Source organism: Pseudoalteromonas sp. P1-7a (assembly GCF_001401855.1).
Classification (GTDB): Bacteria; Pseudomonadota; Gammaproteobacteria; order Enterobacterales; family Alteromonadaceae; genus Pseudoalteromonas.
On sequence record NZ_LKDU01000008.1, the window covers coordinates 57,672 to 115,342 of the forward strand.

53 protein-coding genes and 1 riboswitch (2 of these 54 cut by a window edge) are annotated in these 57,671 nt (G+C 41.9%); of the genes, 21 read left to right on the forward strand and 32 right to left on the reverse strand.

All coding sequences use genetic code 11. From position 1 onward, the window contains the following. Positions 1–25, forward strand: partial view of a FadR/GntR family transcriptional regulator gene (locus AN389_RS07520; protein ID WP_055019529.1) — the final stretch only. 677 nt of this gene lie to the left of the window's left edge; the window shows 25 of its 702 coding nt (coding positions 678–702); its start codon lies beyond the left edge, outside the window; it ends in the stop codon at positions 23–25. Between the two features lie 53 nt (positions 26–78). On the opposite strand, the gene AN389_RS07525 is transcribed toward AN389_RS07520, so the two are convergent. The 7 genes from AN389_RS07525 to AN389_RS07555 form a co-directional block, all read right to left on the reverse strand. After that, positions 79–2,211, reverse strand: coding sequence for an alpha-galactosidase (locus AN389_RS07525; protein ID WP_055015619.1), 2,133 nt, complete (start codon positions 2,209–2,211; stop codon positions 79–81). A gap of 432 nt (positions 2,212–2,643) precedes the next feature. Then, complete coding sequence (locus tag AN389_RS07530) at positions 2,644–4,122, reverse strand: SLC5 family protein (protein ID WP_055015620.1); 1,479 nt, start codon at positions 4,120–4,122, stop codon at positions 2,644–2,646. Between the two features lie 81 nt (positions 4,123–4,203). Next, positions 4,204–4,965, reverse strand: a complete 762-nt coding sequence (locus AN389_RS07535; RefSeq protein ID WP_055019530.1) for a SapC family protein — start codon at positions 4,963–4,965, stop codon at positions 4,204–4,206. A gap of 12 nt (positions 4,966–4,977) precedes the next feature. Then, entirely contained in the window at positions 4,978–6,504 is a 1,527-nt protein-coding gene (locus tag AN389_RS07540) for a tryptophan halogenase family protein (protein WP_055019531.1), read from the reverse strand. Between the two features lie 173 nt (positions 6,505–6,677). After that, positions 6,678–9,422: a TonB-dependent receptor gene (locus tag AN389_RS07545; protein ID WP_055015623.1), complete on the reverse strand. Its 2,745-nt coding sequence runs from the start codon at positions 9,420–9,422 to the stop codon at positions 6,678–6,680. Positions 9,423–9,608: 186 nt separating this feature from the next. Continuing rightward, positions 9,609–10,583: an aldose epimerase family protein gene (locus tag AN389_RS07550; protein WP_235575960.1), complete on the reverse strand. Its 975-nt coding sequence runs from the start codon at positions 10,581–10,583 to the stop codon at positions 9,609–9,611. Between the two features lie 188 nt (positions 10,584–10,771). After that, a complete protein-coding gene (locus AN389_RS07555) occupies positions 10,772–11,161 on the reverse strand; it encodes a thioesterase family protein (RefSeq protein WP_055015625.1) in 390 nt (129 codons plus the stop codon). 36 nt (positions 11,162–11,197) lie between these two features. Here AN389_RS07555 and AN389_RS07560 point away from each other — a divergent pair, with 36 nt between their 5' ends. Continuing rightward, positions 11,198–11,902: a 2OG-Fe(II) oxygenase gene (locus tag AN389_RS07560; protein ID WP_055015626.1), complete on the forward strand. Its 705-nt coding sequence runs from the start codon at positions 11,198–11,200 to the stop codon at positions 11,900–11,902. A 75-nt stretch (positions 11,903–11,977) separates the two neighbouring features. Here AN389_RS07560 and AN389_RS07565 read toward each other — a convergent pair whose 3' ends face one another. The 6 genes from AN389_RS07565 to AN389_RS07590 all read right to left on the reverse strand — a co-directional run bounded on the left by AN389_RS07565 (position 11,978) and on the right by AN389_RS07590 (position 20,466). Continuing rightward, entirely contained in the window at positions 11,978–13,213 is a 1,236-nt protein-coding gene (locus AN389_RS07565; RefSeq protein WP_055015627.1) for a cysteine desulfurase-like protein, read from the reverse strand. 9 nt (positions 13,214–13,222) lie between these two features. Continuing rightward, on the reverse strand, positions 13,223–13,855 hold the full coding sequence (locus AN389_RS07570; protein ID WP_055015628.1) for a 2OG-Fe dioxygenase family protein: 633 nt from the start codon (positions 13,853–13,855) through the stop codon (positions 13,223–13,225). A gap of 198 nt (positions 13,856–14,053) precedes the next feature. Beyond that, positions 14,054–16,651, reverse strand: a complete 2,598-nt coding sequence (acnB, locus tag AN389_RS07575; protein ID WP_055017734.1) for a bifunctional aconitate hydratase 2/2-methylisocitrate dehydratase — start codon at positions 16,649–16,651, stop codon at positions 14,054–14,056. A gap of 308 nt (positions 16,652–16,959) precedes the next feature. Further along, the gene (locus AN389_RS07580) at positions 16,960–18,018 is read right to left on the reverse strand and encodes an OmpA family protein (protein WP_055017733.1); all 1,059 of its coding nucleotides are present in this window, start codon (positions 18,016–18,018) and stop codon (positions 16,960–16,962) included. A 334-nt stretch (positions 18,019–18,352) separates the two neighbouring features. Further along, positions 18,353–19,759 carry a YdiU family protein gene (locus tag AN389_RS07585; protein WP_055019533.1) on the reverse strand — a complete coding sequence of 469 codons (1,407 nt, stop codon included), beginning with the start codon at positions 19,757–19,759 and terminating at the stop codon, positions 18,353–18,355. Between the two features lie 2 nt (positions 19,760–19,761). Further along, positions 19,762–20,466, reverse strand: coding sequence for a DNA-3-methyladenine glycosylase I (locus tag AN389_RS07590; protein WP_055019534.1), 705 nt, complete (start codon positions 20,464–20,466; stop codon positions 19,762–19,764). 194 nt (positions 20,467–20,660) lie between these two features. Beyond that, positions 20,661–20,857, forward strand: a riboswitch (Lysine riboswitch). Between the two features lie 128 nt (positions 20,858–20,985). Between AN389_RS07590 and dapA the strand changes: the two genes are divergently transcribed. From dapA to AN389_RS07615, 5 genes are all read left to right on the forward strand, one after another. Beyond that, positions 20,986–21,870 (forward strand): 4-hydroxy-tetrahydrodipicolinate synthase, encoded by an 885-nt coding sequence (gene dapA, locus AN389_RS07595; RefSeq protein WP_055015633.1) that lies wholly within the window; start codon positions 20,986–20,988, stop codon positions 21,868–21,870. A gap of 15 nt (positions 21,871–21,885) precedes the next feature. After that, a complete protein-coding gene (locus AN389_RS07600; RefSeq protein WP_055015634.1) occupies positions 21,886–22,626 on the forward strand; it encodes a 2,3,4,5-tetrahydropyridine-2,6-dicarboxylate N-succinyltransferase in 741 nt (246 codons plus the stop codon). Beyond that, positions 22,626–23,831, forward strand: a complete 1,206-nt coding sequence (locus tag AN389_RS07605) for a PLP-dependent decarboxylase (RefSeq protein WP_055019535.1) — start codon at positions 22,626–22,628, stop codon at positions 23,829–23,831. Before AN389_RS07600 ends, AN389_RS07605 begins: the two co-directional genes overlap by 1 nt. Before the next feature lie 5 nt (positions 23,832–23,836). Then, complete coding sequence (locus tag AN389_RS07610; RefSeq protein ID WP_055015636.1) at positions 23,837–24,958, forward strand: succinylglutamate desuccinylase/aspartoacylase family protein; 1,122 nt, start codon at positions 23,837–23,839, stop codon at positions 24,956–24,958. Between the two features lie 208 nt (positions 24,959–25,166). Then, positions 25,167–26,201, forward strand: a complete 1,035-nt coding sequence (locus AN389_RS07615; RefSeq protein WP_055019536.1) for a phospholipase A — start codon at positions 25,167–25,169, stop codon at positions 26,199–26,201. Between the two features lie 72 nt (positions 26,202–26,273). Here the strand turns inward: AN389_RS07615 and AN389_RS07620 are convergent, their stop codons facing one another. Then, complete coding sequence (locus AN389_RS07620; RefSeq protein WP_024032005.1) at positions 26,274–27,167, reverse strand: bifunctional GNAT family N-acetyltransferase/hotdog fold thioesterase; 894 nt, start codon at positions 27,165–27,167, stop codon at positions 26,274–26,276. A gap of 431 nt (positions 27,168–27,598) precedes the next feature. Here AN389_RS07620 and AN389_RS07625 point away from each other — a divergent pair, with 431 nt between their 5' ends. Then, positions 27,599–28,300 carry a spermidine synthase gene (locus AN389_RS07625; RefSeq protein WP_055015638.1) on the forward strand — a complete coding sequence of 234 codons (702 nt, stop codon included), beginning with the start codon at positions 27,599–27,601 and terminating at the stop codon, positions 28,298–28,300. On the opposite strand, the gene dtd is transcribed toward AN389_RS07625, so the two are convergent. Then, complete coding sequence (gene dtd / locus AN389_RS07630; protein ID WP_055015639.1) at positions 28,297–28,734, reverse strand: D-aminoacyl-tRNA deacylase; 438 nt, start codon at positions 28,732–28,734, stop codon at positions 28,297–28,299. The two genes, AN389_RS07625 and dtd, sit on opposite strands and share 4 nt — an antisense overlap. After that, entirely contained in the window at positions 28,735–29,637 is a 903-nt protein-coding gene (locus tag AN389_RS07635; protein ID WP_055015640.1) for a virulence factor BrkB family protein, read from the reverse strand. An 85-nt stretch (positions 29,638–29,722) separates the two neighbouring features. Here AN389_RS07635 and AN389_RS07640 point away from each other — a divergent pair, with 85 nt between their 5' ends. The 3 genes from AN389_RS07640 to AN389_RS07650 all read left to right on the forward strand — a co-directional run bounded on the left by AN389_RS07640 (position 29,723) and on the right by AN389_RS07650 (position 32,392). Further along, positions 29,723–30,379, forward strand: coding sequence for a DUF2959 domain-containing protein (locus AN389_RS07640; protein ID WP_055017726.1), 657 nt, complete (start codon positions 29,723–29,725; stop codon positions 30,377–30,379). A gap of 126 nt (positions 30,380–30,505) precedes the next feature. Next, complete coding sequence (locus AN389_RS07645; RefSeq protein WP_055019537.1) at positions 30,506–31,597, forward strand: MBL fold metallo-hydrolase; 1,092 nt, start codon at positions 30,506–30,508, stop codon at positions 31,595–31,597. 63 nt (positions 31,598–31,660) lie between these two features. Next, positions 31,661–32,392 carry a CBM9 family sugar-binding protein gene (locus tag AN389_RS07650; RefSeq protein WP_055017724.1) on the forward strand — a complete coding sequence of 244 codons (732 nt, stop codon included), beginning with the start codon at positions 31,661–31,663 and terminating at the stop codon, positions 32,390–32,392. 587 nt (positions 32,393–32,979) lie between these two features. Here AN389_RS07650 and typA read toward each other — a convergent pair. Beyond that, a complete protein-coding gene (gene typA / locus AN389_RS07655; protein ID WP_055016501.1) occupies positions 32,980–34,803 on the reverse strand; it encodes a translational GTPase TypA in 1,824 nt (607 codons plus the stop codon). A gap of 506 nt (positions 34,804–35,309) precedes the next feature. Between typA and glnA the strand changes: the two genes are divergently transcribed. The 5 genes from glnA to AN389_RS07680 all read left to right on the forward strand — a co-directional run bounded on the left by glnA (position 35,310) and on the right by AN389_RS07680 (position 40,409). Continuing rightward, positions 35,310–36,716 (forward strand): glutamate--ammonia ligase, encoded by a 1,407-nt coding sequence (glnA, locus tag AN389_RS07660; RefSeq protein WP_055016502.1) that lies wholly within the window; start codon positions 35,310–35,312, stop codon positions 36,714–36,716. Positions 36,717–36,848: 132 nt separating this feature from the next. Then, on the forward strand, positions 36,849–37,361 hold the full coding sequence (locus tag AN389_RS07665) for a DUF4124 domain-containing protein (protein ID WP_146258065.1): 513 nt from the start codon (positions 36,849–36,851) through the stop codon (positions 37,359–37,361). 89 nt (positions 37,362–37,450) lie between these two features. Further along, on the forward strand, positions 37,451–38,521 hold the full coding sequence (gene glnL / locus AN389_RS07670; protein WP_055017722.1) for a nitrogen regulation protein NR(II): 1,071 nt from the start codon (positions 37,451–37,453) through the stop codon (positions 38,519–38,521). 15 nt (positions 38,522–38,536) lie between these two features. Continuing rightward, positions 38,537–39,922, forward strand: a complete 1,386-nt coding sequence (gene ntrC / locus AN389_RS07675) for a nitrogen regulation protein NR(I) (protein WP_055016505.1) — start codon at positions 38,537–38,539, stop codon at positions 39,920–39,922. 28 nt (positions 39,923–39,950) lie between these two features. Further along, positions 39,951–40,409, forward strand: coding sequence for a cyclic nucleotide-binding domain-containing protein (locus AN389_RS07680; RefSeq protein ID WP_055017721.1), 459 nt, complete (start codon positions 39,951–39,953; stop codon positions 40,407–40,409). A 1-nt stretch (position 40,410) separates the two neighbouring features. Here the strand turns inward: AN389_RS07680 and AN389_RS07685 are convergent, their stop codons facing one another. Together AN389_RS07685 and AN389_RS07690 are read right to left on the reverse strand one after the other, a co-directional pair. Further along, a complete protein-coding gene (locus AN389_RS07685; RefSeq protein WP_055017720.1) occupies positions 40,411–41,076 on the reverse strand; it encodes a hypothetical protein in 666 nt (221 codons plus the stop codon). A 56-nt stretch (positions 41,077–41,132) separates the two neighbouring features. Then, on the reverse strand, positions 41,133–41,420 hold the full coding sequence (locus tag AN389_RS07690; protein WP_055016508.1) for a hypothetical protein: 288 nt from the start codon (positions 41,418–41,420) through the stop codon (positions 41,133–41,135). 269 nt (positions 41,421–41,689) lie between these two features. Between AN389_RS07690 and AN389_RS07695 the strand changes: the two genes are divergently transcribed. The 3 genes from AN389_RS07695 (at position 41,690) to acnA (ending at position 45,567) form a co-directional block, all read left to right on the forward strand. Further along, positions 41,690–42,073 (forward strand): RNA-binding S4 domain-containing protein, encoded by a 384-nt coding sequence (locus AN389_RS07695; protein ID WP_055016532.1) that lies wholly within the window; start codon positions 41,690–41,692, stop codon positions 42,071–42,073. 107 nt (positions 42,074–42,180) lie between these two features. After that, positions 42,181–42,609, forward strand: coding sequence for a hypothetical protein (locus tag AN389_RS07700; RefSeq protein ID WP_055016509.1), 429 nt, complete (start codon positions 42,181–42,183; stop codon positions 42,607–42,609). A gap of 216 nt (positions 42,610–42,825) precedes the next feature. Continuing rightward, positions 42,826–45,567 (forward strand): aconitate hydratase AcnA, encoded by a 2,742-nt coding sequence (gene acnA, locus AN389_RS07705; protein ID WP_055017719.1) that lies wholly within the window; start codon positions 42,826–42,828, stop codon positions 45,565–45,567. A gap of 89 nt (positions 45,568–45,656) precedes the next feature. Here the strand turns inward: acnA and AN389_RS07710 are convergent, their stop codons facing one another. From AN389_RS07710 to AN389_RS07725, 4 genes are all read right to left on the reverse strand, one after another. Beyond that, the gene (locus tag AN389_RS07710; protein WP_055016511.1) at positions 45,657–46,199 is read right to left on the reverse strand and encodes a DUF4124 domain-containing protein; all 543 of its coding nucleotides are present in this window, start codon (positions 46,197–46,199) and stop codon (positions 45,657–45,659) included. A gap of 126 nt (positions 46,200–46,325) precedes the next feature. Beyond that, positions 46,326–47,066, reverse strand: a complete 741-nt coding sequence (locus AN389_RS07715) for a phosphoadenylyl-sulfate reductase (RefSeq protein WP_055019538.1) — start codon at positions 47,064–47,066, stop codon at positions 46,326–46,328. A 43-nt stretch (positions 47,067–47,109) separates the two neighbouring features. Further along, the gene (gene cysI, locus AN389_RS07720) at positions 47,110–48,807 is read right to left on the reverse strand and encodes an assimilatory sulfite reductase (NADPH) hemoprotein subunit (protein ID WP_055017716.1); all 1,698 of its coding nucleotides are present in this window, start codon (positions 48,805–48,807) and stop codon (positions 47,110–47,112) included. Between the two features lie 60 nt (positions 48,808–48,867). Further along, the gene (locus tag AN389_RS07725) at positions 48,868–50,679 is read right to left on the reverse strand and encodes an assimilatory sulfite reductase (NADPH) flavoprotein subunit (protein ID WP_055019539.1); all 1,812 of its coding nucleotides are present in this window, start codon (positions 50,677–50,679) and stop codon (positions 48,868–48,870) included. 305 nt (positions 50,680–50,984) lie between these two features. Here AN389_RS07725 and AN389_RS07730 point away from each other — a divergent pair, with 305 nt between their 5' ends. After that, positions 50,985–52,616: an endonuclease gene (locus AN389_RS07730; RefSeq protein ID WP_055019540.1), complete on the forward strand. Its 1,632-nt coding sequence runs from the start codon at positions 50,985–50,987 to the stop codon at positions 52,614–52,616. A gap of 18 nt (positions 52,617–52,634) precedes the next feature. Here the strand turns inward: AN389_RS07730 and AN389_RS07735 are convergent, their stop codons facing one another. Continuing rightward, complete coding sequence (locus AN389_RS07735; protein WP_055019541.1) at positions 52,635–53,231, reverse strand: hypothetical protein; 597 nt, start codon at positions 53,229–53,231, stop codon at positions 52,635–52,637. Positions 53,232–53,345: 114 nt separating this feature from the next. Further along, positions 53,346–53,819, reverse strand: coding sequence for a hypothetical protein (locus AN389_RS07740; protein WP_055017713.1), 474 nt, complete (start codon positions 53,817–53,819; stop codon positions 53,346–53,348). A 181-nt stretch (positions 53,820–54,000) separates the two neighbouring features. Between AN389_RS07740 and AN389_RS07745 the strand changes: the two genes are divergently transcribed. After that, entirely contained in the window at positions 54,001–54,546 is a 546-nt protein-coding gene (locus AN389_RS07745) for a helix-turn-helix domain-containing protein (protein WP_055016518.1), read from the forward strand. 262 nt (positions 54,547–54,808) lie between these two features. On the opposite strand, the gene rpsQ is transcribed toward AN389_RS07745, so the two are convergent. The 7 genes in view from rpsQ to rplB are tightly spaced (at most 16 nt apart) and all read right to left on the reverse strand, a layout consistent with a single transcriptional unit that may run on beyond the window. Further along, entirely contained in the window at positions 54,809–55,066 is a 258-nt protein-coding gene (rpsQ, locus tag AN389_RS07750) for a 30S ribosomal protein S17 (RefSeq protein ID WP_004588693.1), read from the reverse strand. Further along, positions 55,066–55,257, reverse strand: coding sequence for a 50S ribosomal protein L29 (rpmC, locus tag AN389_RS07755; RefSeq protein ID WP_004588692.1), 192 nt, complete (start codon positions 55,255–55,257; stop codon positions 55,066–55,068). The genes rpsQ and rpmC overlap by 1 nt, the downstream gene beginning before the upstream one ends. After that, positions 55,257–55,670, reverse strand: coding sequence for a 50S ribosomal protein L16 (gene rplP / locus AN389_RS07760; RefSeq protein ID WP_002957890.1), 414 nt, complete (start codon positions 55,668–55,670; stop codon positions 55,257–55,259). Before rplP ends, rpmC begins: the two co-directional genes overlap by 1 nt. A gap of 12 nt (positions 55,671–55,682) precedes the next feature. Next, positions 55,683–56,384, reverse strand: coding sequence for a 30S ribosomal protein S3 (rpsC, locus tag AN389_RS07765; protein WP_004588691.1), 702 nt, complete (start codon positions 56,382–56,384; stop codon positions 55,683–55,685). Between the two features lie 11 nt (positions 56,385–56,395). Beyond that, positions 56,396–56,728: a 50S ribosomal protein L22 gene (gene rplV / locus AN389_RS07770; RefSeq protein ID WP_055016519.1), complete on the reverse strand. Its 333-nt coding sequence runs from the start codon at positions 56,726–56,728 to the stop codon at positions 56,396–56,398. A 14-nt stretch (positions 56,729–56,742) separates the two neighbouring features. Continuing rightward, the gene (rpsS, locus tag AN389_RS07775; RefSeq protein WP_010376377.1) at positions 56,743–57,021 is read right to left on the reverse strand and encodes a 30S ribosomal protein S19; all 279 of its coding nucleotides are present in this window, start codon (positions 57,019–57,021) and stop codon (positions 56,743–56,745) included. A gap of 16 nt (positions 57,022–57,037) precedes the next feature. Continuing rightward, positions 57,038–57,671 carry the 3' portion of a 50S ribosomal protein L2 gene (rplB, locus tag AN389_RS07780; RefSeq protein ID WP_055017711.1) on the reverse strand. It continues 191 nt past the right edge of the window, so 634 of the gene's 825 nt are visible here — the last part of the coding sequence; its start codon lies beyond the right edge, outside the window; its stop codon occupies positions 57,038–57,040.

Below are 57,671 nucleotides of genomic sequence, written 5' to 3' on the forward strand. Positions count from 1 at the left end.
GCTGATTGAATCTAAACTCGATTAATAATTTTTCGAGTAATTAAAAAGGGAGCTAATGAGCTCCCTTTTTGCTGCTTGCTATACTTTAGTAAGCTCAAAAATAAGCGATGTTTGCGGGAATGAAATTGGCATTTGTAGGCCAAATTCCATCAGCGCTTCACCGGTAAATGTTTGTCCGTTAACAGCGGCAATAGACGAAGGTCGGTATTCTTCAAATTTAACAGGCCACACTAAATTAAGTGTGTACTGCGTATCTGCATCTAAACCAACAAAACGAAGCTTATTAGGCGCAGTGCGCGGTGTTTCGCGTACACTGTTATACGCAAATAACGCTTTTGATTTTTGCTCGTCGATTAAACCAAAGTTAATTGATAAATCGTCGCTATCGAGGCGATACAAATCGGCTGCATGAATAAAGTCACGGTGCTCTTTGTGTAGCGCAATAGCCGCTTTAAGCGCATTGTATTCATGATCGGTCAGTTCCCGTGGGTCCATTTCAATACCCATGTGGCCAAACAGTGATACCGCAGCACGCATTTCAATACTGACATTACGCCCTGTGATATGACAATCACGCGGTCCTACGTGTGCACCCATAACCGATGATGGAAAGAAGAAAGAACAACCACGTTGAATTTCAAGACGGTCAAGTGCATCGTTAGAATCTGACGTCCATACACGGTCTGTGTGTGCAAGCACGCCGTAATCTACACGGGCACCGCCTGATGAGCAGCTTTCAATTTCAAGGCCTGGGTGCGCCGCTTTAATGCGGTCAATTAAACGATACAGTGCCAGTGTTTGCTGATGCACTGCAGGCTTGCCTGAGAAGTTACCCGCGTGGTTAATATCGCGGTTCATATCCCATTTAATGTACTTAATTGTTGGGTATTCAACTAAAATGTCATCAATCGCTTTGTATAGGTATTCAACAACCTCTGTACGCGTTAAATCAAGCACCAGCTGGTTTCTAAAGCTAAGTTGTTCGTTATTTTCTGAGCCTAATACCCAATCAGGATGAGCGCGGTATAAGTCACTGTCAGGGTTTACCATTTCAGGTTCAAACCAAATACCAAACTCCATGCCTAAACTGTTTACATGATCAATCACTGGCGATAGGCCGTCTGGATAAATTTCGTAATCTACTGTCCAATCACCTAAGCCTGCATAATCACCACGGCGGCCTTTAAACCAACCGTCGTCTAGTACAAAACGCTCCACACCTAATGGCGCTACTTTGTCGGCTAATTGCTTTAGCGTGTCTACATCGTGGTCAAAATAAATGCCTTCCCACGTGTTGTAATGCACAGGGCGTGTTTTTTCGCGCTGTGCTTGGCTAAGTAAGTTAGCTTTAACAAAACGATGAAAATTACGCGACAGTGCACTAAAGCCGTCGCTCGAAAACGAGCCATAAATACTTGGGCTTTGATACGTTTGGCCTTTGGCAAGGGTAAGCTCGCCAGGTAATAATAACTCGCCCATTTGCACATAACGGCGCCCTTCAGGTAGTAGCTCTGCACGTAGCTTATTGTTACCGCTCCAACCTAAATGAAAGCCGTAACACTCACCTTGTTGCTCGCCTGCGCCTTCAGCGTGTACTAGTAAACCAGGGAATACATCGTGCGAGGTTTTACCTTTACGGTTTTCGCGAACAAAGCTGCCTAGCACTAAATCAACCGATTGGCGTTGAAATTCGTTAGACCAACGCCCTTCAAAGCTCACTAGCTTGTTCATGCTATCGGGTAATTGGAACGTGGGTGCGGCGCAAAAATTAACGCTTAACGGTGCATCACTTAAATTAGTTAAAACCGTGTGCGCACTTAGTACATCGGTGTGGCTATCAAGCGTTATACTGTGCACAACTTCAATACCGCGAAGCTCATCTACGCTTACAAACTCAAGGGTTGACGCACAAGGCTGACGAACTTCTTGAAGCTTTGGCCCAACTGACCAAGCAATTGTGTCGTTGCTCAACTCTAAACCGGGTGCACCAGTAAAACCTTCACCTAATAGCGGAGAAAGAGAAATAGGTGCTTCTTCAACCACGGCACATTTTACTTCCTGACGAGTCGCAAGCTGAGTTAGCATTGTTTCAGTTGTTTGCTCAGATAAACGCTTACCAAAATAAAGTAACGCTGGGGTTTTGCTCTGGCAGTCGAAAATAACGGTGCAGTTTGCGCTGTCTAATCGAAAGAATGGTTTAATATCAGCCATGATTCTCCTGTCCTCTTTAATGAAGATGAGTTTAATACGCGAGTACATTATTTGTGTGCTTACTCGCCGCTTACTGCATCAAATTGCAGTCAGTGATTTTAAAATAATAGTATATATCATACAAATTACTTTTAGATAGTGTTTACACTGTAATTTAGCCAATATTATTACTGGCTGTACCAGTAATTAAATTAAACTGAGGTTAAAAAATTTAACAACACCTTCAGCAATATTTATTTAGCAGACTTTCAGCCAGGGCAATTTTGTAATATCTCTGCGTAGTTAGCGCTCAAAGTCGCAACGAGTGATAGGTGGATTTTCTACGTGTAGTGTAGGTTAATTTAATAAATAAAAATCGGCCTAAGTTACCTTAGGCCGATTTAGTAATGTGTTAACTGGCTAATAAAAAGTAATGTAACTTTTTACTGCTGGTTATTTTGGTGCGTGCACTTGGGGCGTATCTTCAATAACGGGAGATTTACCTGACCACTGTGCATTTAAACCAAATACCACTTTATTAACGGTTAGTGCAAAGGCTACACAAACAATAAGTGTAATTGGCATTAAGTGAATATAGTGTAGTTCCGTATGTAGCGGCGAGTTTTCAAATGTCAGCATGCCATACATAACCACACCTAAAATAACCGCGGCAATACCTGCACGCGCATCCACATTTTTAAACAATAAGCCCACGACAAAAATTGAGAATATAGGCATACTTAATAAGCCGTTTAACTGTTGTAGTAAGTTAATAATGCTGTCGGCTTGCTGGTAAATAGGCACAAGCACAAGCGTTAAACTAGTAAGTAACAACGTAACGTAGCCACTTAGCTTTACTACACTTGGTTCTTTATTAAAGTATGCTTCGTGAATATCACACACATATAATGCAGTTGCAGAGTTTAATAAGCTGTTATAAGTAGAAAGCACTGCTGCTGCCATTGCTGCAGCAAACACACCCGTTAACCATGCGGGCATTACGTCTCCTACAATTCGGCCATAAGCTGCATCGCCAATGTCGCCATACAGTTTGTACGAAATAATACCCGGTAACACCACAATTGCCGGAACAATTAAAAAGCGAATACCCGCTGCTGCAAATATCCCTTTTTGCGCTTCTTTAACGTTTGGCGCAGCCATCGCACGCTGGGTAATGGTTTGGTTAGTTCCCCAGTAATACATTTGAATAAAGATCATACCGGTTAAAAGCGTAGGCCATGGGATTGGCGAGTCAGCGTCACCAATAAGTGTTAAGCGCTCTTGTGGAATGTCGCTAAAGTCGTAATCAATCGCATTAAGCGCTAAAAATACAACCAGTATTGCCATACCTAACACTAATAAACCATTATAAGTATCTGATACAGCAACCGCGCGTAAGCCTCCAAAAAATGCATAAATAGCGCCTACCAATGCAAATGCGGTCGCTATGTACATTAGCGGAATATCAACTTTAAACATGGTTTGCATAAATAGCGCACCAGAATATATAACCGCAGGCATGTAAATTAGCGCGTTACCTAAAAAGAATAAGCCACCAATAACAGCACGAATATGCTTATTGTTGTAGCGTTTTTCTAACAGCTCTGTGGTGGTTGTACAGTTGTACTTGTAATAAACAGGAATAAATACTTTGGCTAAAATAATAAGCCCTAAAATAGCCGCTAATTCCCACCACACGAGCAAAGCCATTTGATTGCCATTCATGCCCACCAGCTGGTCGGTACTTAAATTTGTGAGCGTAATTGAACCTGCAACAAACATCCAAGTAAGGCCACCGCCTGCTAAAAAATACTCTTTTGTTTGATTATCACCACTATTACGGTTTTGGCCTCGGCACTTCCAATATGTAAGCCCACCAATTAAGGCGGTTACAAAGAAAAAAACCACCAACTGCAAAATGTTGTCTGACATGTGTGTGTCTCCAGCGCGTTAAACGCAATGTCTGTCTATGTGAACGTATTAGCCTATGAAGGCTAAATAATAAATTGCACCTTACAGTGCGTGAGCATCTCGACTTAGTTCTAACTTAATTTGTTTTAATGGCATAAGTTCAGGATGCTGGTTATGACGCTTTACTAACGCATTTAACTGAAACAACGAAATAAGCATGCTGTTAAGTACGCTTAGGTAACCTTGTTTGTGTAAATTGGCAATGGTATCGCTGTCTAAAGTTTGCAGTTTATCTTCATCAACAGTGCTCAAACCTTGAATAGTTTGCGCCTCGCCTTGTTCAAACTGCAAAACAATATCTATGTTTTTGATAAGCCCTAAACGGGCAATTTCTTGGGTAAATTGATACGTTTGGTAATCATTTTTTAAATCGTTTTCTAGTAGCTTTTGTTGCGCACTTAAATACAGGCTTGGGTTGCCTTTGGCATCAAATAACGGCTCGCCTTGCTGCGTGTTAACGGCTGAGCTTTGCTCATCAATAGCAATAAAGTAATCACTGCTATTTGCCTCACGAGTGAGTAAATAAAGCGGCTGGGCTTGCATGCACACAGGCGTATAAAGCGCTTGCCAGTGATTGTTACTCACAAATAAACTTTGCCCAGCACTAAAGCTGGTTAAGCCCGAAATAGTGTAGCTGCCGTTGTGTGCATTACGCGCTATAAAAATAGGTAAATCGCAGGCAGCTTTTGCTACTTCGTTTGCACGTAGATTGACTAAATGCTGTGTTTTTGCGTATTCAACACCCGCATTAGGGTTAATTTTTATTGCTTGGTGTTGAGTATTTGATAGTTCACTAATTGCCATAGTTACACATCCTTAAACTGGGTTAGCCGCAAGCCACTGCTCAATATAAGCACGGTGAGGCGGCAACGTTTGCAACATCTGCTGTGTAAGCTGGCTGTTACGTTCAATTATTTGGTTTGCTTGCGCATCGTTTGAGTACAAATACGCTTGCTTAGTAAAGTCAGGCTTAAAGCCCATACCGTATAAAACATACTGGTAACTGGCAGCAGGAAATAGCTCTAATGCGCCATGAAAATCTTGAATAAGTGGACCACGTGCGCCCCAAAGCAATAAGTCTTCTTGTAAGCTTTGCGGAATGCTTTGCGTTTGTACGTGCGCTTGCCAATAAGGCTCTGGGCGCTTAGTTAGCATGTAATGTAGTTTTAAAAAGTCGATAATACGCTGCCAGCGATAATCCATTTGTTCATTAAAGCGCTTTGCAACTATGGGCATTACTTGGGTATCGGCTGGCATATGCTCTGCAACAAAGCGAGAGGAAATTTCAACCAACATAATGGCGGTTGCCTCAAGCGGCTCTACAAACCCTGCCGACATCCCCACTGCAACACAGTTTTTGTGCCAAAACTTTTCTCTGTAACCCGACTCAAAATTTATTTTTCGGGCGGTTAAACCTTTAGCGGCATCACCTAAATAGTTACGTAAGTTTTGTTCGGCTTCTTCATCTGATAAAAACTTGCTTGAATATACATGCCCTACACCACGGCGATGCGTTAGGCCTATATCCCAAATCCACCCAGCATTTTGTGCGGTGGCAATGGTATGACTTGCCAGTGACTCATCGCCTTCTTCATAGGGGACTTGCATAGCTAGGGCGCTGTCGTTAAATAATACGTGGTCCATTTTTTTAAATGGCACGTTAAGGGCTTGGCCTAATAACAGCGATGAAAAACCCGTGCAATCTATGTATAAATCGGCGTTTATGGTGCGGGTTTGATCTTTTAAGGTAAGGGTGTTTATAGCCCCGCTTTCATCAAGCTTTACCTGTTCAACGGTGCCAATAATATGCTCAATGCCTAGTTTGCTCTTACAATGTTGCTTTAATAGTTCCGCAAAGGCACCGGCATCTAAATGATATGCATAATTACAATTAGCTTGATACTCACCTTGTGCAATGCCTCTTGGCGCTAAGTTTGCTTCGCAAATATCGTGCTGAAAATTAGTTTGCTGGGCAAAGTTTTCAACATTATCTAAATAGGGGGCTAAATCTATACGGCCGTAGCCTAGCGGTACCGTAAAGGGATGGTAGTAAAAATCGTTGTTGCCATGTGTCCAGTTTACAAATTTTCCGCCTTGTTTAAAGGTGGCATTACAGGCTTTAAATACGTCCACTTCTCGCAAACCAATTTGCTGAAGCGTGTTTTTCATCGTGGGCCAGGTACCTTCACCTACACCAATTGTTGGAATATCAGATGATTCTACCAACATCACTTTTAAGCCATCACCCTTATTACCTTGGTGATACGAAGCGATAATTGCAGCGCTCAGCCATCCTGCTGTACCGCCACCAATTACGGCGATTGTTTTTATTGCTTTATTCATAACGGACTACTCTTTGAGTACTTTATTGATAACCGATTAGACAACAAATGCCCTTTCGGGCATTTGTTTAAATTAGTCTCATTTTGTGCAAATTAGCTACTAACTTTATTAGTAACAGTACTTATTATGCACTGCAATGAAAACTAAGAGGCTATCGCTGCCTCTGCTATCAATTAAAACGTACCGCGAATACCAAACGCGTAACGTGAGCCATTATCTTCTACAGAGTAGATTTGATTAGCAAAACGGCCCGTTTGCACTAGCTCTTCTTCAGTAATGTTGATGCCTTCGGCAAAAATAGTGAAGTTTTCGTTGATGTCGTAGCTTGCACTAATATCCCATTGACCGTACGTTTCTACGTTCACTGGTTCGCCGTTAAAGCCGTTATCAACTAAGCGTAAAAAGCCTTCACGGTTGTTAAATGCAACACGTGCCTGCCAATTATCTTGCTCGTAAAACAATACTAAGTTTTGCGAATCACCTAAGCCTTCAAGGGCAAATGTTTGTGAAGTATCAGAGCCAACACTAATGTCGCTATCTACTACTGTGGCATTAGCAATAAAACCAAAGCCGTTTTCAAACATATGAGTTACACCGATTTCGTAACCCGTTACCGTTGCAGACTCACCATTTTGCGGGCGGCTCACAGTGTAAACTTCTGAGCTACCGTTAAGCTCGGCATCGGTTTGGTCAGTACAGGTTGTACACGCAAAATCAGGGCCTGTACGGTCAGTCATGTCGTATGTTTCGTCGCCGGTTAGGGTAACAATAAAGTCATCCACTTCTTTACTAAATACGGCAAAGCTAAATAAGTTAGCGTCGTTGTAATACCACTCATAAGAGATATCCCAGTTTTCAGACTGGAACGGCTTAAGAGCTGGGTTACCACCACTTGCTGTTAAGTTTTGACGACGAGGCTCGTTAAACGTGGTCGCAGGTGATAACTGTGACATAGTAGGACGAGTAATACTGTCGTACGCTGCAAAGCGTAAAATCATGTTGTCTTGCAGTTCAAGCTTAACGTTAAACGACGGAAGTAAGTTTGAGTAACTTGTCCCTTCTTTAATGTCTGTTGCCGGGCCAAATACATTTTGGAATAAAGTGGCATCAGAGGTAGGAATAACATCACTGATAAAACTTTGTACAGCAGCTACTTCAATATCTGTTTCTGAGTAACGTGCACCCATGTTAACTGTTACTGGCATATCAGCTAGGTCAAAACCAATGGTAAAGTCCATGTAAAGGCTAGTGATATCTTCGTTAATTGTGTAACGGTTATTTTGTAGTGTTGGCTCAACAGGGAAACCTTGATCAGCTAGGTAATCAAGCATTTTGTCGCCGTCGTAGCTATAAAATGTATCGATCAAACCTGGGAAGTAGTTACTTGCTGAATACGCTTCAAAATCAATTTCATCAAGTGGTGCTTCAGTGCCGTAACCACAAAATTGACATTGGCTACCAAAAATTTGGAAGCTTGATTTTTCACGTTCTTGACGATATGCACCAAAGTTAATGCGATCAACTGGGCCTTTATCTGGTACGTACTCAAAATCGGCTTTAATTTCGGTAATTTCATCTTCATCAGTAAACTGGTTACCAATTTCGTTGTAGTGAAGACGCGCAAGGCTTGCATCTGGCAGCGAGCCATTTTCAAAGCCATCATGCTGTACGGTAGGAACGCTACCGGTGCCATCAAAGCTGTAGCTGTTAATAATACCCACTACGTTAAAGCGGTCGTTACCTGCACGGTCGTTTTCAGCTGTTGAGCGAGACACGTCAAATTTTGCTTTTAATGACTCGTTTACTTGCCAGTCAACGTTAACGCCAAACGCTTTGTTAGTTACATCACGCGAGTTACGTGTGTGCGATACAAAGTCGGTTGCTGGGTTGCCACTGGCGTTACCTAAACCTACTTCTTGCGTAAAGGTAAGTAAGGTGCCCGTTTCAGGGTCGATTGTTGCGCTACCGACGCGGTCTGGTTCAAACCAAGACGCTAAATCGCGCACTGATGAGTCCACTTCAAATTTTGAAATTAAACCATCTACGGTAATAGTAATATCATCAGACGGTGCATATTGTAATACTAAGCTTGCATTGGTACGTTCGCGGTCTTGCTCATCTACAACTTGGTCCCAGTTACGTGGGATGTATGCATTGTCGTATAACACGCCATCTTGTGGGTTTGAAATTGTTTGTCCACCACGCCAACCCGCCGTTAAAATTTGGTTGTTTTGCAGCTTACGTTGTTGGTTAGTGATGGCAAAAAGCACACCAAGCTTGTCGTCGTTAAACGTATTACTTACTAAAAATGAAGCCGATGGAGATACTTCTTCAGAAAGGCTTTCGTACATACCTTTTACTGAACCAATTACGTGTAAGCCACCAAAATCGAATGGACGGGCTGTGGTTACGTTAACCGTCCCCCCAATGCCACCTTCTTGAAGCGTTGCACTGTTACTTTTATAAATATCTGCACCGGTGATTTGATCTGCTGCTAATACATCAAAGTTAAATTCACGACCCGCGCTGTCTGTTGCAATTTGACGACCATTTACAAGGACCGTATTAAATTGTGGACCAAAACCACGAATGGTTACTGCTTGCCCTTCACCACCACTACGGTCAATGGCTACACCTGTGATACGTTGCAAAGACTCTGCGACGTTTAAATCAGGAAATTTACCAAGATCTTCTGCTTTAATCCCATCGGTTACAACATTAGATGCTTTTTTATCTAACATTGATGAACGTAAGCTGCTGCGAATACCCGTTACTGCGATAACCTCAACATCTTTATCTACTGTCGGTGTGTCGCCTTCAGCGCCTTGAGCTGCAACGTTACCGCTTGCCAATATGCCTGTAATAGCAATACTGAGTGCGGTTTTCTTGTTGAACGATAACTTATTGTTAATTATCATTTTTTAAAAACTCCTGATTGTGTGTAGTCATTTTGTTGTTGTGCGGTGTGTATAGCTTCAAATACTATTTATAATATAAATACTTTAAATTGAGCAAAAGTGCAACCTTTTCCTTAATTATGGCTATCTTTTTGTTACGTGTATTTTTCTTTTTATTTTCTTTAATTTAACAGTGGAATTAGTACGTTATTGTGTAAATGAAAAAATTATTTGCTGAGAATATTCTTCATCCGGCAATAAATTAGCTTTTGGGAAATCGCTTCTGTTTGCTGCATTAGGCCAGTTTTGTGCCTCTAAGCATACGGCCTGGCGGGCTTTAAACGGGGAGCCTACAAAATTTGCTGTATAAAGCTGCATACCAGGTTGGGTACTTTTAAGGGTTAAATTAACACCCGTGTGTGGCGAGGTTAATATAGCCATAGTTTTTAAGCGACTGTCATCACTAAAAATATAGCAATGATCAAAGCCACTGCCGGCATTAAGTTGCGCATGGTGTGCACACAGTGCATCGCCAATGCGCTTAGGGTTGGTAAAATCAAAACAACTGCCCGAACCATCTTCATGATGGGCAAGCGGTATACTGTTACTATCGATAGGTAAATAGGTTGCGGTATTTATTTGCAGCAGGTGATCGTTAATGCTCTCGCTGCCTTCAAGATTAAAATAGCAATGGTTGGTAAAGTTAACGAGGGTTTCTTTATCGGTTTTGGCTTTATAAGAAAGTCTAAGCTCACCGTTACAAGCGGTTATGGTTTGCCAAACGTGTAATTGGCCAGGAAAGCCTTCTTCACCATCTGCCGAGCAATAATAAAGCTCCACTTCATTACTGTTTTGTTTAGTGACTTGCCACAGTACTTTATTAAAGCCTTTTTCGCCGCCGTGTAAGCTATTTGGGCCATTATTTGCTTTAAGTTGGTACTCTGTGCCTGATAATACAAAATGTGCGTTTTCAATACGATTTGCGTAGCGCCCGACTGTTGCACCTAAATAAAATGGGTTTTCTAAATAATACTGTGGGTCGCTCACTGCGAGCGTCATCTCTTGGTTATTAAACTTTATGCTTTTGATAATAGCGCCAAATGGCAATATTTCTGCAGTTAAGCTTTTACCATCGCTAAGCGTTATCACCTCTAACGGTTTATTGCCAGTTGTAGATGCCACATTCATTCTCCATAAACTACCTGCTCAACAGTACCTGTTATAGCGGTGCAACAATATATAATATAAATAGTATATAAGTAAGGAGCGTAACTCAATCAAATTACGTTAAAAAAACAGCTATAAAAATTTACAGCTGTCGCTTGTGGTTTACATAACCGCTCCTCGTTGCGTGGAGTACATACACCTAGTTAAATTAGGTGCTCGTTAAGTGCTGCCACTTCTGCCTCACTTAAATTTTGCTTAGCTTTGTTTTTAAAGTTATAACGCACTAATACCGTTTTACCCACAACACAGCATTTACCTTGCTGCCACGCCTCTTGCTTAATGGTAAAAGAGCTATTTCCTATATGCTCTACAGAGGTTTTGACAGTGACTTCGTGGCCATAAAATAACTCCCCTACAAACGATGCTTCTATTTTAGCGATGATCAGTTTCCAGTCGTGTGGGTTTAGATCGGGAGTAAAAAATTTAAAAATAGGGACACGTGCGGCTTCAAACCATACTGGTAGTACGGTATTGTTAATATGTCCGAGTGCATCTGTTTCGCTAAAGCGCGGCATCACTTTTTCAATAAACATAAAAATCCAAATAATAACTAAATAAAAAGGTAAATCATGACGGACTTTATCCACGTTATTGATAACGCGTTAAGCGATGATTTTTGCGATAATTTTATTACCACATTTTCTAACAGCCCGCATGTAAAACAAGGTGTAACTTCTGGTGGTGTGGACTTAAAAAAGAAAGACAGCCACGACCTACAACTAAACGCTTACCCAGAATACGCACAACAATTAAAGCATATTCAGCAAACCACTGCACAGCATGTTTTTAACTATGTAGAAGCCCACTTTTTTATGTTAATTGGCGCATTTGGCTTAAAAGTTTACCACCCAAAAACGGGGGATGTGGTGGATTTAACACAGGATAACTTTGACGAAGTGGGCAAACCCCAACTCTCTGTTCTGGTACAGCAAATATTTAGACTTGGGAACATTCAGGCGCAAAAGTACGAAATAAATAAAGGCGGCTACCCTTACTGGCATAGTGAAGTGTATCCACAGCTACAACATAATGAAGCGCTGCACCGTGTATTATTATTTATGTTTTATTTAAACGATGTAGAGGAAGGTGGCGAAACAGAGTTTTATTATCAAAAACGTAAAATTGCGCCTAAAAAAGGCACTATGGTCATTGCCCCTGGCTACTTTACGCACACCCATCGAGGTAATAAGCCGGTTTCGAACGATAAATATATATTAACGTCATGGGTGCTATTTAATCGTGCAGAGTACATATACGGTACACCTAAGAGCTAGCTCCTAAGTGATCAACCAATAAAAAAGCCATAAGGTTTTTACTTATGGCTTTTAAAATACTTGCTGGATAAGGCTTTAGCCCAATAACTCATCAAATAAATCAAATAACTTATCTAGCTCTTCGGTAGTGTTATAATGCATACAACCAATGCGCACTACACCGCCTTTATCAAGCACGCCTAATTGCTGACATAAGCCTTGTGCATAAAAGTTACCATCCCACACACAAATATGCTGTTTGCCTAAAAACTCAGACACCTCACGCGGCTCTAACCCTTCAAAGGTTAAAGCAAATGTAGGCGTACGTTCGTTTAAGCGCTCAAGGTCATCAATGCCAAATAGCTTAATACGCGGGTAATTTACTAAACGCGTTAAAAAGTACTCACTCAGCGCCATTTCGTGCTGCTTTGTTTTAGCAAACGCCGCAGTTAACTTTTCACGGCGTGTGTGGCTGTCGTCAAGTTCGCTAATTGCAGCAATGTAATCAACAGCGGCAATAAAACCAGCTAACGCTTCAAAGCTTTGCGTGCCTGTTTCCCATCTGCCTGGTGCTACATCTTTAGCTGGTTCTACTTTGTAAGGCGTAAAACCTTCAAGATGCTGTGTTTTACCGTACACCATACCTAAGTGAGGGCCAAAAAACTTATACGCTGAACAGGCCAAGAAGTCGCAACCTAGGGCCTGCACGTCAACAAGCTCATGCGGTGCATAATGCACGGCATCAACGTACACTAATGCGCCTACAGCATGAGCAAGCTCTATAATACGTTTTATATCGTTAATAGAACCTGTGGTATTTGAAGCGTAAGTTACCGCAACCAGTTTAGTATTGCTGTTTAATAAGCTTGCAAACTGCGCCATATCTAAGCTGCAATCAGTCTCGTTAATTAAAGCTGTTTGAACTTTAACGCCTTTATCTTGCGCTGCTTGCTGCCAAGACGATACATTTGAGAAGTGATCAGCGTTAGTCACAATAATCTCATCACCGGCTTGCCAATCGCGTGAAATAGCGCGACTAAAGCTAAAGGTAAGGCTGGTCATGTTAGGGCCAAACACTATATTTTGTGCACTTGGCGCATTCAGTAAGTCGGCCGCTGCTTGGCGCGCATTGGCCATTAACTCAACGGTTTTATCACTTGAAAAAAACGCACCGCCTAAGTTTGAGTTGTAATGCCCTAAATAAGCAGTCATTGCATTTAGAACAGACTGAGGTACTTGAGAGCCACCTGGACCATCTAAAAATATTGGCGATTTACCATCAACAGTTTGTATTAATGCAGGAAACTGCTCACGTAATTGCGCTATGTTCATGAGCACTCCTTAAGAGGTAAGTACAAAACAATCCAGGTAACCTGGCTTGCTTGCATCTACTTTGTTCATTGGCGTTGCATTGTGCCAAACTTGACGGTCGTTTATTAGTGCAAACATGCCGTCTTTAATTTCCATTTTAAAACACGGTTCGGCTTGCTTGTGTTCGTATACTAACAGCTCACCGCCTTCTAGGTTTTCGTGAGAAACACCACACACACAAACATGGTCAAAGCCATCTTGGTGCACGCCTTCAGGTGCCGCTGGCGTATCGCTATCAATAGCAAGCATTCTAAATTGATGTATTTCAATATCACGGCCTTCATCAATGCCGGTAAGCTCACAAAACTCACTTACAATGCTTTTCATACCCTCTGACTCAAGTAAGCTTTGCTCTAAGTTTTCATAAGTACGCTCAACATTACCCTGAAAGGTATTGATAGAATCGTCTTGAACAAATGCTTTGGCAGCTTGTAGTTTTAGCTCACCATTTTGAAATTTAATTACCGAGTAACGGCGCTTACGAAATTCACCATCTGCATATGGATTCGCAGGTAGGTTATCAAAAGAAGGCTTAACCAAATCAATATTTGCTTGGTTAATAAAACGTAGTTGCAGTAAATTCTGGTTGTTTAATGCAGTCATAAAATCTCGCTTAAAATAATGAGAATATTAAAAGAGATTTTAATGCATATAGAAAGGAATGTTTGCTTTATTATTTATATAAAAAGTGGGTAATGGTTATATTTAATTCAATTAAAACTCATTACAGCATGAAATATTCAATTTTATTTTAACCAATAAAAAACCCGCCTAAGCGGGTTTTTTTAAAACAGATTTAAATTATACAGCTTGCTGAATAATTACGTTGTCTGCTTTTTTAGTGTACTGAGGCATACGGTGGAAGTTCAAGTAACGATATGTATCTGCAGCCGTTGCATTGATTTTCTCTGCGTATTCTTGGTACTCAGCAGGTGTAGGTAATTTACCTAAGATTGCCGCAACAGCAGCAAGTTCGGCTGATGCTAAGAATACATTTGCGCCTGTACCTAGACGGTTAGGGAAGTTACGTGTTGAGGTAGAAACAACCGTTGCTTTATCAGCAACACGTGCTTGGTTACCCATACACAGTGAACACCCTGGCGTTTCGATACGCGCACCAACACGACCAAAGATACCGTAGTAACCTTCGTCAGTGAGTTGGTCTTTATCCATCTTCGTTGGTGGAGCTACCCAAAGTTGAGTTGGGATACGACCAGTAAAGCCATCTAGTAATTTACCCGCAGCACGGAAGTGACCAATGTTAGTCATACAAGAACCGATGAATACTTCGTCGATTTTCTCGCCAGTAACATCAGAAAGTAAACGCGCATCATCTGGGTCATTTGGAGCACAAAGGATTGGCTCTTTAATTTCTGCTAGGTCGATTTCTACAACGTGCTTGTACTCTGCATCAGCATCAGCTTCCATAAGTTCTGGGTTTGCTAACCACTCTTGCATTGCTGTAATACGACGCTCGATTGTACGTACATCGCCGTAACCTTCAGAGATCATCCACTTAAGCATAACAATGTTAGACTCAAGGTATTCGCTGATAGACTCTTTAGAAAGCTTAACAGTACAACCTGCAGCTGAACGCTCTGCTGATGCATCTGATAATTCAAACGCTTGCTCAACAGTTAAGTGCTCAACACCTTCAATTTCTAGTACGCGACCAGAGAATTCGTTGATTTTACCTTTTTTCTCTACTGTTAATAAGCCTTGCTTAATACCGTAGTAAGGGATTGCGTGTACTAGGTCACGTAAAGTGATACCTGGCTGCATTTCACCTTTAAAGCGAACCAAAATAGACTCAGGCATGTCAAGTGGCATAACACCTGTTGCTGCTGCGAACGCTACTGCGCCTGAACCCGCTGGGAACGAAATACCTAATGGGAAACGTGTATGTGAGTCACCACCGGTACCTACAGTATCTGGTAATAACATACGGTTTAACCAAGAGTGAATTACACCGTCGCCAGGGCGAAGTGAAACACCGCCACGGTTCATGATGAAATCAGGAAGCGTATGGTGAGTGTTTACGTCAATTGGTTTAGGGTAAGCAGAGGTATGACAGAATGACTGCATTGTTAAATCTGCAGAGAAACCTAAACATGCTAAGTCTTTAAGCTCATCACGTGTCATAGGACCTGTAGTATCTTGCGAACCTACAGTGGTCATTTTTGGCTCACAGTATTGGCCAGGGCGAATACCTGCTACGTTACATGCTTTACCAACCATTTTTTGTGCTAGTGTAAAGCCTTTATCAGACACTTCTGTTACTGCTGGTACTTTAAATACGTCAGTCGCACCTAAACCTAAAGAGGTACGTGCTTTGTCTGTTAGACCACGACCAATGATTAGAGGAATACGGCCGCCGGCACGTACTTCATCTAAAATAACGTCTGATTTAAGTTCAAAAGTAGAGATAACGTCATCAGTACCGTGACGCTTAACTACACCTTCGTATGGGTAAATATCAATTTGATCACCCATGTTGAACTCATCAACATTTAACTCAATTGGTAACGCACCCGAATCTTCCATTGTGTTGAAGAAGATAGGCGCAATTTTGTTACCTAAACATACACCACCCACGCGCTTATTAGGTACGTATGGGATGTCATCGCCCATAAACCAAAGCACAGAGTTGGTTGCCGATTTACGAGAAGAACCCGTACCTACAACGTCACCTACGTATGCAAGCGGTAAACCTTTCGCTTTTAACTCTTCTAACTGTGAAATTGGACCAACTTCACCTGGTTTTTCAGGGTTAATACCGTCGCGCTCATTTTTCAGCATAGCTAAAGCATGAAGCGGAATATCTGGACGTGACCATGCATCTGGTGCAGGTGATAAATCATCTGTATTTGTTTCACCCGTTACTTTAAATACTGTAACAGAGATTTTTTCAGCAACGGCTGGCTTGTTAGTAAACCATTCTGCATCTGCCCAAGATTGGATAATCTTTTTAGCATGCTCATTACCTGCTTTTGCTTTTTCTTCTACGTCATAAAATGCATCAAACATTAATAATGTGTTTGATAGACCTTTTACAGCGATAGGCGCAAGTGTTTCGTCATCAAGTAGCTCAATCATTGGGGCGATGTTGTAACCACCTAGCATTGTACCTAATAGTTCTGCTGCTTTTTCTTTAGATACTAATGGAGATTGTGCTTCGCCTTTAGCAACTGCCGCTAAAAAGCCTGCTTTGATGTATGCTGCATCATCAACACCTGGTGGTACACGGTTGACGAGTAAATCTAAGATGAACTCTTCTTCGCCCGCTGGCGGGTTTTTAATTAGTTCAATAAGATCAGCCGTTTGCTGAGCATCTAATGGCGCTGGTACGATACCTAACGCGGCACGTTCTTCTACGTGTTTACGATATTCTTGTAGCACAATATTGCCCTCTTGGTGACGTGAAAGTATTCGGTAGCGCCTCATGCGCAAAAAAAGTAACCCAATACTTATAGTATTCTAACGCGGGATTATAAAGCTTTTATGTATAGATGAAAATCCATCCAGCTAAGCAACTGATTATACCGACTATAAATATTATGAATAGTGGTGAGCGCAAATTCTATTTTCGTGAATGTTTGTTAAGTAATAATCATTCTTGTTTAATCTGATTAATATTGCATATGCTGTTTTAAAGGCATAAAAAAACCCAGCACTAAGCTGGGTTTTTAAAATAAAGTAAGTAACTATTAACGCTTAACTTTTACACGTTCAATAGATTTTACATGTGCTTCTACACGACGGTTTTCAGCGTGGGCTTCTTTCGTGTTAGCTGTATTTTTAAGACGTTCTTCACCTAGACCAACAGTTGTAATGCGATCTTCAGCAATACCATCTTTAATTAGCTCTTGTGCTACATCATCAGCACGCTTTTTAGAAAGCATCTTGTTGTAGTTTGCATTACCTACCGCTGACGCGTGGCCTTCAAGTAGTACAGTTGTATCTTCGTGCTCTTTTAAAAACTCAGATACTGATGCGATGTCGTCAAAGTAACGTTGACCAACTTGTGCAGAATCATGTGGGAAAGTAACTAATAAGCTAGTTGTTACTTCACGGTCTTCGTATAAAGTACAGCCATCGCCATCAACAGCGTCTGTCATTGGCGTATTAGGACACTTATCATCTTTGTCTAAGATGTTATCGTTATCGCTGTCTTTAGGTTCAACAGGAACCTCTACCACTGTGGTAGGTGCTGGTTCTACCGGCTGTGCAGGCATAGAGTTTTGGCCAAATAAGTAGTTAATACCAATTTTAGCGCCTACATCTGTGTAACCTTTATCAAGACCTTGATATACCGCAGTTTCAGCGTTTACGAAAAAGCCATCAGTAATAAAGTGTTGGTAACCAACACCTGCGTTTAAGAATGTGTTGTCATCTACTACGTCCATTTCTTTAATACCGAATAGACCGTAGAAAGGACCGCCGTCAAGGTGGTAAAGTGCATCAATACCGTAACGCTCGCCGTCGATATTATTACGATTGCCCGCAGCTTTATCGAACGCGTTAAAGTCCATATCTGCATACTCAAGGCGTGCGCTCCAGTAATCGCTGAAACGGTAACCTGCTTCTACACCCCAACCAGTTGACTCGTTTACGTCAAGACCAGCTTGAGCGCGCATGTTTTCCCATGACGCATCATAGTAGTCACCAAATGCACCAATGTAGAAACCTTCTTCTTTATCAGCAGCGAATGTAGACGCGCTAGTTGCAGCTAACGCAATTGCAATTGTAAGTGATTTTAATTTCATTGTTTTCTTCCCATTTTAACAACTTAGAAAATTGTAGCTAATCAATACTAGCTCAACCAGTTTTGTACACACTACCCGAGCTTTTGTTAATCGATACTTAACGAAAAATAAAGTTTATAAATTTTTTCAACGATCTACAGGCATTCCAACCACCAATTGTAGGTTAAGTAAAAATTTTTACCTAATCTGCAATTAATAAATTAGGGTAATTTATTAATAGTTACTGTTTGTGAATGCGCACAATACCACTGAGCGCCTAACTGCTCAATCATTGTACACTGCATTATTTAAAAATGACTATTTATAATCAAAAACTTACAATTAATTACAATACTTAAGTACCGCAAAAAGTTTGATAGCCCTTGTCATCTTTACCTGTCTCTTGAAAGCGGGCTAAATTAGCTGTTTTATCATAGGGCTTACTCATCACCGTTAAGAAGTCGCTTAGCAGATCGCTCTCGCCGTATTGATTATATTGTGCAAGGATTTCTTCGACGATGTGATTACGTGGAATAACCCTTGGGTTGGCCGCTCTCATTAGGTTGTAGCTGTTTTCATCACACCTTTTTTGCCATAACTGGGCCCATTGCGTTAATTCATCTGGCACTTTGCCACCATTTAGTGACTCGGTAAGGGCATCAAAGGTATTGGTATAATCGAGCTTATGCTCTTGGAATAACAATAATAACTTACTTACAAGCTCCACATCGTCTTCGTGATAACCTGCTAAGCCTAATTTTTGTGCCCACATTTGATTATATTGCTCGTTAAATAACGTAGAAAACTGATTAATTAGCGGCGTCATTAAACTTACAGCTTGTTCGTCATCTTCATCTATCAGCGGTATTAGGCTCTCGGCTAAACGCGCGCAGTTCCAACTTACAATATTTGGCTGATTACCATAGGCATAGCGACCTTGCTTATCAATTGAGCTAAACACGGTATCAAAATCAAATGTATTCATCATTGCGCACGGGCCGTAGTCGATAGTTTCGCCGCTTACAAGTGTGTTGTCAGTGTTCATAACGCCATGAATAAACCCCACTCGCATCCAGCTAATAACCAGTGCTAGCTGACTATTTATAACGGCTGCTAAAAAGTCTAAATAACGCTGTGCGCCTGTTGACTGAATACTTGGGTAATGGCGTTCAATGGCTGCATCAGCTAGTTTTTTTAATCCCTCTACATCACCTTGGGTTGCTAAATACTGAAACGAGCCAACGCGAATATGACTACTTGCTAAGCGAGTCACAATTGCGCCTGGTTGCGGTGGATTACGATAAACGGCTTCGCCTGTGCCAACAACAGCCAAACACCGCGTAGTTTTAATTCCTAACCCATGCATAGCTTCGCTCATGATATACTCACGAATAGCGGGACCTAGTGCACATCGTCCATCGCCTCCTCTTGAAAAAGGAGTGGCCCCTGAGCCTTTTAGCTGAATATCCCACAGCTGACTTTTATCATCGCTGATAGCACCCAGTAAGTGCGCTCGCCCATCACCCAAGCGCGGCGAAAAGTGCCCAAACTGGTGCCCAGAATAGCCAAGCGCTACAGCACTTACCGGTTGTGGCTCGTTACCAGCAAAAGTACTAGCGCGCAGCGCAGGCTCAACATCTATATTAAACTGCTGTGCTAACGCTTCATTCCATAAAAGCAATTGCGCGGCTGCAACGCTTGATGGACTGTCCTCTATTGCGAAGTTATCTGCTATGTCTGTGTATCTTGGCACTAGTTTCATGGTTAACCCTCTGTTTGTTGGCTTATGCCTACGCGATTGTCGCCCACGCTGTAAGCCACAATTAAGCTAAGTTCTTGCAGGCTCAAACCACTTTGCTTTTGCATTTCGTTAAAAAACGCCTGTGCGGCAGTGAGGGATTTTTTAGTTTGCAGGCCGCCATCGATAATTTTGTGCGCTCTTAAGTAGCTTTCTACATCTCGCGAAAGTAAAAAAGTATCTTTACCAAGGGCTCTTAAGGCATACGGGCCAGTATTTCCACCCAAACGTGCGCCGTGTTTTTTTAAATATGCCCATAAACCAATAATGTCATCGTTTGGCCAGTTAGCTACAAACTTGCTAAAACTGCCATGTTGCTGAGCTATTTCGTGGATCATGTAGGCATTTTCAGGAATTGTTTTTACCTTTTTATAATTACGAATAATGCGCTCATCCGTTGCTTTTTGCTCAAGCATATCGGGCGGCATCATAAGTAATTTATCAACACTAAACTGCCAAAAAACCTCTCTAAAACCCGGCCATTTACTGTTTATTACCGACCAGTAAAACCCGCTTTGAAATACTTTTCGGGTAAATTCTTCAAGCCAATCGTCGTCACTTAATGCGCTTAATGCTTTTTTAGATAAGGGTTTTGCGATTAATAACTTAAGCATTTTTTCAGAGCCTTTTCGCTCTACAGCTCGCTTATAAATATCGCTAAATTTTTCCATACTTATTAAATACCTCATCACTGCTCATAGGGTTAGTTTACGAGAAAAGCAGCCAATACGTAACCACCCACATTTTCGATGAACTAATCTGTATCCTGCAACTTGACACCTAGACGGCTAAAATGTTTTAATCGCCGCAATTACCCTATTTAAATTGTATTTTGTTAAACCTTTTGCGGTTAAACAAAATACAAAGGGCTAGAAGAGGTGCGTTATTCAGGTAGCGTATGTTAGGAGCGCAAACTCCAGTGAGCATATGTGAGGGGAATACCGCCGAGAGGTAAACGCTTTTGCGAGGCAATTACTTCGGGCGACTAGGTTGAATCCTAGCGACTGTCACCAATAGCTGTTTTAAAGCAGCTTATTAGTTTGGTGGAGAGCTTCTGGTCTTAAATAATAAGGCCGTGCGCCCTATTATTTTAAGCCCATTCGCTCTTCGAATACTGTTCGAACGACGTTAATGCGGCTCACATCATACAGCCTCCTTAATATCTCGAACACCTTATAGGTTCGTAAGAGATGATTCACAACTTCAATTTAGACGACTACGCACTGTGGACAGCGCTTGTTACGCCGTTTGATCAACAAGGTAATGTTGACTACGACACGCTCACAACACTTGTTAGCGAACAAGAAGCGGCACAAAACGGTATTTTACTGCTTGGTAGTACAGGTGAAGGCTTAGCCCTTACGCTTAAAGAGCAGCAAGGCATTGTTGAGCACGTGTGCCAATTAAAGCCCAGTGTACCGCTTATGGTTGCTGTAGGCGGTAGCAATTTAGCCCAACAAAAAGAATGGGTTAGCTATTGTAATCAGCTACCTATTCACAGTTACTTACTAGGCTCGCCGCTTTATGCTAAACCAGGTGCTGTAGGTCAAACACATTGGTACGAAAGCTTATTAAGCGAAAGCGCGCATCCGTGTATGTTGTACAACGTACCTGGGCGCAGCGGTGTAAGCATTCCTATCGAAACCATTGAAAACTTAAAAGCGCACCCAAACTTGTGGGCGTTAAAAGAAGCCAGTGGCAACATCACCCAATTTGAAGCATACCGTCAAGCCGCGCCTAATTTAGCGCTATACAGTGGCGACGATGCACTTATGCCCTACTTTGCCCAAGCAGGTGCAAAAGGCTTGGTTTCGGTTGCGGCCAATGCATGGCCCTTGCAAACACACGAGTTTGTAAGGCGCAGCCTAAGCGGTCAACACCCCAATTTATTTGCTCAGTGGACCCGGGCTATCAATAGCCTATTTGCTGTAGCAAACCCTATTCCCGTTAAAGTGCTAATGCACCAGCAAGGGCGTTTAAATAGCCCACTGTTGCGTCCACCTTTAACGCATCTTGAGTTAACGCAAACCGATTGCATTACCACTGCAAACGACACCATTTTATCTTGGCATTAAACACAGGTTTTTATAATGAGCTGGTTAGAACTACTAAATAATTTAGAATCGGGCGCAGTACGCGCAGCATCACAAAACGAAAGCGGCCAATGGGAAGCTAACGTAAAAGTAAAACAAGGCATTTTAGAAGCCTTTAAAAATGGCACTAACACTGAGTTTGCAGGTGGCTTTGTAGATAAGCATAACCTTGCACCACAAGAATTTAGCACTGAAGATGGCGTGCGTATGGTACCAGGTGGCACCAGTGTTCGCCGTGGTGCATACGTAGCTAAAGGCACGATTATTATGCCACCAGCGTACGTAAATATTGGCGCATACATCGACGAAGGCACTATGGTTGATAGCCACGCATTAGTGGGCTCGTGTGCACAAGTGGGTAAAAATGTACATTTAAGTGCAGCTGTTCAACTTGGTGGTGTGTTAGAGCCAATCGGTGCTAGCCCAGTCGTGGTTGAAGACGATGCGTTTATTGGCGCAGGCTGCGTGATAGTAGAAGGTGTAGTGGTTAAAAAAGGCGCGGTACTTGCACCAGGTGTGCGCTTATCAGCAACCATTCCAGTATACGACTGCGTAAACGAGCGCCAGCTTGAAAAAGGCGAGCCAATTCCAGAATACGCAATTGTAATACCAGGCTCTCGCCCAGCGTCTAACGAATGGGCTCGTGAGCAAGGCCTAAGCATGTCGTGTGCGTTAATTGTTAAATACCGCGACGAGCAAAGCGATGCATCATTATTGCTAGAAGAGGTTTTACGATAATGAGCTTTTTGAGCACGCCAATCAAAAACGCTGTTAATACGCTTACACAGCAACTTGATACCCCTTTTTTCGTTTACGACTTAGATAAACTAAACGCACACCTTGCGCGTTTAGTTGCGCAAACCGATGTAAAGCTTTGGTATGCAGTAAAAGCGAACCCGCTCTCTAAGGTTATTCAATGCCTAGACAACGCCGGATTTAACTTTGACGTAGCAAGTAAAGGTGAGCTTGAACAAGTCCTTGCACAAGGTATTAGTTCGCAGCGCGTGCTCAACACAGGGCCTGCAAAGAGCCCTAAACAAATTAAACACTTTATTGAGCGCGGCGTACGTATATTTGTTGCCGAAAGCCTCAATCAAGTACATTGGTTAAACCAACAAGCGCAGCTGCAAAATACGCAGCTGCAAGTTTTATTGCGTGTGCAACTACGCTGGCCTGAAGGTGAAAAAAATCCACTAGGGGGTGACAGCCTAACTCCGTTTGGGCTTGGCTGCGATGAATGGCAAGCACTCAATACTGGCGATTACCCAGCCCTAAGCTTTGATGGCCTGCATATTTTCCAGTGGGGCAACATGCTTAGCACGCAAAAGCTAAGCGAGCTGTGGTCGCAAATGATTGCACCGCTTACAGCCCTTGCCAGTAACCTAAATGTAAACCTGAAAATTTTAGACTTAGGCGGCGGTTTAGGTATTCCTTACACACCAAACGATGCAACACTTGAGTGGAATGAATTAATCTCCGCACTGGCAAAAATTAAAAAAGGCGCAGGTGTAGACGAGCTTTGGATGGAGCTTGGCCGCTATGCTGTAGGCGAATGCGGTCATTACGCTAACCCCGTTGTTGAGTGCAAACAAAACTACGGGCAACAGCAAGTTATTTTAACCGGTGGTATTAACCACTTATTACGCCCAGCAGTTACAAGCCAAGACTTTCCTGCAGCGCTACTACGCGAATCAACGGCGCCCGAACAAGCAATGAGCTTATATGGCCCATTATGTACTGCCCTTGATTGCTTGGGCGAGCACACCCTACCAAGCGATTTAAACGAGCAAGACTGGCTGGTGTTTAGCCAATGTGGCGCCTATGGTTTTACCGAAAGCATGCCCTTTTTTTTATGCCATGAGCTAGCTGCAGAATACGTATTACAAAATGGCGAGCTCACGTGTGTACGCCAAGCTGAAGATGCTAGCCACTACCTAAGGTAATAAATATGAGCATAACAACCCCCATCAGCCAAGAAAACATAGTAGTTGGAGAAGTGGCAAACGGCTTACCGCTCACCATTCCTGTGTATCGCTTAAAAGGTGATGGCAGCGGGCCAAGCGTGTATATTCAAGCAAATATGCACGGCGCCGAGGTACAAGGTAACGCGGTTATTTTTCAGCTGTTAGAGCAATTAAAACAACTCAATTTAAAAGGCGACATTACCTTAGTGCCTTACGCTAATCCTATTGGTTGTAATCAAAAATCAGGGGAGTTTACCCTTGGGCGATTCGACCCAATTACTGGCACTAACTGGAACCGCATGTATCACTACAATAGTGATTTAGTGACTCAGTTTGCCAAAGATCATAGCCACTACGACGATGCAGCTTTAAAAAATCATTTTAAACAGGCTTTGGTTGATGAAATAGACACAAAACTCAACGGCCCAGCTTATTTACTTAATACCGGTAAACGCATTGCGCTTAACCTACAAAAACTTGCGCACCAAGCCGACATAGTCCTTGATTTACACACGGGGCCTATTTCAAGTAAGCACCTGTACTGTCCAACCTATGCAACCGACAGTGCTCGCTATTTTAATATTGAACATGTGCTGCTTATTCCAAGCGACTTTGATGGTGCAATGGATGAAGCCAGTTTTTGCCCCTGGTGGCACCTAAGTGATGCACTGAGTGCGCAAGATAGGGACTTCAATGTACAGGTTGAAGCCTTTACAGTAGAACTTGGTAGCCAAGAAAAAATAGATTTACAAGAAGCACTCAACGATGCAAACAGCATTTTAAGCTATTTGAACCATAAAAATGTATTGGTAGATGCAGCGCATCAACCTAAGCAGATGACCCGTTATGCGTGCCATTTAGATGACTACTTTGCTTATTATGCCCCTATTGGCGGCATGGTTGAATATGTAGCCCCTCTAGGTGGGCATATTAAAGCAGGTGAGCCCATTGCACATGTATTACGAATGGAGCGCTACTTGAGTGAGCAACCATTACAAACGCTAAGCCTTGATTGCGATGCTGTCGCTATTTTGCATTTTGCCTCGGCAAGCGTAAACCAAGGCACAGAGCTTTATAAGTTTTTTACTAACGTATTTGAGTTATAACGCATCGCGCTATAACTCCCCCTTCTCATTGCGTGAGAGTAAGTTAACTAACTTACACTATAAGCGGCTATATGCCGCTTTTTTTGATCTGTGATAACACTGTAAACGTAAAGTAACTAATTAAGTGTAAATTCAGTGAAAGTTCACCGTTACATATGTAAAAACACGTTATAATTTATAAATCTCCCCTACTCTCAAAGGAAAAACAATGAGCTGGCGTTATTGGATAGTAGTTACGGCTTTACTTAGCACACCCTCTTTTGCCCAAGAAGAGGTACAAGAAAACGAACAAGATAACGATATTGAATTGGTTAAACAGTGTATTTTAAATGAGGTAATTGGCGGTGATGGAAAACAAACGCTCGATGAACTTCGTGAAAAATGCTCATCACTTGAAGAAGAAAAGCAACTTACTGCGCTGGATAAACGCAAAGCGCGCGAAGAAGTAAGTAAAAAAAACCGAAATGTAATTACACCACATAAACGTAATTACATTTTACCTTTGTCGTATGTATCGCACCCTAACGATCGCCCGTTTGATGGCTTTGACGAACTAACCGATGAGCAAGATGGCGAGCCACTTGATAACCTAGAGGCTAAATACCAGCTTTCTATAAAGGTTCCATTATATGATGACTTTTCAGATGACGACCAAGCCATCTTTTTTGGCTTTACTTTGCAGTCGTATTGGCAGATTTATAACTCAGAGATTTCTTCTCCGTTTCGTGAAACCAACTATGAGCCAGAAATTTTCTGGGTAAATTACCTAGACCAAGAAAACGTACTTTGGGGCGACGAAATGGCCATAGCGCTGGGTATTTCGCACCAATCTAATGGCCGCAGCCAGCCAAACTCTCGTTCATGGAACCGAGTTTATGCCAATTTCATTTGGGAAAACGAAGGCTTTGTATTTAGTTTCAAACCTTGGTATCGCATAGCCGAGGATGAAAAAGACAATATATTAGAAGCCGATGGCGACGACAATCCTGATATTTACAAATACATGGGTTACTTTGAATTTAGCGGTGCCTACCGCTATCATGATCATGAGTTTAGCTTTATGACACGTAATAATTTAAATTCAGATAACCGTGGTGCAATTCAGTTAGATTGGTCATTCCCGCTTTGGGGTCGTTTACGTGGTTACGCCCAGTACTTTAACGGTTACGGCGAAAGCCTGATTGATTACAACGCCGATATTGAGCGTGTTGGCGTGGGTATATTACTTACCGATTTACTTTAATTTATTAATACACCATAAAAAAAGCCAAGCCCTTTTATAAAGTGCTTGGCATTTTTATTAAAGCGTTACTCGTTATTTTTTAACGGCAAACACCCCTTCAAACTCTGCAACAACATCGCTGCCATCAAATATAGTAACAGGTACTACGTAGCTTGCTTTGCCTGTTGTTTCCAGCTCACTTAGCTTACCTTTACAGGTTTGCACATCAACACAACCGCGTGGGTCGGTATTAAGTGGTTTTAAGTATTTTATAGTGGCATCGGCTAATACAATATTACCCTCAAGCCCTGCCTCTTTAAGCGCTAAGTACGTCGCGCCCCAACCTGTTAAGGTTGCTAAGCTGTATATAGAGCCTGCAAACATAGTGTTGTGTAAGTTTAAGTTAGCGTCTAAATCTGCACGCGTTGTAAACTGCCAATCTGTGTAGCTTTCTACTTTTATACCCATTGCATCACTAATTGGGATTGATTCACGCCAAATATTTTGCAGTACTTGCGTCCAATCAGGGTGGCGAAACCAACCCGGCTCACTAGGCTTTTGCTTAATCATTTTGAAATGTTGAACATCGCCATACGCTAAATGGGCTTTTTCTTTTAGCTCATAGCCGTGGCGCTTATAAAACTCAAGCGCACGCTCGCGAGCAAATAACACTAATTCGCCTGCGTTTTGGGTCCATGCTATTTTTTCAAGCTCGTGTAATAAACGGCTACCAATATGCTGGTTACGGTTACCTTCGGCTACGGCCATGTAACGTACTTGCGCTTGCTCATGGTTGTTAAAGTGTAAACGGGCCACACCAAGCACATCACCGTTGTTATTTTTTATAAAGCGATGCTCTGAGTCTTGTTCCATATCATCTTGTTCAGAGCCACGAGGCTCATTCCAAGGCGCACGTAGTACTTCCCAACGTAATTGATAGTACGCTTGCCAGTCTTCGCTGCTCTGCGGTGTAGTTACTTGAAACATATATACTCCTGTTGTTTTGCCGTAAATAAAAAATAAAGGCTACGGCATGTAATCCAACTGAATAACTCTTTAACCTGCACATTGGTTTTTACATTAGAAAATTAAAGATTAAGTTGGTTGGAATTATTATGGCAAATACCATACTCCATCTTTTAAACACTGCCAATACGACTTTGGTAAGCAAGCGAAAAAATAACTGTTTTACCCATCGCATCAACTAGTTTATGCTGGGCCTTTAGAGATTGAACATGCACTGAGCGAAGAGTTCTGCCTAGGGGAAATTTACTCTTTGTTGCCTACATGGGTGTAAGCCAGTAGAGTAACGCAGGAGCAGTTACCTAGCCCACTAGGTTACAAATCTCGCGCCGCGATTAAATCGCCCCTAGATTGAACAAACTTTAATCCTGAAAGGTCAACAGGCCCTTAATGTTATGAGCGATTTTATAAACCCTTCAACGGGTGTAGTGAGTAGCCACTTTATTAGCCACAGCCAAGATATTGGGCAACTAGTTTACTGGCATAAATATGCAGGCGATCACATACAGGTTCGCCAATCCGGGCAGCTTCGCTGGCTGCTAATTAACGATACATTGCAATCGGTGATAGCGCTTAACAATCCACAGCGCTTACTATTTCCACATTTAACCTATTTAGCTAAGCAGTGGCAAACCTTAGCACCACCAAATCATGTGTTAGAACTTGGCCTTGGCGGTGGCGCTATACGTAATTACTTACAATACACTTACCCGCAGGCACACGTAACATCAGTTGAAAAAAATGCAGATATAATTGCCTGCTATACAGATTTTTTCGCTCTTAAAAGCCAAAGTGACGTGCAGTGTGATGACGCGCAAAATGTACTTAGCAAAGCACATAACTATGACTGGATTATTCTTGATTTATTTAGCCAAATAGATGCACCACGATTTTTGTTTGAACGCGCTTTTTATCAAAAAATATACGATGCGCTAAACGCAGGTGGCACGCTATTTATAAACTTTTTGTCGCAACATGAGTCGCAGTTAATTCAGTTACAGCAATTACTATTTAATGTGTTTGGCGTAAAAGTAAGCCCGAATAAAATTGCGGGCTTTGTGAATCATATTATTATTGTTACTAAAGCTGGTAATTAAACCGATAAGTTAAACGTAACAGGCCCATCGTTACACAAGCTCACTTGCATATCGGCACCAAACTCTCCCGTTGCAACGCGAACTCCCTGCGCTTTAGCTTGCTTTACAAAGTACTCGTAAAGCGCGTTAGCTTGGCTAGGTGTGGCTGCTGATGAAAAGCTTGGACGCATACCTTTTTTAGTATCCGCCGCTAACGTAAATTGCGACACCACGAGTAACTCACCGCCTATGTCTTTTAGGCTTAAATTCATTTTGTCGTTTTCATCGTTAAATATTCGGTAGTTACTAACCTTGTGCAATAGCTTATCTGCGGTTTGCTCATCATCTGGTTTTTCAACACCGAGTAACAATAATATACCTTGCTCTATTTGACCGATAACTTGGTTATCAACTTCTACTTTTGCGTGTTTTACACGCTGTATTAACCCTTGCATTTAATTAGTTTCCTCGGTTTTTAGCTCATCATCTATATCAATTTCTGGTGTTTGTGGTACATGGTTAGGGCTAATACAGGCGGTAAATTCGGCCCCTAATAACACCACCACCCACGACAAATACACCCACACAAATAAAATAGGAATAGTGGCTACGGCGCCGTAAATAACTTCGTAAGAAGGGAAGTGACTTATATAAAGCGCAAATCCCTTTTTAGTCAGCTCAAATAATACAGCGGCAAAAAGCGCCCCAGGTAACGCAGCTCTAATAGATACAGGTGTATTTGGCACTAAGGTGTATAGCATTAAAAAGCCAACCATTGAAAAGCCATAAGGTACCAATTTTAACAAAAAACCACTAAATCCAGGAATGCCCTGATCGGCAAACGACACTAACGATACAATGTACGACGTAACACCAATACTTGCCCCTAATAGTACCGGGCCTAAGCTTAATACCATCCAGTAAACAGCAAAAGAGATCATCATGGGGCGCTTTTTCTTAATTCGCCAAATGCGATTCAGCGTAGCATCAACATTACGTATAAGCAGCAGCGCAATCGCCGCTAGAAAGCCAATACCCACAGCGGTCATTTGGTTAGCATTGCCAGCAAAGGAGCTAATGTGCTCTTTAATAACATCAGATGAAGTAGGTACAAAATTGGTAAACAAAAAGCTTTCTATGGCTATGCGAGTGGACTCAAATCCCGGAAAGGCCGAAAATATTGCCACGCCTACCGCAATTAACGGTACTAAAGAAAGCAAAGTAACATAGGCAAGGTACCCTGCATTAACTGTAATTTGATCGTCTATACAACGGTTAACGTACTGCATCCACCAGCCTGGCTGTTGCCTTAAAAAGGAGATAGCTTGCTGTTTATAAAGGGAGAGCTTATCATTCATACAATTGACTTGTGCTAATCTAATTTTGATTATCATAACAATCAGCACCATAATTTACAGCACTTACTGGTAAATAGGGATCCAAATGAAAAAACAAACATTACTTAGCGTCTCGGTACTGGCCATTACGCTTACTTTATCGGGCTGTCAATCGGCCTATTATTCTGCAATGGAAAAAGTAGGTGTACATAAGCGCGACATTCTTATTGACCGCGTAGAAGAAACCAAAGATTCACAAGAAGAGTCGCAAGAAGAATTTCAATCAGCACTTGAGCGCCTAACAACTTTAATTAATTTTGATGGCGGCGAGTTACAAGATGCCTACAATCAACTTAACGACGATTATGAGTCGAGCTTAGCAGCCGCTAATGAAGTGTCGAGCAATATTAATAAAGTAGAAGATGTAGCAGAAGCTTTATTTGACGAATGGAGCGATGAGCTTGAGCAATACAAAAGCGCGTCGCTTAAACGCGAAAGCAGTAAAAAGCTAGCGGCTACACAACGCCAATTTAGCCAGTTACTGCGTTCTATGCGCAGTGCAGAGAGCAAAATGGAGCCTGTGCTATCCTCTTTACAAGATAACGTACTGTACTTAAAGCATAACTTAAACGCACAAGCGGTTGCCGCCATTAAAGGCGAGTTCACTAATTTAAAACGTGATATTCAAGTGCTGATGAACGACATGAATAAATCAATTGCTGATTCAAACAAGTTTATAGAACAAATGAATAACGCAGGCTAAGTGTTTAAATTTGCCTGACAAAGCCTGCATAATGCAGGCTTTTTTGTTACGTTTTGTTACCTTTGAAGCATTCTTCAATTCACCGATGTTGCTATACTTTTATAAAAATAATAATAGAAAACAACAATGAAACTAAAAACCACCAGCCTTGTATTTATTTGTGGATTACTTAGCGCTTGCGAAACCGCCAATCGCATTGAGGTGATTGCAGGAGAAAACACGCTCACCCCGCAGCATCAAACAGGCGAGCGAAAAGGACGCTTTTATAACCTCTACCCTGGCAAAAAAACCTACCCCACCACCTGCGAAACCGACTGCTACCCACCAAGCCCTAAATTACAATGCAAACAAAACGCTGAAGATTGCCAATTTATTGCTGCGCAAAAGCCAATTAATTTAAATACGGGCTTTACCGTGCGCTGGCTAGGACACGCTGGGTTTATGATCCGCACACCTAACAGACAATACGTGCTATTTGACCCTGTAAAAGAGCAGTTCGACTCACCTGTTGATTTAGCCTTTAGGTTAGCCTCAGGGTTTTACAGGCAACCCGGCGATTGGCTTACACAAAACGAGCTTAAAAGCTTAAGTGCAGTGATGTACTCGCATATTCATTACGATCACTTTAATAAAGCCGATATAGAAGAGCTTGGTAATAAACCTCGCTACTTAACGCCATTAGGTATGGCCGACAACTTCCCTACTGGAGGGTATAACATTAGCGAAATGGCCTGGTATGCAAAAACCCAGCTTGATGATTTAACGATTCATGCCCTACCAGCGCACCACTTTAGTAGCCGCGTATTGGTGCCCTTTATTTACGAAGATAACGATAAAGACCTATGGAATGGCTGGTTGCTTGAGCAAAACGGCAATACCTTATTTTTTGCAGGCGACACCGGTTACTCAAAGCACTTTAAAGACATTCAGCAAAAATATGGTGATATAGATATATGCTTATTGCCCATAGCCTCGTATTACAGTGAAGAGAACCCTAAATGGTATCGTTATGTACACACCACACCAGAGGATGCACTGAACGCGTCGCAAGATCTTAACTGCAAAGTAATGATACCGTGGGGTTATGGTAACTCAAGCTGGAAAATGGGCGACCGGACAAGCCATTCAGCACTGTTAAGATTGCTACATATGCACAATAAAATGGCTTCAACCACACCCTTATATATTTTAAACGAAGGCGAAAGTATTTCACTGTAACTCATTGCCGAACTGTTTTAGGATGATTGTTATACCTAAATACATATTAACATTGAGAAATTAATGAAAAAACACGCATTAGCTTTAAGCTGTTTATTAAGCGCCCCAGTAATGGCCATTGATGTAGCACACACATCAACCCCAATTACTATTGATGGCGTGTCTGAAAGCGCATGGGATAAAGCAACGTGGCATGATATGCCTCATTTAATGGATGGCACCTTGCCCACATCAGAGGCCGACTTTAAAGGCCGTTACCGCCTATTGTGGGATAAAAACTACCTGTATTTACAAGCGGATATAACTGACGATGTACTTATTGATACGCACCCAGACCCGACCGTAAAATATTGGGATGACGATGCGCTGGAAATTTTTATCGACAGCGATGCCTCGGGTGGGATTCACCAATTTAACCATACTGCAATGGCTTATCATATTGGTCTTGATAATCAGGCTGCCGATTACGGCCCCGATAAAAAGGCCCATTTGTATACCGACCACCTAATCAGTAACTGGAAGCGCAATACCAAAGCGCCCTATAACATCACCTGGGAAGTCGCTATAAAGCTCTACCCTAACGATTACCAAGAAGGCGCTGTAAACACACCCATTACGCTAAGTGAAAAACACGTCATTGGTTTTATGCTCGCGTATTGCGATAACGATGGCAGCAAGGTGCGTGAGCACTTTATGGGCTCTCACGAAGTACAGCCAGTAAACGGCGACAGAAACCGTGGTTTTATAGATGCAGACGTATTTGGCAAAATTACTCTGCTGCCAAAAAGTAAGTAACCACTAACAAAATAATTGAAAACGTAGGTTGGGTTGAGCGCAGCGAAACTCAACGAAAAAATATCCTAGCATCAATTACAGATACTTTGCATTATCGAGTGCTTCAGCTCTGACTCTTTTACTGCTCACTCCCTTCTCTTTGTGCAAATATTTTTAAGTGAATTATTCACAAAGAGGTTAAGAGGCGCTGCGCTTTTAGAGATAAATACATTTGGCAGTTTCACTATAGAACGGACTCTAAATACTGGTGCATTTAGAAAAAGCATTCTACCGCCAAAAAGTAACCACTAATAAATAGTTGATACGTAGGTTAGGTCGAGCGCAGCGAAACCCAACGAAAAAATATCCTAGCACCAATTACAGATGCTTTGAGTTATCGATTGTTTCAGCTCTGACTCTTTTACTGCTCACTCCCTTCTCTTTGTGCAAATATTTTTTAAGTTAATTATTCACAAAGAGGATAAGAGGCATTGCCCTTTAGATCTCAATACTAATAACTAAAAACTGAAAGCTTCTCTACTTTAAAAACAAAAAAGCCGCTGTATTTTGCAATACAGCGGCTTTTACTATGCTTATTCTAAAGGCAATTAAGCTTTAGCTGCACGACCCGCACGTTTACGCTCACTTTCAGTTAAGTGACGCTTACGAATACGAATGTTCTCAGGTGTTACTTCTACTAACTCGTCATCATCGATAAACTCAAGCGCTTGCTCAAGTGTGTAGTTCAATGGTGGCGTAAGTGTTTGCGCTTCATCTGTACCAGATGCACGAACGTTAGTAAGTTGCTTACCTTTAAGTGCGTTAACTGTTAGGTCGTTATCACGGCTATGAATACCGATAACCATACCTTCGTAAACTTCAACACCGTGACCGATGAATAATTTACCACGCTCTTGTAGGTTGAATAATGCATTAGTAAGTGCTTTACCAGTTGCATTTGCAATCATTACACCGTTCTTACGTGAGCCAATAGTACCACCTTTATGAGGACCGTAGTGATCGAACGTATGGTACATAAGACCTGAACCAGAGGTAAGCGTCATGAAATCAGTTTGGAAACCGATTAAACCACGGCTTGGGATCATAAAGTCCATACGCATACGGCCTTTACCATCTGGAGACATGTCGGTAAGTTCACCTTTACGAAGACCAATTTGCTCCATGATAGAACCTTGGTGTTCTTCTTCACAGTCAATTGTTACTGTTTCGTACGGTTCTTCTAGTACACCGTCTACTTCACGTAGAATAACTTCAGGACGTGATACAGCTAGCTCGTAACCTTCACGACGCATGTTTTCGATTAAGATACCAAGGTGTAATTCACCACGGCCAGATACACGGAAGCTATCTGGGTTATCCGTTTCTTCAACACGAAGTGCAACGTTGTGTACAAGCTCGTTTTGTAAACGCTCAAGAATGTTACGTGAGGTTACAAATTTACCTTCTTTACCAGCAAACGGTGATGTATTTACAGAGAACGTCATTGTTACTGTAGGCTCATCAACACTTAGTGGAGGTAGCGCTTCAACATTGTTAGGTGCACACACTGTGTCTGAAATTTTAAGCTCACCAATACCCGTTACTGTTACGATATTACCTGCGTAACCACGGTCAGTTTCAATACGCTCAAGGCCTAAGTAGCTTTGCACTGAACCAATTTTACCGTTACGAGTTGTACCATCAGCACTGATGATAGTCACTTGTTGGTTTGGCGCAACAGAACCACGCTTAATACGACCAACACCAATTACACCTTTATAAGAGTTGTAATCAAGCTGAGAGATTTGCATTTGGAAATCACCTTCAGGATCAGCTTCTGGTGGTGATACTTCGTCAACAATCATTTGGAACATAGGTTCCATGTTGTCAGACGGCTCGTCTAAATCTAATGTAGCCCAGCCGTTGATTGCTGAAGCGTAGATTACTTTAAAATCTAACTGTTCATCAGTTGCACCTAGGTTATCAAATAAATCAAAGATTTGATCCATAACCCAATCAGGGCGTGCACCTGGTTTGTCAATTTTATTGATAACAACAATTGGCTTTAAGCCTTGCGCAAATGCTTTTTGCGTTACGAAACGCGTTTGCGGCATTGGACCTTCTTGAGCATCAACAAGTAATAATACTGAGTCAGCCATCGAAAGTACGCGTTCAACTTCACCACCAAAATCGGCGTGTCCCGGGGTATCTACGATATTGATATGGTAATCTTTCCATGAAATGGCCGTATTTTTAGCCAAAATGGTAATACCACGTTCTTTCTCAATGTCGTTTGAGTCCATCACACGCTCTTCGTTACCGCCGCGTGTTTCTAATGTACCTGATTGCTCAAGTAGTTTGTCAACCAACGTTGTTTTACCGTGGTCAACGTGCGCGATAATCGCTATATTTCTTAACTGTTCGATGCTCATATTTTTACTCAGAGAAGTTTATTCTCATTGATCCTGCAAGATCTACGCACTCATCTGCGTTTTCACCAGATGTCCCAGCATAGGATTTAAAAGGGCGCATATTATCCCTCATTAATGACATGGATGAAAGTTTATCCAATATAATTTTAAAAACTTTCTCAATACTTTTACTAAGTATCTGTTTTTTATATGACAATTATATGAAATAAATTTCGGAAAATTACATAAATTGTCGTTTTTTAGCTAATTTGTTGTTTGCTTTGGCACTATTTACTATTTAAGTTAAGCTGATTTAGGTGATTAAAATACGTGCAGAATAAAGCGTGAAATTTTTGCACCAATATGGATATTTTACGCACCACAAAAGTGCAAAGTGCATGACCACTTTTGTGCAATAACAATTTTAGTCTTTATAAACAGCAAGTTAAAATAATGGCATAAAATCGGCTTACCTAAACCCAAAGCATTTAATGCAGCAATAATAAAACCCAACAGTTGGAGGACACATGTCACAATCGGTTTTAGATTTTATTAAAGAAAATGACGTTAAGTTCATTGATTTACGCTTTACTGATACTCGAGGTAAAGAACAACATGTTTCTATTCCTCATCACCAAGTAGATGAAGATTTTTTTGAAGACGGCAAAATGTTCGACGGCTCTTCAATTGCAGGTTGGAAAGGCATTAACGAATCAGACATGGTACTTATGCCTGTTGCTGATTCAGTAAAATTAGACCCATTTACAGAAGAAGCAACGCTTATCGTGCGTTGTGATGTTGTAGAACCATCTACATTACAAGGTTACGAGCGTGACCCTCGTTCGGTTGCTAAGCGCGCTGAAGAGTACATGAAATCTACCGGTATCGCAGACACTGTTTTATTTGGCCCTGAGCCAGAATTCTTCCTATTTGATGATGTTAAATACAAGTCAGATATGTCTGGTTCTATGTACAAAATTGATGCTGTTGAAGCAGCATGGAACTCAGACAAAGAGTATGAAGGTGGTAACACTGGCCACCGTCCAGGTGTTAAAGGTGGTTACTTCCCTTGTTCACCTGTTGACTCTTCACAAGATTGGCGTTCAGCTACGTGTTTAGTACTTGAAGAGCTAGGCCAAGTAGTAGAAGCGCACCACCACGAAGTTGCTACAGCTGGTCAAAACGAAATCGCGACTCGCTTTAATACAATGGTATTAAAAGCGGATGAAATCCAAGAGATGAAATATGTTATCCATAACATGGCTCACCTTTACGGAAAAACAGCCACATTTATGCCTAAGCCTGTTGTAGGTGATAACGGCTCTGGTATGCACTGTCACCAATCTTTAGCAAAAGACGGTGTTAACCTTTTTGCTGGTGATAAGTACGGCGGTCTTTCTGAAGATGCACTTTACTACATTGGCGGTATTATTAAGCATGCTAAAGCAATTAACGCATTTGCAAACGCTTCTACTAACTCGTACAAACGTTTAGTACCGGGTTTTGAAGCGCCAGTAATGCTTGCATACTCTGCGCGTAACCGCTCTGCATCAATCCGTATCCCAGTAGTACCATCTGAAAAGGGTCGTCGTATAGAAGTACGTTTCCCTGATCCAACAGCTAACCCTTACCTAGCATTTGCTTCAATGCTAATGGCTGGCCTTGACGGTATTAAAAACAAAATCCACCCTGGCGATGCTATGGATAAGGATTTATATGACCTACCTGCAGAAGAAGCAGCAGAAATTCCACAAGTTGCATCTTCTTTAGAAGAAGCGCTAGAAGCACTAAGTGCTGATCGTGAATTCTTAACGCAAGGTGGCGTATTTACCGATGATTTAATCGACGCTTACATTGCTCTTAAATCTCAAGAAGTTGAAAAGCTTAACATGACAACTCACCCAGTTGAGTTTGAAATGTACTACAGCGTTTAATACGCTGTAGAGTAAATTATCGATAAGATAATAAATGTGTGTTCTCAAGCCCGCTTAGCGGGCTTTTTTTTATGGTAAATTAGGGTTATCTCCACTAAAGTTATGTAATTACAAAAGATGCAGGGTAGCAATGTGAATTACAGGATATTATTACTATTTTTTGCTTTAGGATTAAGCATTTATAGTTACGCAGGCAATGATAAGATTTATGCTTGGAAAGATAAAAATGGTGTTTTAGTGTTCTCAGATACACCACGCAGCGGCGCGCATGAAATAAAATTAAATAGCCAAGATCTTACTTTGTCTGATGCCGATAAACACACCCCTGATTCACTACAACCAACGCGCCTTAATCGTTTTCAAATTATGATATCGTCACCTACTCATAACCAAACTGTGCGCGAGAACACAGGCTCAGTGTACGTCACAAGCCGAATAACACCGCGTTTTGAGGCAGGCTTTACTGTACAGCTATTTTTAAACGGTAATGCGTATGGGCCTGCAAGCGGTTTATCAACATTTGCTATACGGAATGTTGAAAACGGCACTCATACTTTGTATCTCAAACTTTATAACAAACAAAATCAAGCCATTGCTATCAGTCAGCCTAGCACCTTTGTTATGCAAAGAAAGGCTATAAACTAAGTACAATGACTCAGATAATAAAATTAGCGCAGCAGTATTTACTGATCAAAACTTGCTTGCAAATATTAACGCACTAAAGTGGTGCAAAGATGCCAAACAATCAAAATTTCAGCCCCGAACTTCTTAATGCCATTTGGCAAAACCAAACAACATCGGTCATGTTACTTGATAAAAATTTTATCCTTGTTTATGCCAATACCAGCACTAGCGAGCTACTTGGCCTGGGTAAAAAACGCATTATTGGGCAGACCTTTAACAGCTTATTTAATTACCACTCTGTGGATTTAGAACGCATAGCTCAGTACTCACTTATTGATGGTGTAGATTGCAGCCAGCACAGAGCTGACGTGGTCTTTATAGATTCTCGACATGCGAAAATAGCCATTACATCACGCCAAGTTAAATTTGAAAACGAGCGCTATATTTTGCTCGAGTGTCGTAAAACCGATGAAGAAATAAAACACGACAAAGCCTCTAATCAAATGCATCAATATCAAGCAGCGCGAAATTTGATTAGAGGACTTGCTCACGAAATTAAAAATCCTTTAGGAGGAATACGCGGAGCGGCGCAGTTATTGCAGTACGAGGTGGATCAACAAGAAAGGGACGAATGCGCTGAACTTATAATTGAGCAAGCAGACCGATTACGTGAATTAGTTGATAGGCTACTTGGGCCAAATCAGCTTCCGCAAAAGTCGTATGGCAATATTCACCAAACACTTGAGTCGGTTGTCAAATTAAGCACATTAGATAACTGTAAAAATATTAATCTAGTTAAAGACTACGATCCAAGTATTCCAGATGTGTTTATAGACCAAGGCAAAGTTCAGCAAGTAGTACTTAACATAGTTCGTAATGCTCAACAGGCGTTAGTGGATGGCGGTGAGATAAAAATAAAGACCCGCATTAATCATCAATATCGCCGCCCCGGAAAAGCCCCTAAAAAAGCCTTGTTGATCCAGGTTTCTGATAATGGACCAGGCATAGACCCTAGCGTTCGCGAGACATTGTTTTACCCGATGATCACCAACAAAGAAGGTGGCTCAGGGCTAGGGCTTTCAATCGCACAAACGCTCATCGATCAGCACGATGGTTATATAGACTGCGATAGCTGGCCTGGCCATACTGAATTTAATATCTATCTGCCTTTTGCAGATTAATGTTTTGGAGTTGGCATGAAAACAGTTTGGCTTGTAGATGATGACGCATCAATTCGCTTTGTATTAGAAAAGGCGCTAACACGTGCAGGATTTGAAGCAGAAAGCTTCGCCAATGCGCAAGACGTGTTAAGTGCGCTAAAATTTAGCCAGCCAACCGTGCTGGTATCTGACGTACGGATGCCAGGCATGGATGGCATGGCACTGCTTGAACTGATAGCAGAGCAAAACCCTGGGCTGCCGGTTATTATAATGACCGCGCACTCAGATTTAGACTCTGCAGTTAACGCGTTTCAAAAAGGCGCGTTTGAGTACTTAGCCAAACCCTTTGATTTAAACGAAGCAGTGGCCTTAATCGAAAGCGCCTGCAGAGCAAACTCAACTAAAAAAACCAAACGTAAACAAGCCCCACCTAAAAGTGCCCATATTATTGGCGAAGCCCCTGCGATGCAGGAAGTGTTCAGAGCGATAGGTAAACTCTCGGCTTCAAGTATGAGTGTACTCATTAATGGTGAGTCAGGCACAGGTAAAGAGCTTGTGGCCAGTGCTTTACATAACCACAGCCCGCGTAAAGAAAACCAGTTTATTGCATTAAACATGGCCGCTATTCCAAAAGAGCTTGTGGAGTCTGAGTTATTTGGCCACGAAAAAGGCGCATTTACGGGTGCCGATAGCGTTCGTAAAGGCCGCTTTGAACAAGCCAATGGCGGCACACTGTTTTTAGATGAAATAGGCGATATGCCACTGGATGTGCAAACACGTTTATTACGCGTACTCGCCGATGGTGAGTTTTACCGTGTGGGCGGACACCAAAGTATTAAGGTTGATGTACGCATTATTGCTGCAACGCATCAAAATTTAGAAGATTTGGTAAAACAGGGTAAATTTAGGGACGATTTATTTCATCGTTTAAACGTTGTGCGCCTTCGTTTACCAGCTCTTAGAGAAAGAACCGAAGACATCGAACGCTTAGCGCAACACTTTTTACACAAAAGCGCAAAAGACCTACAAGTAGAAAGTAAAGTTCTCAGCCCAAAAGCCACAGAGCAACTTAGGCTATTTAGCTGGCCTGGTAATGTGCGCCAACTCGAAAATACCTGTCGCTGGTTAACCGTTATGGCCCCTGGTGAATTAGTAAGTGAGCAAGACCTACCACCAGAGATCATTGATGCGGCGCCTGTTCAACAAGAAGGTGATTGGCTTGATGCGTTTCAGCAATGGCTCAACCAAGAGCTTAAGCAAGGTAAAGAAAATATTTGGCCTGATATTCAAGCACAACTTGAAACTCGCCTGATAAAAACAGCATTAGCTAATTGCTCTGGCCATAAACAAGATGCAGCCATAAAAATTGGCTGGGGGCGCAACACGTTGACCCGCAAATTAAAAGAGCGCAATATTAACTAGTTTCTAACTGTTACTCGTTGGCCTTAGGATGAAATTAATAGAACACATTCCATTATTTAAACAAATGGAAATAGTGAATAGATTGCACTTTTTTAAAGAATTCACCCTTGCTGAACGCCAAGTGCTACTAGAGTCGTTTGGGTTATTGTATTTAGTTAACCAGCATCAGTATTTATTTAAACAATACGATAACGACAAACGCTTATACATTGTATTAAGTGGTGCGTTACTTGTTTTTAAACATAACCACTTGCTGGAGCTTGGAACTATAGAGCCCGGTGAGTTTATCGGTGAAGGCGCATTTATAAATAACCGCGAGCGCAGTACGAGCGCTCGCGCTAAAACCGACACCATAGTACTTGCCATTACCCCAGAAGCACTGACTCGCTTACCAAATGTGATACGCGAAAAAATTAAAGACCGAATTATAGAGGGCATGAGCTTACGCATTGCTAAACTTAGTGAGCACATAGAAACCCACGGTTAGATCAATCCATATAAACAATCTGCAATGAGCAATCAAGCCAACCGGGATTATTTACGTGTGCCGTAAATGTGTAAGTATCGGATGGTTTAGCCCCAAAGGGTGTATTTACCAATGGCTGTGAGTGGCTGTATGTTTGCGAGTAGGATTTATAATAAATAACAACATAACCATATAAATACTCCCACTTCAGTCTCACTACTGCACCACTGGGTAGCGTAAAATCAACATGCTCATTTACAAATTTGACCACTAAATCATTGTATTTATCGTCGCTGCATTGGGTTGTTCTTAGCTGCTTAGGCATAACAAATTGGCTATTGCTATCTGCATTTTTTAAATAAAAGCCTATATTGCCATCGCCATAAAAATGATTTGATCGCGTTGTATAGTTAACTTGTGGCTCGTAACCTAGCCCCTGCATAATAGTAGCTAGCTGCTCTGTCTCTTTTTGGTAAATTTTATCACTTGATAAAAGCAATGTGGCTTCACCAAAATCCGATGGGATATCTAGCTCTACGTATTCAAAAGGGAGGTTTTGTGCATTTAGTGCAGCGTCTAGCTGTTTGCGTTGCTCCTCTTGCAAGTTTTCGCTAAAAACATAAACAGTTGGTTGTTGGCACGCAGTTAATAGAAGTACCCACGCACAAATTAAAATTCCACTTTTCATAGTTACCCCTATTGATTACAAATGTAGTCTAGTAGAAGTAACTATTGATAGCAAAATTAACGTGTTTGGCTATCCAACCATGCATCAACACTTTGTCGAGTGTATAAAACTTCGTTAAATAAGCGATGACGTTCAAATTCTAACTTTGATTTTTTAAGTGGATCACCACTAATTAGCCGACTGTGCGTATCATTGAACTTAGAAATAACCGAAAAACCGCGTTCATCTTTCTCTTTTTCTGTTTTTACCGAGTTAGCCAGGTGAGCTCTTACATCATCTGCTGTCAGCATATCTGAATTATCTAAGCCCATTAGCTCTTTTTTCATTGCTAATCTAATGCCCATTTACTGCTCCAATTATATGCAGACCTAAACAATTAAAACGGTTAAATTCTTACCATTTATGTAGGTACACTTTTTATTTGCCAAAGCAATAGCAAATAGCACACCAAATTTTTGCCAGAGCATACGCATCAAATGCTGCAGTTTTTTTAAAGTTGAAAAAGTTTTATATTTATCACACTTTTTTTATCCCGCTAGGGCGCGCTTGCTAGGTGCAAAAAACAGTGCAAGCCTTTATACTTGCTGCTTATGCGCCACCAACAGAGATAACCATGTCAGAAGAATATATAGAAATTGAACTTGAAGAAGAGCCCATAGAGCTTTGTAAATTACTAAAAGTACTCGATTTAGTAGAAGGTGGCGGTCAAGCTAAAAACCTTATAGCTGAAGGTTATGTTGGGGTTAACCATGAAATATGTACAATAAAACGGAAAAAATTATACAGTGGCGATGTACTTGAATTTGATGGCGAGCTTTTTCAACTCACTTTAAGTGAAGATGCAACCCCTGTAGAGCGCCCAGTGGTAACAACCCAGCCGCAGGTAGAAAAAGCGCCCAATGAAACAGCGCAAAAGCCTGCAAAAAATAAAAGAAAACGCACTAAAAAACCAAAGGTTGATGAAAAAACAGGGCGCCGCCCTATCTCATTTGGCTAGCCATTAGCGCTTTGTGCCATTTTTATTATATGTATAGGCTCGCTTGAACAGTGAGCCTTTTTGCTCTTTAATTACCTCGTAAATTACAATAAAAACAAGGTAATAATATGGCAACCTCCGTCACCCCTAATTGGTTTAAACCCGCCCTATGGGCAGCACTTATTTGGAATTTACTAGGTGTTTTTGCATTTGTAATGCACCTTATGATGACCCCCGAAATGATAAGTAAACTCCCGCTAGATCAACAAGCTGCCTATTCAAACGTGCCTTTGTGGTCGACCATTGCATTTGCTGTAGCGGTATTAGGTGGCACCCTTGGCTGCATACTACTACTGGCCAAAAATGCGCTTGCAACACCTACATTTGCGCTATCGTTGGTAGCGATATTTATTCAGCAGTTTTATAACTTCTTTGTGATAAATAGCATTAAAATGCTGGGGATAAGCGCAGTGTTTATGCCTATTTTAGTGATTGTTATTGCGTTTTTGCTTTTATATTTAAGCATAAAAAGCAAACAGCAAGGTTGGTTAAACTAACCTTACCTCCTTTTTTAAACTCATTTTTTGCTACTTGAAAAAACAATTTTAGGTAGCACTTCTATACTAAGACTGTCTAAAAAACATGCATTGCACAACCTGCTTTTTAGCCTGATTTGTCATATTTATTATCTCTGGTATGCACTTTGCAAACTAATGGCAAATAAACACGTTATTTTATCAAGGACATAATCCTAACTATCAAAGGGGCAAAAAATGAATAGTTTCGACACCCAACAACAATTAACGATTAATGGCGAGCAATACCATATTCACTCACTTAAAGGATTAGGCGACAAAGCAAAGCGATTGCCCTTTTCTCTCAAAGTATTACTAGAAAACCTGCTACGCAATGAAGATGGTGTAAATATAAAAGAACAAGACATTCAGGCCCTCCTTGACTGGGACCCTAAAGCAAAACCCTCAGCTGAGGTGGCTTTTACACCCGCCCGTGTTGTCATGCAAGATTTTACAGGTGTTCCCGCCATTGTTGATTTAGCCGCTATGCGTGATGCAATGGAAAAGCTAGGGGGCGATCCTGCAAAAATAAACCCGCTTTCTCCTGCTGAACTTGTAATAGATCATTCTGTACAAGTAGATGGCTACGGTGACGACGGTGCGTTTGATTTAAATGCCAAGCTAGAGTACGAGCGTAACAAAGAACGCTACGAATTTTTACGCTGGGGGCAAACTGCTTTTGATAATTTAAAGGTAGTCCCACCTGCTACAGGTATTGTTCACCAAGTAAACTTGGAGTTTTTAGCGCGTGTTGTTTTTAACGACAATAAGAACGGAAAATCAATAGCCTACCCAGACACCCTAGTAGGGACTGATTCGCACACCACCATGATTAATGGCTTAGGTGTGCTAGGCTGGGGCGTAGGCGGTATCGAAGCCGAAGCCGCCATGCTTGGACAACCGATTAGCTTACTTATTCCTCAAGTGGTGGGCTTTAAATTAAATGGCCGTTTACCCGAGGGTACCACTGCTACCGATTTAGTACTTACCGTTACCGAAATGCTACGAAACCATGGAGTGGTGGGTAAATTTGTTGAATTTTATGGTGACGGCCTAGCTGATTTACCGCTAGCTGATAGAGCAACTATTGCTAACATGGCGCCAGAGTACGGTGCAACATGTGGTATTTTCCCAATTGATGATGAAACCATTAACTACCTGCGTTTAACGAACCGCGATGAAGATCACCTTAAACTGATTGAAGACTACGCTAAACACCAAGGCTTATGGCGCCATGAAGGCGACGAAGCGCATTACACCGATACCCTAGAGCTTAAATTAGACGATGTAGTGCCAAGCCTTGCAGGTCCTAAGCGCCCACAAGACAGAATTACACTTGATAAAGCTGGTGATGTGATAGGCCAGCACCTTAAAGGTTTCCAAGATGAGCGTATGGCGCGTCGTGATAAAAGCGATATTGAAGAAGCACGCATTGAAAGTGAAGGCCCAACCACTAACCCAGATGAACCAGTAGACGAAGCGCAGTTTATGGGGGCAGCCAAAGTAAAATTTAAAGGCCAAGAATTTGAGCTAAACGACGGTGCCTGTGTTATTGCCGCCATTACAAGCTGTACAAACACTTCTAACCCCAGTGTAATTTTAGCCGCAGGCTTAGTAGCTAAAAAAGCCAAGCAGCTAGGTATTAACGTAAAACCTTGGGTTAAAACATCGCTTGCACCGGGCTCACAAGTGGTCACCGACTACCTTGAAAAAGCCGACCTAATGGATGACCTAGAGGCATTAGGCTTTAATTTGGTCGGTTATGGCTGTACCACGTGTATAGGTAACTCAGGCCCGCTTGCAGATGAAATTAGCGAAGCTATTCAAAAACACAAATTGGTTGTAAGCTCTATTTTATCGGGTAACCGTAACTTTGAAGGGCGTATACACCAAGACGTTAAAATGAACTTTTTAGCCTCGCCTCCACTTGTGGTAGCGTATGCAATTGCAGGGCGTACAGACATAGATGTATACAACGAGCCACTTGCGCAAGATGAAAACGGTAACGATATTTACCTGAAAAACATTTGGCCAAGCGTAAGCGAAGTCAACGAACTAGTACAAAAAACGGTAACCAAAGAAATGTTCGAAAAAAGCTATGCTAACGTATACGAAGGCGACAGCCGTTGGCAAAAAATTCAAATACCTGATGGTAAGCTCTACGATTGGGATGAGGGGTCAACTTACATCAAAAAAGCACCATTCTTTGAGGGCATGAGCGTTGAGCCACCAGGCGTGCCAACAATTGAAGGGGCGCGTTGTTTGGCTAAACTTGGCGATTCAGTAACAACAGATCATATCTCTCCTGCGGGGGCAATTAAAGCTGAAGCGCCAGCCGGTATTTACTTACAGGAAAAAGGCGTAGAAAAAGCGCAGTTTAACTCGTATGGTTCTCGCCGTGGTAACCACGAAGTGATGATGCGAGGCACATTTGCAAATGTTAGGCTTAAAAACTTACTCGCCCCAGGTACAGAAGGTGGCGTTACTCGCACCCAACCTGATGACAAACTTGCCAGCATTTACGATGCCGCAATGGAATATGAAAAAAGTAACACACCATTAATTGTGTTAGCGGGTAAAGAGTACGGTACTGGGTCATCACGCGATTGGGCAGCAAAAGGCTCGCTTTTATTAGGTGTAAAAGCGGTGGTTGCACAAAGTTATGAGCGTATTCACCGCTCTAACCTTATTGGTATGGGTGTACTGCCTTTACAGTTTAAAGAGGGTGAAAGCCACGAATCATTAAACCTAACTGGCCAAGAGCAATTTGATATTGAAGGTTTGTACGATAAAACGAATGAAGTGAGCATTATTGCCACTAATGCTGAGGGCAAAAAAGTCAGCTTTAGTGCCGATGTACGTATAGATACCCCTAAAGAGTGGGATTACTACAAACACGGCGGCATTCTACAATACGTTTTACGTAATATGCTTGACTAATCATATACTTAAAACTAAAAAGCCTAGCAATTGCTAGGCTTTTTTATGCGCGAATATTTCATCGCTTTTTACAAGCAAATTATACTTGCCTAGTACCCACCTATACTTTGTATTTCTTTACTGCGTTGCTCTAATTTTTGCTTTGCCTTTTCGGCATCTTCAAACAGTTTTTGAATAGATTCAGCGTTGTAAACGGTAGGTGTCGGTGGCTGGATACTCTTTTTTGAAGTGTTCGCACTGCTGCTTAGAATTGAAGTATCTTCTGCAGCTACAACCGTTACATCACGGGCATCAAGTGTTACCTCAATGCTTTTACCATCTTCATTAGGCGTATCAGAAAAATGCCATTGGCCGTTTGTATCTTGCCACTTATAAATTTTGCTACCTGGTTTAATTGTTGCGGCATCACTGTTTACACTTTGCGCAATTTTATCGCCCGCTTGCTTTGCACCTTGCACAGCCTGATTAAGCGTATTGGTAGATAACGCGACCATTTTTTCTTTAATTTTGTGAGATTCAGCACTAATTAACGAACCAGAAAGCCACGTTTGGCCATCAGGCTTTTTAAGGTAAAACAAAGAGATAACAGCAATGATCATGACTGATATTGCCAAGTAGGTGAAGTATTTCATAGCGTTCCTGCTTAAAAATGAATCCTTGAAAAACAAGTCTAATAAAAAATTCTTAATCAGGCAATTTTTTTGCAATAAAAAACGCAACCTAAGTTGCGTTTAAATAGTTGTTTAGTATTCGCTTTTTTAAATACCGTCGCCGTCAATATGCAGCCCGCATTCGCGGTTTAAACCAAAAAAGCGCGTTTCTTCTTCGCTCATACCCGGCTCTAGTTTACGCGTAGTGTGCACATCACCCATCGACACATAACCTTGCTCCCATAACGGGTGGTAAGGTAAATCATGCTTAGTAAGGTATTGGTATACATCGCGGTTTGACCATTCAATAATTGGGTATACTTTTACCGTACCTCGGCTTATTTCGACAAATTGTTTGTCTGCTCGGGTCGATGATTGGTCACGGCGCAGGCCACTAAACCAGGTACCTGCACCTATTTCTTTTAATGCACGTGTCATTGGCTCAACTTTATTAAGCTGATTATATTGCTTAATACCGGCTTCGCCTTGTTCCCACAATTTACCGTACTTAGCTTCTTGCCACGCTGGGCTTAGCTCGGCTTTATACACTTTTAAATTAAGTGATAAACGCGTAGTCATTTGTTCAATAAACTGATACGTCTCTGGAAATAAATAACCTGTATCGGTTAATACCACAGGAATATCAGGACGCTGCGATGTTACTAAATGCAGCATTACCGCCGCTTGAATACCAAAACTTGATGATAAAAAAGCGGTATCCGGTAAGTGCTCTAGCGCCCATGCAACACGCTGCTCCACACTCATTGGTGCTAGTATGCCGTTTGCATCTGCAAGCAATGCCGCTTGGCTTTGCTTATCAAGCTGTAATATGTTTTTAAATTCACTCATGGTCAATTTTAAACCTCACCCACGCGCTGCGTGGGTATTTAATTTAAGCGTGAAAATCGGTTACTGATACTTTTACTTCAGCAACAATGCCTTTGCGAATTACAAAGTCACCAAAACATTCACCGTCGTTTCGCTCGCTTGCCCACTGGCCAATTAGCTTATCAAACGCGTCTAGGTAAACATCTTCACCTACGTTTTCTAGGTACAGTTTTGGAATGCGTGTACCTTCTAAATTACCGCCTAGGTAAACGTTGTATTTACCAGGGCCTTTACCTACTAAACCGGCTTCTGCAAGCATTGCGCGGCCACAACCGTTAGGGCAACCTACTACACGCATAATAATACTGTCATCAGGTATGCCATGCTTAGCAAGTAGCGCTTCGGTTTTTTCAATTAAGCTGGGTAAGTAACGCTCAGCTTCGGCCATAGCAAGCGGGCACGTAGGTAATGCTACACACGCCATTGAGTTTTTACGTTGCTCAGTGTCTTTGTCATCAATAAGGCCGTGGTTACGGGCTATTTCTTCAATGACTGCTTTTTGATCGGCAGGCACACCGGCAATAATTAAGTTTTGGTTAGCCGTCATGCGCATATCGCCTTGGTGCACTTCTGCAATTTTACGACAACCTGTTTTTAATGGCTTACCTGGGTAATCTAAAATACGGCCGCTTTGAATAAATAGCGTTAAATGGTGTTTACCATCAATGCCTTCTACCCAACCGATACGGTCGCCACGGTGAGTAAACTCATAAGGGCGACTTGGCGCAAAGCTTACACCAGCACGTTTTTCTACTTCCGCTTTAAATACATCTGTGCCAACGCGGTCTAGTGTGTATTTAGTTTTTGCATTTTTACGGTTTGAGCGGTTACCCCAATCGCGCTGCACTGATACAACGTGCTCAGCAATTTTCAGTGTGTGCTCAAGTGGGATAAAACCAAAGTCATCTGCTTTTCGCGGATACGTAGCCGTATCACCGTGAGTCATAGCAAGGCCACCACCTACGAGTACGTTAAAGCCCACAAGCTTGCCATCCTCTGCAATAGCGACAAAGTTTAAGTCGTTCGCATGCACATCAACTTCGTTGTTAGGCGGAATAGTGACCGTGGTTTTAAACTTACGCGGTAAATACGTTGAGCCTAAAATTGGCTCTTCTGTGGTTTCTGCCTTTTCGCCATTTAACCAAATTTCAGCGTATGCTTTTGTTTTTGGTAATAAATGCTCAGAAATTTTTGCAGCCCACTCGTACGCTTCTTGGTGCAGCTCTGACTCAACAGGGTTAGTTGTACATAGTACGTTACGGTTTACGTCACCTGCAGTTGCTATAGAGTCAATGCCAACGCTATTTAGCATTTGGTGCATGCCTTTAATATTTGGCTTTAATACACCATGAAATTGAAACGTTTGACGTGTTGTTAAACGAATACTGCCGTAGCTTGTTTTTTCATCGGCAAATTTATCAATTGCAAGCCATTGCTCTGGCTTGATGATACCGCCTGGCATACGTGCACGTAGCATTACATTGTGCAACGGCTCTAGCTTTTGCTTTGCACGCTCTGGGCGTATATCGCGGTCATCTTGCTGGTACATACCGTGAAAACGTATAAGTTGGAAGTTATCGGCTGTAAAACCACCGGTAATTTCATCTTTTAAATCTTGCTCTATAGTGCCACGTAAAAAGTTACTTTCTCTTTTTAAACGTTCGTTATCAGAAAGTTTTACGTTTTTATCTTGTTCGCTCATTTTAAATCCTAAATTTGTTACAGTGACGGCTGCTAGCTGTTAATAAAATAAGAAACGTGATTAATACACGTCTTTCTGATAGCGGTTAGCGCTACGTAAGTCTTTTAAATATTGCTCGGCGTCTTCGTAGCTTTTACCGGTGTTTTCGCTGATGATATCAACTAAGGCATTGTGTACATCTTTTGCCATGCGGTTTGCATCGCCACACACATAAAAATGCGCACCCGCTTCTAGCCACTCAAAAATTTCTTTTGAGTTTTTGCGTAGTTTGTCTTGAACGTATACTTTTTCGGCTTGGTCACGGCTAAATGCAACGTCAACTTTGCTTAATAGGCCTGATTTTAAATAACCCTGAATTTCTACTTGGTACAAGAAGTCTTGTGTAAAGTGTGGGTTACCGAAAAATAGCCAATTTTTGCCTTGTGCTTCTCGCGAGTCACGCTCTTGTAAAAATGCACGGAATGGTGCAATACCGGTACCTGGGCCAACCATAATAATGGGGGTATTATCATCGCTAGGTAAGCGGAAGTTATCGTTATGCTCACTGAATACTTTAACTTTACACCCTTCTTCAGCACGACGCGCTAAATAACCAGAGCATCCGCCTAAATGTTCGCTGCCAAAGGCGTCAAACTCAACTAACCCTACCGTTAAGTGCACTTCTTCTTCAACCTCGCTTTGGCTTGAAGCGATTGAGTACAAGCGCGCTTGTAGTTTACGTAGGCAATCAACTAAGGTTTGTGCATCTATTTTTGCAGGATTTTGTGCCACTACATCAAAGATTTGACGTGGTTCAATGTACTCACGCATCGCAGCTTTATCTTCGACAAGCTTAAGTAGCTCAGGTGTGCCCGTTGCAACTGCGTACTTTTCTACAAAGCCAGGGTATGACTGAGTAAGCTCTAACTTTTCGATTAATGCATCGCGAATAGACAATGACTCTTCGCCCACTTTTACCTGTGCACTTGCATCGATTTGCGTGTGTGTTAGTAGCTCATCTACACGCGCTTCGTCATTTAAAAAGTACACACCTAATGAGTCACCAGGTAAGTAGGTAATGTCTGAGCCTTCAAGCGAAATCTCAACATGGCGAACATCTTTAGTAGAATCACGCCCTGTAATTTTTTGTACGGTAACAAGCTCTGCCGCAAATGGGTTTTGCTTAGTGTATTGGCTTGCTGCCGCTGTTGGCGCACCAAATGGCATAGAAACGACTTGCCCGCCTGCTGCGTCTTGCTGTGCTTTTAAATCAGGTTCGAATGCATCAAGTGCACCAGTGATCCACGTGGCTGCTTCGTCATCATAATCAACATCTAGGTCGGCACGTTGGAAAATAGTTTCTGCGCCAAGTTTGTTTAAACGCGCTTCAAAGTCTTTCGCGGTTTGACAGAAAAACTCATAGCTAGAATCACCTAAACCAAGTACGGCGACTTTAACACCATCAAGCTTAGGTGCTTTTTTGGTGGCTAAAAACTCATACAATGTTTCAGCGTCTTCAGGTGGTTCACCCTCACCGTAGGTAGATACAACAACGGTTAAAAACTTTTCTTTTTTCAGGGCTGTAGGTTTGTAGTCAGACATGCTCACAAGTTTTACAGCTAAACCGCGCGACTCTGCTTGCTCTTTAAGCTTAGTCGCCACACCTTTTGCATTACCCGTTTGCGAGCCATACAAAATAGTTAACGGTGCAGCATCGCCTGCAGCGGCCGTAGGCGTTTGCCCACCAAGAGCTGACGCGTTTGCATTTGCTGCTAAGTAACCACTTACCCACGCCTGCTGAATCGGATTAAGTTCTGCCACTAAGCCTTGCAGCTTTTGTACTTGCTCTTGCGTTAGCGGGCTTGCCGCTGCGTTAAGTTGACCTAACAACATGAATTTGTTCCCCATAACCCTGAAAATTACATACAGCCCACGTTATGCGCTGTTCAAAATGAGTTTTACCCCACCCAGAGTAACTCTGCTGAGGTTTTATTAGTGTGCAGGATAGCGGGCTATGCAGTGAGAAAAAAAGAATAGAATCTGCTTTGTTATTCCATTTAGTTATTAATTTATATTAAGACCTTCAAAAACAGCTTAAAGGCTTATTATTGCTATTTTATTAATTTTGTATTTAACAAATTTGTAACCTTATACAGATAGTGTATGTTATTCACTCAACTATAAAAATAGGAACAATCATGTCACACGGGACATACAAAAATAAATTACTTAGCACGGCATTACTCATTGCCGCCACCCCAGCAATGGCCAATATCACAAATGGCGGCTTTGAGCAGTGGACAGGGAATACCCCTGACGCATGGACTACCATTGATAGCGGCATTAATGTATCGCGCTCGAACAATATCATAAATAACGCAAACAGCGCAGCAGCTGTAAACGTAACCACCGGCTCGCAAAGCAATACCGACTTATTACAACAAGTCAGTGTGGAAGCTGGCAAAACATATGATTTCTCCGTGGATGTATATCACACTGAAGGAAACATAAGAGCCCGCCTTTATGTAGATGGCTACCAAGGGTACTCTAACCAAGCACAAACTAACCAATGGCAAACTATTAGCCACAGCTATACGCCAAGCAGTAACAAAACCATTAATGTGGGTTTACGTTTTTACGATATGAGCGGCTTTGATGGCAATGAAACCGTTTATGTAGATAACTTTTTGCCTAATACAGACGGTGGCGCTTCAGGCAGCTGTAACGACCATAGCCTTACCTTAACACTTAATACCGATAACTACGGCAGCGAAACCAGCTGGGTGATTAATAACAGCCAAGGTAGCGGTATCGCAAACGGCAGTGGCTACGCCTCAAATACGCAATACAATGAGCAAGTTTGTTTAACTGATGGTACTTACTCTTTAGTTATGAGCGACAGTTATGGCGACGGTATGTGCTGTAATGTTGGTAACGGTAGCTATAGCCTAACTTATGGCTCTACAGAGCTTGCAAGCGGTGCAAGCTTTAGCAGCACTGATAGCACCACGTTTGAGCTAGGCAGTGGCTCTGGCGGTGATACTGGTGGCGGCACTAACCCAACACCCACAGGTTACTACGTAACAACTCAGGGGTTATCGGGCTATGCATTAAAAACTGAGCTTTATAACATTATCAAAAATCACAGCTCGCAAGGTTACTCAGCTATTTGGAATTTTTACGACTCCTCAGCACGCGATAAATACTTTGAAAACGATAACAGTATTTTAGATATGTATAGTGAAAAGTCAAATGGTAGCGACAGCTATACCTATACCGCGGTGAGCGATCAGTGTGGTACGTATAACAGTGAAGCCGATTGCTATAACCGTGAGCATTCATTCCCTAAAAGCTGGTTTGGTGGCACTGTTGAACCAATGAATTCAGACGTGCACCACATCTACGCTACCGATGGGTATGTTAATTCAAAACGCAGTAACTTCCCGTTTGGTGAAGTAGCAAGCGCAACGTTCACATCAACAAATGGCAGTAAATTAGGCAGTGCCACTAGTTCATTAAATTACACAGGAACGGTTTTTGAACCCATTGATGAATTTAAAGGCGACTTTGCACGCGCATACTTTTACATGGCAACTCGCTATGAGAACGTAATTGGCTCGTGGCAAAACAACACAACAGCCAGTAATGCAGTCCTTAACGGTACTAGTAATCAAGTATTCGAGAGTTGGGTGGTAGCTATGCTACTAAACTGGCATAACGCCGACCCTGTTAGCCAAATGGAGCTTGACCGAAACCAAGCAGCTTTTGAGTTTCAGGGGAATCGCAACCCATATATCGATCACCCTGAATTTGTTGAGATGATTTGGTAATAACTTTTAGCCCCAGCATTAACTGGGGCTTTTTAATACCTGAACTTTTTGCTCAGCAATAAGTGACTCCACATACCGCTTTTCTAAATCCCACGGATGACGCTTCCAGCCCTTAAAACCAAAGCCGATAATATACACCTGTGCTTGCTGCTTTAAAAAGTACTCAATGGCTAACGTTCCCGAACTGGGTGTTATAGCTCTAAAAGCAGGTTTACCAAACGTATATAAGTGTTTTAATAATGCTGTTTTATCGTGCTGGGCGATGCGACTCACGTTGGCGTGCGGGCTATATTTACGTATTATTTCATCACCATGGTCAATACAGCCCCTGCGGTTAATTAGCTTATAAAAAGGTTGGGTAAATAAGCTAGGTTTTGGGTCGGTGATCATGACATTTTTCAGCTGCGTTATATCTATACATGGAAACGCTGCGCAAAGCATTGCGCCTTGCTTACCTCTTCCTACTAGCCATAAATCAGTACATTTTTGGCCTAAGTTTGCAGGCATATTTGCACACATATTAAAGCGCACCACTCTATCAAAGCTGCTTAAGGCTTTACTTACATCCTTTTCGACGGGGCCATTACCTATAATCAACACTGTTTGCTTAGTCATTTTACACTCCTTGTACCTTTAATAGCGCATACTAACGTGCCCGCTATTCTTTACCAGCAAACTTATATTAAACTTTTTTTTCAGCCACTCGCCTGTGCGGTAAATTAGCAGGCACTACTTTTGATTTAAGGCCTGCTCTGCACGCGCTATTGATTCGTAGCGCTTGCCTGTAATTTTTATCAGCCATACTTTATCTGTAAAGGTGCGGCTTAAATACACTGTTTGCCCATTTGGGATTTGCGGCATAAAAGAAGAAATAGATTCCCACTTGCCACCAATCTGCTCTTTTAACTTCAGGCTGGCGTTAAAGTGCGTTCCCTCTGCGTTTGGCTTTACTTCAAGCGCCGTCATTTGAGTATCATCACCAATTTCTATCATTGCACTTTTATTTAATAGCGTGAGTAGCTGAGGCTGATGCGTGGGGCTTAGGTTTTTTAAAGCCTGTTCTATTTTACTATCTACCGTAATCTCATTCTGTAATTTATAAATACTGGCTTTAATTGCAAAAACAGGCTCTGCGTAACTAGAATTTGTAAAAAACAGTGAACTGATAAGCACTAAAATAGCACTAGTGAATTTATTAGACATATTATATCTCCTTATTAAAATCGAATTGAGCATACCTTATATTTTGTTAAAGTGAACATAAGCTATTAATATTCATAATATTCTTTATATTAATAAGCATGAATATGCGCTTTTAGGCTATTTATAAATACAAATTTTAGCGATAATAAAACGCTTAACTAATCAAATAAGAGCAAAGGGTATGCAAGCATTAGGAATGGAGTTGAAGCGCCTTAGAGCAAATAAAAAGTGGACGCAAGCTTTTGCAGCGCGTGAAATTGGAATTCAACAGTCGTACCTTTCAAAGCTTGAAAATGGACAGTTTATCCCTTCAGCTGAGGTGATTGAAAAGCTTAAACTTTGCTATGGCCAAACCTGTTTTGACAAATGCCTACCTATAAATTCAACTAAACATACGCCCTCAAACATCACTTTAATTATGAGCCTGACTTTATTTATGTGCGGGCTGATAGCGTGGTTATGTGCAGCATATGAAATTTTTTATCCACAAACCTACTTCACCTATCAAGCAAAGTTAGATGACTTTTTAGCATTTAATATCACTCAGCAATACCAAGGCGAACGCTTTATAGAGGGAGATGTGACCTATCAAATTGTAGGAGAAAGGCAGGTTAGTCGTATCGAGAACCGCTTCATAGTAGTAGGCTCTGCCGTGGGCATAGTAATATCTTTCGTTATAGCCCTGCTTTCACAAAGACACAGATTTATTAATTTAAAACCCCGATAGTGCGTTGTAAGCAATTTTAACGTCAGCAGTGACTGTTCCTCCCTCAATTTAGCTTACTATTAATGCAGGTTGGTATTTAGACTATTGCGTATTAATGGCTCCTTTATTCTAAGAAATGCCCTAGGCTCAGGCCAAACTGCGGTGCTCATATTCACTTTGAGCTGCTTACAGCTAAAAACTTACCGCTTATCTCTTCTTTCTTTACACACAAAAAGCCCCGGCTAATGCCAGGGCTTTTTACAAAACTTACTTAATTTAAAAATTAAGCTTGTTTTGGACTAGAAACAACGTCTACTAAAGTCCAAGATTTATTCTTAGAAATTGGCGCGCATTCACGGATAGTAACTACGTCACCCGCTTTTGCTGTGTTGTTTTCGTCATGTACGTGTAGCTTAGTAGTACGTTTGATGAATTTCCCATAGATTGGGTGCTTCACGTAACGTGCGATAGCAACAGTGAAAGATTTTTCCATCTTGTCGCTTACTACACGGCCTTGAAGAGTACGAATTTTATCGCTCATTATTGACCTGCCTTCTGGTTAATAATTGTTTTTACACGCGCGATATCGCGACGTACTGTTCTTAGCGTGTGTGTCTGAGCTAACTGACCAGTGCTTGCTTGCATGCGCAGGTTGAACTGCTCACGAAGAAGTCCTAGAAGTTCAGCATTTAGCTCTTCTACGCTTTTGTCTTTTAGTTCGCTTGCTTTCATCACATTACCGTCCGAGTTACGAAAGTTGTTTTGAATGGCAGTTTACGAGCTGCAAGGTCAAATGCTTCACGAGCAAGCTCTTCAGAAACACCTTCCATTTCGTAAAGTACTTTACCAGGCTGAATTTCAGCAACCCAATATTCAACAGAACCTTTACCTTTACCCATACGAACTTCAAGAGGCTTTTCTGTGATCGGCTTGTCAGGGAAGACACGGATCCAGATTTTACCTTGACGTTTCACGTGACGCGTCATAGCACGACGAGCTGCTTCGATTTGACGAGCAGTCATGCGGCCACGACCAGTAGCTTTCAAACCGAAAGTACCGAAGCTTACTTTGTTACCGTTTTGCGCTAAACCGCGGTTGCGGCCTTTGTGCATTTTACGGAATTTTGTACGTTTTGGCTGTAACATTACTCGCTACCTCTACTTAGCACTTTTTTTGGCTTTCTTTGGTGCGCGTTTAGCTGGCTTCTCTTGCTCTTGTACTAGTGGTAAACCACCAATAACTTCGCCTTTGAAGATCCAAACTTTAACACCAATGATACCATAAGTGGTTAAGGCTTCAGAAGTTGCGTAGTCGATATCAGCACGAAGAGTATGTAGAGGTACACGACCTTCACGATACCATTCTGAACGTGCGATTTCTGCGCCGCCAAGACGACCGCTAACTTCAACTTTGATCCCTTTAGAACCGATGCGCATTGCATTTTGTACCGAACGCTTCATAGCGCGACGGAACATAACACGACGCTCTAGCTGAGAGGCAATGCCGTCTGCAACTAATTGTGCATCTAATTCTGGTTTACGTACTTCAGAAATATTAATCTGAGCAGGTACACCAGCAATCTTAGTTACCGCTTGACGTAATTTTTCTACGTCTTCGCCTTTTTTACCGATAACAACACCCGGACGAGCCGTATGAATTGTTACACGGATAGATTTAGCTGGACGCTCAATAACGATTTTAGACACAGAAGCCGCTTTTAATTCCTTAGTAAGGAAAGTACGTACTTTGTGATCGCCAAAAAGCTGATCAGAGAAATCTTTAGAACTCGCGTACCAGGTAGAAACCCAAGGTTTAGATATACCTAGGCGAATACCAGTAGGATGAACTTTTTGTCCCATTACTTATACTCCTAGCTATCTGAAACCACAACAGTGATGTGGCTTGTACGCTTAAGGATGCGGTCTGCGCGTCCTTTAGCACGTGGCATAATACGTTTCATTGTAGGACCATCGTCCACAAAAATCGTAGCTACACGAAGCTCATCAATGTCAGCACCTTCGTTATGCTCTGCGTTAGCAATAGCAGACTCAAGTACTTTTTTAACTAATACAGCCGCTTTCTTAGGGCTGTACGCCAGGATTTCTAGAGCGCGATCGACAGGTAATCCGCGGATCTGATCTGCAACTAGACGTGCTTTTTGCGCCGAACCAGAGGCGAATTTATGTTTAGCTAATGCTTGCATTTATCATTCCCCTCTTAACGTTTCTTCGCTTTCTTATCCGCAGCATGGCCGCGGTAAGTGCGAGTTGGTGCAAATTCACCCAGTTTGTGACCGATCATTTCGTCTGTGATAAACACAGGAACGTGCTGACGACCATTATGGACAGCGATGGTCAATCCGATCATGTTAGGTATGATCATTGAACGACGGCTCCAAGTTTTAATTGGCTTCTTGTCACCGCTTTCCAACGCTTTCTCTACCTTCTTCAGCAAGTGTAGGTCTATAAATGGACCCTTCTTGAGAGAACGTGGCATGGCTATTCCTCAACTATTATTTAGTACGACGACGTACGATGAATTTATCAGTACGCTTGTTCTTACGTGTCTTAGCACCTTTAGTCGGCTTACCCCATGGAGACACAGGATGACGACCACCAGATGTACGACCTTCACCACCACCGTGTGGGTGATCTACCGGGTTCATGGCAACACCACGAACTGTCGGACGGATACCACGCCAGCGATTTGCACCTGCTTTACCAAGTGAACGAAGCATATGCTCAGCATTGCCTACTTCACCAAGTGTTGCACGACAATCAGATTGTACTTTACGAACTTCGCCAGAACGAAGACGTAATGTTACGTATTGACCATCACGCGCAAGGATTTGAACGTATGCACCAGCAGAACGTGCAATTTGAGCACCTTTACCTGGTTTTAATTCTACGTTGTGAACAGTCGAACCTACAGGCATATTACGCATAGGTAATGCATTACCAGTCTTAATTGGTGCATCAACACCAGACTGGATTGCATCGCCAGCTTTTAAGCCTTTTGGTGCGATAATGTAACGACGCTCACCGTCTGCATATAATACAAGAGCGATGTTTGCGCTACGATTTGGATCATATTCTAAACGCTCAACAGTAGCAGGAATGCCATCTTTAGTACGTTTAAAATCGATT

What these genes read in the sequence shown, in the direction of transcription:
- AN389_RS07525 (WP_055015619.1), bottom strand. Translation starts at nt 2,211, where the DNA reads ATGGCTGATATTAAACCATTCTTTCGATTAGACAGCGCAAACTGCACC.
- AN389_RS07530 (WP_055015620.1), bottom strand. Translation starts at nt 4,122, where the DNA reads ATGTCAGACAACATTTTGCAGTTGGTGGTTTTTTTCTTTGTAACCGCC.
- AN389_RS07535 (WP_055019530.1), bottom strand. Translation starts at nt 4,965, where the DNA reads ATGGCAATTAGTGAACTATCAAATACTCAACACCAAGCAATAAAAATT.
- AN389_RS07540 (WP_055019531.1), bottom strand. Translation starts at nt 6,504, where the DNA reads ATGAATAAAGCAATAAAAACAATCGCCGTAATTGGTGGCGGTACAGCA.
- AN389_RS07545 (WP_055015623.1), bottom strand. Translation starts at nt 9,422, where the DNA reads ATGATAATTAACAATAAGTTATCGTTCAACAAGAAAACCGCACTCAGT.
- AN389_RS07555 (WP_055015625.1), bottom strand. Translation starts at nt 11,161, where the DNA reads ATGTTTATTGAAAAAGTGATGCCGCGCTTTAGCGAAACAGATGCACTC.
- AN389_RS07560 (WP_055015626.1), top strand. Translation starts at nt 11,198, where the DNA reads ATGACGGACTTTATCCACGTTATTGATAACGCGTTAAGCGATGATTTT.
- AN389_RS07565 (WP_055015627.1), bottom strand. Translation starts at nt 13,213, where the DNA reads ATGAACATAGCGCAATTACGTGAGCAGTTTCCTGCATTAATACAAACT.
- AN389_RS07570 (WP_055015628.1), bottom strand. Translation starts at nt 13,855, where the DNA reads ATGACTGCATTAAACAACCAGAATTTACTGCAACTACGTTTTATTAAC.
- AN389_RS07580 (WP_055017733.1), bottom strand. Translation starts at nt 18,018, where the DNA reads ATGAAATTAAAATCACTTACAATTGCAATTGCGTTAGCTGCAACTAGC.
- AN389_RS07585 (WP_055019533.1), bottom strand. Translation starts at nt 19,759, where the DNA reads ATGAAACTAGTGCCAAGATACACAGACATAGCAGATAACTTCGCAATA.
- AN389_RS07590 (WP_055019534.1), bottom strand. Translation starts at nt 20,466, where the DNA reads ATGGAAAAATTTAGCGATATTTATAAGCGAGCTGTAGAGCGAAAAGGC.
- dapA (WP_055015633.1), top strand. Translation starts at nt 20,986, where the DNA reads ATGATTCACAACTTCAATTTAGACGACTACGCACTGTGGACAGCGCTT.
- AN389_RS07600 (WP_055015634.1), top strand. Translation starts at nt 21,886, where the DNA reads ATGAGCTGGTTAGAACTACTAAATAATTTAGAATCGGGCGCAGTACGC.
- AN389_RS07605 (WP_055019535.1), top strand. Translation starts at nt 22,626, where the DNA reads ATGAGCTTTTTGAGCACGCCAATCAAAAACGCTGTTAATACGCTTACA.
- AN389_RS07610 (WP_055015636.1), top strand. Translation starts at nt 23,837, where the DNA reads ATGAGCATAACAACCCCCATCAGCCAAGAAAACATAGTAGTTGGAGAA.
- AN389_RS07615 (WP_055019536.1), top strand. Translation starts at nt 25,167, where the DNA reads ATGAGCTGGCGTTATTGGATAGTAGTTACGGCTTTACTTAGCACACCC.
- AN389_RS07620 (WP_024032005.1), bottom strand. Translation starts at nt 27,167, where the DNA reads ATGTTTCAAGTAACTACACCGCAGAGCAGCGAAGACTGGCAAGCGTAC.
- AN389_RS07625 (WP_055015638.1), top strand. Translation starts at nt 27,599, where the DNA reads ATGAGCGATTTTATAAACCCTTCAACGGGTGTAGTGAGTAGCCACTTT.
- dtd (WP_055015639.1), bottom strand. Translation starts at nt 28,734, where the DNA reads ATGCAAGGGTTAATACAGCGTGTAAAACACGCAAAAGTAGAAGTTGAT.
- AN389_RS07635 (WP_055015640.1), bottom strand. Translation starts at nt 29,637, where the DNA reads ATGAATGATAAGCTCTCCCTTTATAAACAGCAAGCTATCTCCTTTTTA.
- AN389_RS07640 (WP_055017726.1), top strand. Translation starts at nt 29,723, where the DNA reads ATGAAAAAACAAACATTACTTAGCGTCTCGGTACTGGCCATTACGCTT.
- AN389_RS07645 (WP_055019537.1), top strand. Translation starts at nt 30,506, where the DNA reads ATGAAACTAAAAACCACCAGCCTTGTATTTATTTGTGGATTACTTAGC.
- AN389_RS07650 (WP_055017724.1), top strand. Translation starts at nt 31,661, where the DNA reads ATGAAAAAACACGCATTAGCTTTAAGCTGTTTATTAAGCGCCCCAGTA.
- typA (WP_055016501.1), bottom strand. Translation starts at nt 34,803, where the DNA reads ATGAGCATCGAACAGTTAAGAAATATAGCGATTATCGCGCACGTTGAC.
- glnA (WP_055016502.1), top strand. Translation starts at nt 35,310, where the DNA reads ATGTCACAATCGGTTTTAGATTTTATTAAAGAAAATGACGTTAAGTTC.
- glnL (WP_055017722.1), top strand. Translation starts at nt 37,451, where the DNA reads ATGCCAAACAATCAAAATTTCAGCCCCGAACTTCTTAATGCCATTTGG.
- ntrC (WP_055016505.1), top strand. Translation starts at nt 38,537, where the DNA reads ATGAAAACAGTTTGGCTTGTAGATGATGACGCATCAATTCGCTTTGTA.
- AN389_RS07680 (WP_055017721.1), top strand. Translation starts at nt 39,951, where the DNA reads ATGAAATTAATAGAACACATTCCATTATTTAAACAAATGGAAATAGTG.
- AN389_RS07685 (WP_055017720.1), bottom strand. Translation starts at nt 41,076, where the DNA reads ATGAAAAGTGGAATTTTAATTTGTGCGTGGGTACTTCTATTAACTGCG.
- AN389_RS07690 (WP_055016508.1), bottom strand. Translation starts at nt 41,420, where the DNA reads ATGGGCATTAGATTAGCAATGAAAAAAGAGCTAATGGGCTTAGATAAT.
- AN389_RS07695 (WP_055016532.1), top strand. Translation starts at nt 41,690, where the DNA reads ATGTCAGAAGAATATATAGAAATTGAACTTGAAGAAGAGCCCATAGAG.
- AN389_RS07700 (WP_055016509.1), top strand. Translation starts at nt 42,181, where the DNA reads ATGGCAACCTCCGTCACCCCTAATTGGTTTAAACCCGCCCTATGGGCA.
- acnA (WP_055017719.1), top strand. Translation starts at nt 42,826, where the DNA reads ATGAATAGTTTCGACACCCAACAACAATTAACGATTAATGGCGAGCAA.
- AN389_RS07710 (WP_055016511.1), bottom strand. Translation starts at nt 46,199, where the DNA reads ATGAAATACTTCACCTACTTGGCAATATCAGTCATGATCATTGCTGTT.
- AN389_RS07715 (WP_055019538.1), bottom strand. Translation starts at nt 47,066, where the DNA reads ATGAGTGAATTTAAAAACATATTACAGCTTGATAAGCAAAGCCAAGCG.
- cysI (WP_055017716.1), bottom strand. Translation starts at nt 48,807, where the DNA reads ATGAGCGAACAAGATAAAAACGTAAAACTTTCTGATAACGAACGTTTA.
- AN389_RS07725 (WP_055019539.1), bottom strand. Translation starts at nt 50,679, where the DNA reads ATGTTGTTAGGTCAACTTAACGCAGCGGCAAGCCCGCTAACGCAAGAG.
- AN389_RS07730 (WP_055019540.1), top strand. Translation starts at nt 50,985, where the DNA reads ATGTCACACGGGACATACAAAAATAAATTACTTAGCACGGCATTACTC.
- AN389_RS07735 (WP_055019541.1), bottom strand. Translation starts at nt 53,231, where the DNA reads ATGACTAAGCAAACAGTGTTGATTATAGGTAATGGCCCCGTCGAAAAG.
- AN389_RS07740 (WP_055017713.1), bottom strand. Translation starts at nt 53,819, where the DNA reads ATGTCTAATAAATTCACTAGTGCTATTTTAGTGCTTATCAGTTCACTG.
- AN389_RS07745 (WP_055016518.1), top strand. Translation starts at nt 54,001, where the DNA reads ATGCAAGCATTAGGAATGGAGTTGAAGCGCCTTAGAGCAAATAAAAAG.
- rpsQ (WP_004588693.1), bottom strand. Translation starts at nt 55,066, where the DNA reads ATGAGCGATAAAATTCGTACTCTTCAAGGCCGTGTAGTAAGCGACAAG.
- rpmC (WP_004588692.1), bottom strand. Translation starts at nt 55,257, where the DNA reads ATGAAAGCAAGCGAACTAAAAGACAAAAGCGTAGAAGAGCTAAATGCT.
- rplP (WP_002957890.1), bottom strand. Translation starts at nt 55,670, where the DNA reads ATGTTACAGCCAAAACGTACAAAATTCCGTAAAATGCACAAAGGCCGC.
- rpsC (WP_004588691.1), bottom strand. Translation starts at nt 56,384, where the DNA reads ATGGGACAAAAAGTTCATCCTACTGGTATTCGCCTAGGTATATCTAAA.
- rplV (WP_055016519.1), bottom strand. Translation starts at nt 56,728, where the DNA reads ATGCAAGCATTAGCTAAACATAAATTCGCCTCTGGTTCGGCGCAAAAA.
- rpsS (WP_010376377.1), bottom strand. Translation starts at nt 57,021, where the DNA reads ATGCCACGTTCTCTCAAGAAGGGTCCATTTATAGACCTACACTTGCTG.